Here is a 56,005-nt window from a genome sequence, read left to right as displayed (position 1 = left end):
ATCCCTTTCTGCCATCTATATAAATCACAGTCACTTTTTTGATTACACCCCGATTATAACACAGTTTGTCCAAATTCTAAGTGATACGAATCGGGCCGCAGCAGAGATGGTGGCTTAACAATCAGTCGCCCGGGTCCTCCGTCGTATATGTCAGGATCCCTTCATAAATGCTTGCACTCATTTGCTCCTGGTAAGTCTCGTTTTTTAGCCGCTCCCGCTCTTTATCATTGGATAAAAACCCTATTTCCACAAGTGCTCCCGGTACATTAGCATGTTTCAGTAAGTAAATATTATTTAAAGGAAGTGTTTGCCGTGATGTGTTTTCCAGATTGCGCTTGATTTCAGCCTGGATGCTCTCAGCCAAATGCTTGTTGGCTTCTTTATCCGGATGATAAAACGTCTGGGCACCATGCCACTTTTCCGATGACAGAGCATTCAGATGAAGTGTGATAAAAAGATCTGCGTCTTGATCATTAATAAACGTCATCCGCTTGCGTATATCCTCTGCCTTCCGCCGTGACAGACCTTTGGTATCCTCAGCAGCAAGATCTGTATCCTCTTCCCGCGTCAAATAGACAAGCGCCCCTGACTGCTGCAGAAAATCCCGTGTTTTTTTCGCAACATCCAGCGCAATATCTTTTTCCAGCGCGTCATCATCACCACCAACCGATCCGCCATCCGGCCCGCCATGACCCGGGTCAATGACAATCGTCTGGCCGGACAGCGGAAGGGACCACGTTTCCCAGGTTGATTCCGCTTGCTGAATCGGATATTGAATCAGAAATGCTAAAAGGACAAAACCGAGCCCCCACATCAGTCGTTTGCTGTACCGTTTCATATTGCTCGCCCCTTACCTAGTGGTTGTGCCTATTGTATTGTATGGGACGAGTATGTGGTTTATGATAGTTAAAGGAAGCGCAGTATTTTAACTAGGAAAGGAAGGATAGGCCATGTGGGTAGGCATTGGTGTCATCATCATTGGCGTGGTTCTGCTTGGGCTTGTAGCCTTGCTGATTAAACCGCTCCAGTCATTAACGCACGTGCTCAGCAATCTGGAAAAGACAACAGAAGAGCTTCCAGGCCAGGTCGGGGATGTCATTGAAGGGACAAAAGGCACCATCCATTCAGCGAACGGTGCTATCAGCGAGCTGAATGAACAACTGAGTAAACTGGGTCACGTTTTTCAGTTTATCAATCGGATTGTGTCATCACTCGAAAGTCTGTTAGCGGAGAGTACAGCTATTAATAACGAGATGAAGGCCAAAACAGATAATCCGCTGATGAGCCGCTATCACCTGGAAGACCTGTACGGCGCATTAGCGCTGGGCTATGCGGTATTACAGCGCCGGAAATAATAATTAAATCCCCTGACGTCAGGGGATTTAATTATCCTGTTCATGCTGCTGTTCATTTTCCGGTGCGTTTTTGTTTAATTTGCTGCTGAAGCGCGCTAATGGTGACGTTACTTTCCGCGACATTTCACCGACGTCCTGCACCATATAAAACAGCGGGCTTAATGTGCGCAGCTGCTCATTCACTTGTGATATCGTCACATTTGTCTGATTAAGCACCTGTCCGGTTTCCCGGAAAATGTCATCTAATTGGTTCGGCATCTGCTCGACGGTCTTCTCAATTCCGCGAAGCACATGAGCCAGGTTATTCAGAGTCCAAGCCAAGTAAACAGCAAGGACGAGAAACGCGACGCCGATCAGTATGACGCCGATTCCGGTTAAAGTCATATCGAACCCTCATTTCCTGATATTGTTTAAGACGCTGTTATGATCGCGTTCGTTTATAAAGCTTGTACATAACATCAGCCCATTTAATTGTTTTAGTCAGCCGATTCCGGTTTTTGGGTGACGCCCATGAGGCGGTTTTGTCTGTCTGCCGCTGGACAAACCGGTCTCCTTCATAAACCGACACGCCTGCATCATCCAGAGCCGTAAACAGACTGTCGGTGGCAGCCAGCTTCTCATTCAAATCATCAACTGTTTGCCCGGTTTCTTCTAACGTCTTCTGTAATTCAGGTGTGATATAGTGCATTTTTTGCTCAACTTCATTTAATGTATGACTGATGCTTTCCATGGTGTTGGCTGCACGCTTTAAAACGAGTGACGCATAAATAACAACAAGTGCAAATGCCAGCGCGCATATAAAAACACCTATATAGACGAAATCCATGGAATATCACCCTCCTTTTTGCACTTATCGGATCAGGCATATGAGATGGCCTGTTCCTGTCAGCCAGAGTCCTGCCTGAGTTCTCGCAGATCATCTTTCCCGATTACCACTTTATCATATTCACCGAAATGTTTCCATTCTGTCACACCAAGGCTATGAAATAACCATGACTATTCTAACGCAGGACGCTGAAAAATGATACGTAAGATGCTCCTCAGGCTAAAAGAAATCAGGCAAATAAGTCTGCTGGTCCGGAATCATGCTTTCCAGACATTCAACAGCCCGTCTGTCACCAGCAATCAGTCCAGCCCGGTACAATTCAAGCGGGCGCTTAAAACTCATCAGCATAACAGTCAGCTGCTGCACATTACAATGAACACCGCTTGCCTCACGACTGCTCTCAGTCCGCAGGTGTGTCACATTAGGTCCAGAACCAGTTTGTGACAGCTGATACGTCCCATTATTCTCCGGCAGGAAGGCATCTGTCACATGCAGTGCCACCGATTCAGCTCCCTCATTAAGAAATGGATACTGTTTCAGAAATGCATGAACATCAACGATCCGCGCCATAAAATAGGGATTGATCGTCTGCTCAAAACGCGGCTCATCAACAAGCAGCGGCAAAGGATCATTCTCCGGCACCGTCATCGTGACTGTTTCGGCCATGGAGTCATGATTAGCGATAAATCTCAGGAGCTGCTTATACGCATCAACTGTTTCAGCAATCAATTCGTGCACCATCAGCTGACCCTCTTTCACGCTGTACAGAATATAGCCCTGCGGCTGTCCATGAGCATCATAGGCTGCCGCCTGCTGCTGATTATTTTTTAAGACACGTTCCTTCCACCACTTGTTATCACGGACAAGCATGCCGTTGTAGTGCTGCGCATACGTTGTGTAAATCTGATCCAAGACCGGAATGTCATTATGCAGACGGCGAACATAACCATCGACATCCCAGGACTGTTTTAGACGCGCAATCGAAATACGATACGTCTTTTGCGAAAACGCATATTCCCAGCCATACTTCCGGTAAAAACCGAAGGAAAATGGATGCAGCAAGGAAAGGGTCTGGCCATTGGCGCGCATATATTGCAACGCGGTCTGCAATAATTGCTTAACCGCTCCCTGACGGCGATACTCAGGCCAAGTTGCCACGGAACTGACACCGCCCATTTCAAAAGATTTGCCGTTAATATAGCAGGACAGCGGAACCAGATGCACTTTGGCGGCAATCTGATCATGATCCATCATTCCCCAAATAATATGCCGCGATGCATCAGCTTTTCGTTCATTGAACTCTTGTTCTGACAGCTCATATTGAAACGCAAACTGCGACAGCGCAAAAATAGCATGAGCATCGTCTTCTGGATCCAGACGTTTAATCGTTGTCATCATCATCCCTCCCATGAGCATTAAAGCCTTTTTCCTATTAAAAAGAGCTCTCAACCAATCCTGATTGAGAGCTTCTGTTTTGCGTGTATTAACGTTTCGAGAATTGTGGTGAACGACGGGCACTTTTGAGTCCGTACTTTTTACGTTCAGTCATGCGTGAATCACGTGTCAGATAACCTTCACGCTTAAGGATATCTTTAAAATCCGGATCAGCTTTCAGCAGTGCACGGGCAACACCATGGCGGATCGCACCTGCTTGACCCGTGAAGCCGCCGCCGTCGACGTTAACCAGCACATCATACGTGCCCTCTGTCTCCGTCGCTTGAAGAGGCTGATTCAGAATAATTTGCTGTGTTTGATATGGGAAATAGTCTTCTGCATTGCGTTTGTTAATAACAACACGGCCTGTACCTGGAACGAGACGGACACGTGCAGTTGACGTTTTACGGCGTCCGGTGCCGTAATATTGTACTTGTGCCAAGTTATTTACCTCCTTTTAATTAGCCGCGAAGCTCGTAAACTTCCGGTTTTTGTGCTTGATGCTGATGTTCAGCGCCGCTGTAGACATGCAGCTTTTTGCCCATTTTGCGCCCAAGAGGGCCTTTAGGAAGCATACCTTTAACTGATGTCTCAATCAGTTTGACTGGATGGTTCTTACGCATCTCGTTAGCAGAACGTTCCTTAAGACCGCCTGGCCGGCCGGAATGACGATAGTAGATTTTATCCGTCAGTTTCTTGCCAGTCAGTTCGACTTTGCTAGCATTGATAATGATTACATTATCACCACCATCAACATGTGGTGTATACGTTGGTTTATGTTTGCCGCGCAAGATTGAAGCAATTTCGCTGGACAACCGGCCAAGACGTTTGCCTTCAGCGTCCACAACCAGCCACTTGCGTTCAATATTATTTTCATTTGCCATGAACGTTGTGCGCATAATCTTTCCCTCCGTTTACCGTTTAGTCATTGTTACGATTAATGTTTAACGTTTTAATATTTCAGCACAATTAGTTTCCGGGGCTAATCGTGGTTCAAATAAATTTACCACACATCATATTATACCAGAACCACTCGAATGTCAAGCATTAAAGCTGGGTTTGAGCCGGCTAAATAGCTCGTACTCATAGCCATTTGTCGATTATTTCCCAGGAAATGCTGAATAAACACTAGAATGTGTCGTCATACGTTACTTGCCATAAATAGAGCCCTTGCGGCGGCAGCGTATCGCCCCCGAAGCGGCGGTCTTTTTGTGCCAGCATGTCAGCAATCGAAGACGGTTCCAGCCTCCCTCGGCCACTATCAAGTAATGTGCCGGCAATAATCCGGACCATGTTGTATAAAAAACCGTCACCTCTTACAATAATGACGATTTCGCCGCCGTCCTGCTGACAGGAAACGTCATATAATGTCCGGACCCGTCCACCCTTGATATCTGCCTTAGCTGAAGCAAACGTCGTGAAATCATGGGTCCCTTCCAGGTAATGTCCTGCCTCCTGCATTCTGGTGACATCCAGCTGATGGGGAAAATGGAATAAATAGTTTCGTCTGAACACATCTGGTTCGGTTTCATTAAGAATATAATAGCGGTACTCTTTTTCCACAACATCGAACCGGGCATGAAACGATGCTGGCACCTCGGCTGTTTCAGCGACAAAAATATCCGCTGGCAGCATTGAATTCAGAGCCCGCTTCCACTCAATCGGCGACAGCTGAAACACTGGTTCAAAATGGGCCGTCTGTGCTTTTGCGTGAACACCTCTGTCCGTCCTGCCCGATGGATAGACAGGGATATGAGTCCCCTTGTGAATTTTTGTGAGCGCCTTTTCCAGTTCACCCTGCACTGTGCGAACGTGCGGCTGGGTCTGCAAGCCGGAAAAGTGAGTCCCATCATAGCTGAACACACATTTAATTTTTGCCATACGTTCCTCAGCTCTTTCCTAATAATATCGCGTCATCAAAAGGGCAGCAATCACCAGAATAAACAGCATAAAGATCAGAAAGTCACGCTTGGCCAGCTTCAGCTCACGCAATTTCGTCCGTCCTTCACCACCCTGATAGCCGCGGGCCTCCATAGCCATTGCCAGTTCCTCAGCTCGTTTAAATGCACTGACAAATAAAGGCACAAGCAGCGGTACAACAGCTTTGATACGCTCTTTAACAGGCCCTGTGCGAAAATCAACGCCTCTTGACGCCTGGGCCTTTGAGATTTTGTCCGTTTCCTGCAGAAGTGTCGGAATAAATCTTAAAGAAATCGACATCATCAGCGCCAGCTCATGAACGGGAAACCGGACCTTTTTCAGCGGATTAAGCATGGCCTCAATCGCATCGGTGATTTCAATCGGAGTCGTTGTCAGCGTTAATAACGATGTGACAAGGATAAGCAGGAAAAACCGAATCGATATGGCAAAACCCTGCATGACCCCACCTGAGTAAATCTTAAACCCCAGCAGATCGACCAAAACAGTCCCTTCATTCGTTACAATCAGATGCAGTATAAACGTAAAAACGATCAAAAACCAGACAGGCAGCAGTCCCTTTAAAATAAAGCGAAGGGGAATCCTGGTCGTCAGCATACTTGCCAGCGCAAAGGCAATCAGCACACTGTAACTTGAAACGGAATTAGCTAAAAATACAATGAAAACAAAGAAAAATATAACCGTTATTTTCGTCCGGGGATCCAGTCGATGGACAAGTGATTGACCCGGCACATACTGGCCAATAATTAAAACATTATTCATCGGGGCTGTCCCCCTTCAGGACCCCGCGCATCTCTTCTGCGAGTTCGGCTGCTGATTGCCTCCGGAAAGTGATATTCTGATTAAACCTATCATTAAATGCATTAATGAATTGCACTATTTCCGGCACATCGAGCTGAACGTCATGCAGAGCCTCTTTCTGGGTCAGCACGTCTTCCGGTTTGCCTTCCATATACTTGCCGCCGTTATTTAAAATGATGACATTATCGGCATATTTAACGGCATCTTCCATGCTGTGTGTCACTAAAATGGTCGTCAGGTTCTCCTCCTGATGCAGATCATAAAACATGGCCATCATGTCACGCTGCCCGCGCGGATCCAGACCTGCTGTCGGTTCATCCAGAACAAGCACATCCGGTTTCGTGGCCAGAACACCAGCAATTGCCGCGCGACGCATTTGCCCACCGCTCAAATCAAACGGTGAACGTTCCAGCAGCTCATGCGACAGACCTGTCTCCGCCACCACCTCATCAATGCGTTTATCGATCACATCCGGTGCGACGCCAAAATTCTTCGGCCCAAACGCAATATCTTTTCGGACCGTTTCTTCAAACAACTGGTGCTCCGGATATTGAAAAACAACACCAACATGGCTGCGCAGCGTTTTCATATCCCCCGGCTTGCCATGAGGCGTCAGATGGTAATCCCCCATGACAACTTCGCCTTTGGTTGGACGGACCAGCCCATTTAAATGCTGAATCAATGTTGATTTTCCCGATCCCGTATGACCAATAATGGCGGTGAAGGAGCCGGATGGAATAGCGCAGGAGAAATCAGCGAGAGCCTTATGCGCGAAAGGCGACTTGTCCTGATAAATATAGCTTACATCTTTGAACGTGATATCCATAATTCCTCCAGCAGCTCTTCGTGGTTTAAGGCCTCATGGGTAATGGGCACGCCTGCCTGTTTAAGATTATCGGACAGCGCTGCAACAAAAGGAACATCCAGACCAATGTCGCGCAGTTCCGCTCTCCGGGCGAAAATGTCACGGGGCGCTGCTTCAGCCCAAATCCTGCCCTCATTCATGACAATGACACGTTCTGCCTGCACAACTTCACGAAGATCATGTGTTATGGTGATCAAAGATAAATGGCGCTGTTTCTGAATCTCCGCCACCGTTTGCATAATTTCTGTCCGGCCTTTCGGATCGAGCATCGCCGTTGCCTCATCTAAAATAAGCACTTGCGGAAAAATAGCCAGGACACCAGCGATCGCCACACGCTGTTTTTGACCGCCAGAAAGCTTATCCGGCTCTGTCAGCAAGTAGTCTTTCATGTCCACAGCTGTTAAAACCTCGTCAATCCGCTTGACCATTTCCTGCCTTGGAAGGCCTCGATTCTCCATCCCAAAGGCGACATCATCCTGCACCGTTGTACCGACAAATTGATTATCCGGATTTTGAAACACCATGCCGACATCCCGGCGGATATCCCAGATTGATTCCGGCGTAACCTGGCGGCCATTTATCATGATCTGTCCTTCCTGCGGAAACAGCAAACCATTCATCAGCTTGGCAATCGTGGATTTACCTGAACCATTATGGCCAATGAATGCCATGGCCTCATTTTCATAAATCTCAAATGAGCAATTATTTAATACCCAGGGCTGCCCTTCCGAATACCTGAATGATACATTCCGAAATTCAACCAGTTTATCACGCATCTCAGCTCCCCCTTCTTTTCTCATCTCAGCTCCATAGCTCTGCAGCTCTATTCTCATACGCCAGACACGTCATAAGCCAGACTGTTGTATCGCGTTAAGACAGCACAGTGCGGCGGTTCTTTTATGCAAAAAAAGGGCCTGGATTCACCTCATAAAAGAGATTGTCTCCTGCCCTTATCCATTCGCCTGTATTAAACCAGTTCAATGATTGCCATGTTTGCGCCATCGCCTTTACGCGGTCCCAGTTTAAGAACGCGTGTATAGCCGCCTTGTCTCTCATCATAGCGGCCGGCGACGTCATCAAACAATTTTTGGATAACCTTTTTATCCTCATCTGCCTGCTGATCATACAGGAAAGAAGCTGCCTGGCGACGCGCATGAAGATCACCGCGTTTACCGAGTGTGATCATTTTATCTGCTGTCGATTTCAAATCTTTGGCTTTTGCTTCTGTTGTTTGAATTCGTTCATGAATAATTAAATCCGATGTCAGATTGCGAAGCATTGCCATACGCTTATCGGTTGCACGCCCAAATTTTCTGGCCATGGACTATTCCCTCCCTTTATTGAAAGTCTATCGGCTATTATAGCGTTATTGACGATCAGTCGTCGTCACGCAAACCCAAACCTAAGTCTGCCATTTTCTCCTTGACTTCTTCCAGTGACTTGCGGCCAAGGTTACGCACTTTCATCATATCTTCTTCAGATTTATTAGAAAGCTCCTGTACCGTATTAATGCCGGCACGTTTCAAGCAGTTATAGGACCTGACAGACAAATCAAGTTCTTCAATTGTCATTTCCATAACTTTTTCTTTTTGATCTTCTTCTTTTTCAACCATAATTTCCGTTTTCTGTGCTTCATCCGTCAGGCTGATAAAGATATTCAGATGCTCATTAAACACTTTAGCACCTAAAGAAACGGCTTCCTCGGGACGAATGCTGCCATCTGTGGTTACGTCCATTGTCAGTTTATCATAGTTGCTGACCTGGCCGACACGCGTATTTTCCACTTGATAGCTGACACGTGAAACGGGGGTGAAAATCGAGTCAATTGGGATAACACCGATCGGCTGTTCATCATACTTGTTAGCCTCAGCCGTACGATAGCCGCGCCCATGCTCTGCGGTCAGCATCATATGAAGACTTGCATTGCCATTAATGGTTGCAATAACAAGTTCCGGATTCAAGACTTCAACATCACTGTCAAAAGTCAGATCTGCAGCCGTCACTTGGCCTTCACCCTGCACATCAATCTCCAGTGTTTTCACATCATCGGAGTAAATTTTCAGTGCAAGCTTTTTCAAGTTCAGAATAATCGAGGTTACATCTTCAACAACCCCTTCGATTGTTGAAAACTCATGCTGAACACCATCAATTTGAACGGATGTAACAGCAGAGCCCGGAAGTGAAGATAACAGGATACGACGCAAGGAGTTTCCCAGTGTAGTACCATATCCACGTTCAAGCGGCTCGACAACGAATTTTCCGAATGTCGCATCATCAGTGGTCTCTATCGTTTCTATACCCGGCTTTTCAATTTCGATCATTCTGCCAAAACCCTCCTTTAAAACGTCGAAATCCCGGTTAGACTGCAATCAGTGTCTAACCGAAATTCCCCAAACAGGCAGTTGGTATTTTGCAGTCACTACCACCTCTGGGCTGAAACTGGTTTTCAGATTCATCCATTGGGTGATACAGGTTCTTTACGATCATTGACCATGGCTTAAAAAGCACACGTCATTATCCTATTAAGGATACAATTTCAACCATCATAACCCATTATAGACATAGTGACAAATTTTAAACAACGACACCTTATACACGACGACGTTTAGGCGGGCGGCAGCCATTATGTGGAACTGGCGTTACGTCACGAATAGCGGTAACTTCCAATCCAGCTGCCTGCAGTGAACGAATAGCTGCTTCACGTCCAGCGCCAGGGCCTTTTACAGTCACTTCAAGAGACTTCATACCATTTTCAACGGCATTTTTAGCAGCCGTTTCAGCAGCTGTCTGTGCAGCAAATGGTGTTGATTTACGGGACCCTTTAAAGCCAAGAGCGCCGGAAGAACTCCATCCGATCGAATTTCCCTGCACATCTGTAATCGTAACGATTGTGTTGTTAAATGTGGAACGGATATGCGCAATACCCGTACTCACATTCTTTTTCGCACGGCGTTTACGTGTTGTGTTTTGTTTACGTGCCATATAAATTTCCCTCCTTTATTAGTTTTTTACACGACGCGGCCCTTTAACGGTGCGTGAGTTATTCTTTGTCTTTTGACCTCGCACTGGCAAACTGCGGCGGCGTCTGATACCTCTGTACGATCCGATTTCAATCAGACGCTTGATGTTAAGTGATTGGTCACGGCGCAGATCACCTTCGACGTTATAATTCCCAATGGATTTACGAATGCTGCTCAGCTCGTCTTCAGTCAAATCACGCACACGCGTATCAACAGAGACGCCTGCATCTTCGAGAATATCCCGGGCAGTGCTATCGCCGACACCATAAATATACGTCAAAGAAATAACTGCGCGTTTATCACGCGGAATATCGATACCTGCAATACGTGCCATAAGTGTTTTGCACCTCCTTATTAATTAGCCTTGTCTTTGCTTGTGTTTCGGATTATCACAAATGACCATAACCTGGCCTTTTCGTTTAATAATCTTGCACTTTTCACAGATTGGTTTTACAGATGCTCTGACTTTCATCATCTTACCTCCTTTTACATCGGAGCTCACAAGAGTCTATTTATACCGGTACGTAATTCGCCCTTTTGTTAAATCATACGGCGAAAGCTCAACCGTTACTTTATCACCAGGCAGAATGCGGATGTAATGCATGCGGATTTTGCCGGAAACATGGGCCAATATCTTATGGTCATTTTCCAGCTCCACATTAAACATGGCATTCGGCAGGGTCTCGGTCACAGTACCTTCCACTTCAATAACATCGTCTTTAGCCATCGTGTTGATCTCCCTTCTTCAAATCAGTCACAATTTCACTCCTAAACTTAGTTAAAGCAAACCGCAATTTGCCATTTGTGACACGACCAGTTTCCAGAAGGCTGTTTTGGACTTCCGGGGAAACAAAATCCATTACTTCAACATGGTTCAGGTTTTTCCTTTTCGGCTGATCATATTTACGTTTTTCCCCATCTGCCAGCAAGACATACCGGTCGTCAATTATTTTTAACACAACCGCGTACTGACCTGCTTCACGTCCTTGCAAAATACGAACAACTTGGCCTATTCGCGGAATTGAATCAGCTTCATCCAACAACGATCACCTTCACTTAAGCTATTAATTACTTAACAAAGCGTTATTCGTTAATAGGCGGCAGATCCTGACCTGCGGGCGCCGCTTGATGACCGAAGCGTTCAGGATCGTTATGAACACCTTCTGAACCCATTATACCGTGAACTGGTCCAGAGTGCATCCAATCGATATGCAACCGGGATCCTTTATTGTTTAATCGCTGATTGAATATCCTGAAATACGTGATCAATCATCTGATCACCGTCAACTGTAACAAGATAACCTTTATCATTATAAAAATCAAGTAAAGGCTTTGTTTCTTTCATATTGACATCAATACGGTTTTTGACTGTGTCAGCTTGATCATCTTCACGCTGAATTAGCTCGGAGCCGTCAAGGTCACATAAACCTGCCTGTTCAGGCGGATTATAAATGACATGATACGTCGCTCCGCATACTGGACAAATTCTGCGGCCTGTCAGACGCTCGATCAGCTGATCTTCAGCCACATTGACATGCAGCACTTTATCAAGCGTCCGGCCCATATTTTTCAGAATCGACTCCAGAGCCTCAGCCTGGGCAATGGTTCTTGGAAATCCGTCCAGCAAAAAGCCTTCCCGGCAGTCATCTTTCTTCAGCCTTTCGTCGACGATGCCAATCGTCACATCATCCGGAACAAGTGCACCCTCATCCATATAGGTTTTAGCCTTCCTGCCGAGCTCCGTATCGTCCTTGATCGCGGAACGGAGCATATCGCCTGTTGAAATATGAGGGATGTGATACGCTTCATTAATTTTCTCTGCTTGTGTTCCTTTACCGGCACCCGGCAGTCCCATCAAGATTAAATTCAATCATTTCCCCTCGCTCTCATTGGCAGCACGCTTTATTTAATAAAGCCTTTATAGTGTCGCTTAACCAGCTGGCTTTCCAGTTGTTTCATGGTCTGCAGCGCTACACCTACAACGATCAGCAGACTCGTGCCGCCGATTTGTACCGATTGGGGCACACCTCCAATACTGCCTAAAAGGATAGGCAGAACAGCAACTGCTGCGAGGAAAAGCGATCCCACAAAGGTTAAGCGATACATCACACGTGTCAAATAAGTCTCCGTGTTTTGACCGGGTCTGATGCCCGGAATATAGCCGCCTTGTTTTTGCAGGTTTTCGGCCATTTGTTCAGGGTTAACCTGGACAAACGTATAGAAATACGTAAATGCAATAATCAATGCAACATAAATGACCATCCCAATTGGCTGGGTATAATCAAAGATGTTTTCAATTGTTGCTGCAAATTCATTCCCTTCAAAAAGTCCGGCAATCGTTCGTGGCGCAATAATAAATGCAATCGAAAAAATCACTGGAATAACCCCAGCAGCATTCACTTTTATTGGCAAATGCGTGGAATGACCACCCACAGGTGAGCGATTGACCAGCTTTTTGGCATACTGAATAGGGATCTTGCGCAACGCCTGCTGGATAAAGATGACGCCTACTGTGACAGCAACAATAACCAAAGCGATTAAAGCCACAATGATAATGTTAATGAATAATTCATCACCGGCATCAACAAAGTATTGGGCATATAACTGGTTAACACCATTTGGAATGGCTGCAACAATACCAGAGAAGATGATAATGGATATACCATTTCCGACACCATTTGCTGTTATCTGTTCGCCGAGCCACATTAAAAATGATGTTCCACTTGTCAATACAATAGCAATCAGCAGAAATTTCCATACACTTGGATCACTTATCAGTTTACCGCCAGCCATGGCATTAAACCCGATTGACATGGCAATTGCCTGCACAAATGCCAGTGCAATCGTGCCATACCGGGTTACCTGGGCAATCTTTTTGCGGCCCATTTCACCTTGCTTTTTCCACTCAGTGAACTTAGGAACAACATCCATCTGTAATAACTGCATAATGATCGATGCGGTAATATAGGGCATGATCCCCATAGCAAAGATAGAGAAGTTTTTAAGTGCCCCGCCGCCAAACGTGTTTAGAAATCCGAAAACATTCTGCTGGTTCATAAAGTCGATTGCTTCTTTATTCGTATAAGGAACCGGAATGAACGTACCAAGACGAAAAACAATTAACATTGCCAATGTAAATAAGATTTTCTGTCTGATATCACGTACTCGCATAAAATTGGAGATTGTACGGAACATTAAACCACCTCTGTTTGACCGCCCGCTGCTTCGATGGTTTCTTTCGCTGAAGCTGAGAATTTATGAGCTTTAACAACAAGTTTTTTGTCAACATGCCCATTCCCAAGGACTTTAACACCGGACTTCGGCTTATTGATGACACCTTCTTCTAGTAACAGCTCAGGAGTAATTTCCGTTCCTTCTTCAAAACGATTCAGAGTCCCCAAATTGACAATCGCAAATTCCTTGCGGTTAACATTTGTGAATCCGCGTTTCGGGAGACGCTGAAACAATGGCAACTGTCCACCTTCAAAACCTGGACGGTTGTTACCGCCTGAACGTGCTTTTTGCCCTTTATGGCCTTTGCCGGACGTTTTTCCGGTTCCGGAACCAACGCCCCGACCAACACGCTGTCGTTTATTGCGGCTTCCTTCTGCTGCTTTCAGTTCATGAAGCTTCATTGTGTGCACCTCCTCCTCAACTATATAGTTAGGCCATTTCTTTAACCGTGACGAGATGATCTACTTTATCAATCATACCACGTACAGCTGGCGTATCGTCACGTACAATTGATTGACGAATTTTTTTCAGACCCAGCGATTGAACGGTTTCCCGCTGTTTATCAGTTTGACCAATAACACTGCGCGTGAGGGTGATCTCTAATTGTTTAGACATAATTATTCCCTCCTATCTTAACAGTTCTTCGACAGATTTGCCGCGTAGCCGAGCTACGTCTTCGGCTGTTTGCAGATGAGATAGGCCGTTTAGAGCAGCCCTGATCATATTAATCGGTGTATTGGATCCGAGTGATTTTGTCAGGATATCATGAACACCTGCAAGTTCCAGGATAGGACGAACAGGACCGCCGGAGATAACACCGGTACCTTCTGAAGCAGGTTTCATCAACACATTGCCGCCGCCATATCGACCATTGATCTGATGTGGAATAGTTGTTCCAACGATTGGTACTTCAATCAGATTTTTCTTAGCATCGTCAACTGCTTTATTGATGGATTCCGGTACTTCTTTTGCTTTGCCGGTTCCAAAACCTACGTGTCCATCTTTATCACCAACCACAACCAGTGCAGCAAAACGGAAATTCCGTCCGCCTTTAACAACCTTCGCAACACGGTTGATTGCGACAACACGTTCTTCAAGATCTAATTTGTTTGGATCAATACTCGTATTATTCATCTATGTCCCTCCTTTTACTTCAATTAAAATGCCAGACCAGCTTCACGAGCAGCATTGGCCAATGCTTCAACGCGGCCATGATAGAGGTAACCGCCACGGTCAAATACAACCGCTTGATACCCTTTATCCTGGGCACGTTTTGCAACCAATTCACCGACTTGTTTAGCTGCTTCAACATTACCTGTTGATTCAAGACTTAATCCATTATCTACGGTAGAAGCACTTGCTACTGTATGACCAGTAAAATCATTAATGATTTGTGCATAAATGTGTTTATTTGAACGGTACACGTTCAGACGCGGCCGTTCTTCAGTTCCGAAAACATTCTTGCGAACACGAGCATGCCGTTTTTGGCGTGCTTTATTTCTGTCAGCTTTCGTGATCATCCGGTTCACTCCTTTCTGCTTCCTAGCTCACCTTACTTAGCCGATTTACCCTCTTTAAGGGTTACTAGCTCACCTTCATAACGAAGGCCTTTCCCTTTATAAGGCTCCGGTGGTCTGACCGCGCGGATGTTGGCAGCGACAGCTCCAACCAGTTCCTTGTCAATGCCTTTGATTACAATTCGCGTATTTTGTGGAACCTCAATATCAATGCCTTCAGTTGGCTCCACTTCAATCGGATGTGAATAGCCGGCTGTTACAATCAGTTTATCACCTTGCATTTGTGCACGATAGCCGACACCATTAATCTCCAATGCTTTTTCAAAACCTTTATTGACGCCCTCTACCATATTGGCAATCATGCTGCGGGTTGAACCGTGCAGTGAGCGATGTTCCTTACTGTCATCCGGGCGCTGGACCGTTAGAACATTGTCATTCATAGTGACTGTCATATCAGGATGAACAGTACGAGTCAATTCGCCTTTCGGACCTGATACAGTCACAGTCTTTCCATCTAATTTCACGTCAACACCCTCGGGTATCTCCAAGGGTTTCAGACCGATACGGGACATGTCATACACCTCCAGTCTAACAGATTATATTACCAGGCATAAGCCAGTACTTCGCCGCCAACAGCTTGTGTACGTGCTTCTTTATCAGAAAGAACACCATGTGATGTTGATACAATAGCAATACCCAAGCCGTTCAGAACACGGGGTACTTCATCAGCTTTAGCATAGACGCGCAAGCCTGGCTTGCTGATGCGTTTAATACCGGTGATGACCCGTTCATTATTGTTACTGTATTTTAAGAATATCCGCAGAATACCCTGCTTGTTGTCTTCAATAAATTCATAATCACGCACAAATCCTTCACGTTTCAGGATAGCCGCAATTTCAGTCTTCAATTTAGAGGCTGGAAGCTCTAGCTTTTCATGCCATACCATGTTGGCATTACGAATGCGCGTCAGCATATCTGCAATTGGATCTGTCATAACCATTACTACATTACCTCCTTCCCAAATAGGGGTTTACCAGCTTGCTTTTTTGACACCAGGAATTTGACCTTCGTGAGCGAGTTCACGGAAACAAATACGGCATAACTTAAATTTACGCAAAACACTATGCGGACGGCCACAGCGTTTACAACGGCTGTATTCCTGCACTTTAAACTTTTGCGGTTTCTTTTGTTTCTCGATCAGGGCTTTTCTAGCCATTCTCTTCCCTCCTCGTTTATTGCTGGAAAGGCATACCCAGTTGTGTCAGCAGTTCATGCGCTTCTTCATCGGTATCTGCTGAAGTCACGACCACGATATCCATGCCACGCACTTTGCTTATTTTATCGTAATTAATTTCTGGGAAAATCAGCTGCTCTTTAACACCTAGTGTGTAATTGCCGCGGCCATCGAATCCTTTTTTGGAAACACCGCGGAAGTCACGAACGCGCGGGAGTGATACACCAATCAGTTTTTGCAGAAAATCATACATCCGCTCACCTCTCAATGTCACTTTCGTCCCGATCGGCATTCCCTTACGCAGACGAAATCCGGCAATTGACCTTCTGGCTTTTGTTACGACCGGTTTCTGTCCAGAAATAAGTGCAAGTTCTTCGACAGCATTGTCCAATGCTTTGGAATTTTGCACAGCGTCACCGACACCCATGTTAATAACGATTTTCTCGATGCTTGGTGCCTGCATGACAGAATCATAATTAAATTTATTCATCAAAGATGGCAGAATGTCATCCTGATAGGTTTGCTTCATTTCATTCATCACGAGCGCCCTCCTTTCGACAGCAGTTATTTATCAATTGCTTCTCCGGATTTTTTAGCAATACGGATTTTCTTTCCGTCGCGAATTTCGTTTCCAATACGAGTTGGTTCACCGGATTTCGGGTCGATCAGCATAACATTGGAAACATGTACAGATGCTTCCTGGTTAAGAATGCCGCCCTGTGGATTATCCTGTGAAGGTTGGGCATGTTTTTTAATCATATTGATGCCTTCGACTAAAACACGTTCACTTTTCGGAAACGCTTCGAGAATCGTACCCTCTTTGCCACGGTCTTTACCGGACATTACTTTCACTTTATCGCCTTTTTTTACATGCATGCCTGTCGCACCTCCCTACAAGGCTTTTTTATTGTTCAGTTACAATACTTCTGGAGCCAGGGATACAATTTTCATGAACTTGTTGTCACGCAGTTCACGTGCAACTGGTCCGAAAATACGTGTACCTACTGGACCTTTATCATCACGGACAACAACGGCCGCATTCTCACCAAAGCGAATATAAGATCCGTCTTTACGACGTATACCGGACTGTGTACGAACAATAACAGCCTTTATAATCTCGCTTTTTTTGACAACCCCGCCTGGTGTTGCATTTTTCACCGTGCAGACTACGACATCACCAATGTTGGCAGTTTTACGTCCTGATCCGCCCAAAACTTTAATCGTTTTAACTTCACGCGCACCAGAATTATCAGCAATCTTTAAACTCGTTTCCTGTTGGATCATAAGGTGTGACCTCCCTTCAGATAACTTCCGAATGACTTTAACTTAAATAATAACCGACTCTTCAACGATGCTCACTAAGCGAAAGTGTTTCGTTGCCGAAAGTGGACGGGTTTCCATAATCTTGACGACGTCCCCTTGTTTAGCCTGGTTATTTTCATCATGTGTCTTGAATTTCTTGGAATATCTGACACGTTTGCCATACAACTTATGAAATTCATACGTTTCAACTAAAACTGTAATGGTTTTATCAGCTTTATCCGATACGACACGACCTGTATAGGCTTTACGATTATTTCTCTCAGTCATATTGGATAACCTCCTCTCAGGTTATTAATTAAGGCTTAGTTCCCGTTCACGCACGACCGTTTTCATACGGGCGATTGACTTTTTGACCTCTCGGATTCGTGCTGTGTTCTCTAATTGGCCAGTTGCCAGCTGAAAGCGTAAATTAAACAATTCTTCTTTAAACGATCTGACTTTTTGTTCAATCTCGGCAGTGGTTAATTCGCGAATTTCATTAGCTTTCATTTGATTCACCACCAATTTCCTCGCGTTTTACAAACTTGGTTTGGATTGGCAGCTTATGAGATGCAAGCCGTAACGCTTCGCGTGCTACTTCTTCATCCACACCTGCTATTTCAAACAAGATTTTTCCTGGTTTAACGACTGCTACCCAGCCTTCGGGAGCACCTTTACCGGAGCCCATGCGTACTTCAAGAGGCTTCGACGTATATGGCTTATCAGGAAAGATTTTAATCCAGACTTTACCGCCACGTTTCATATAGCGTGTCATGGCAATACGAGCTGCCTCAATTTGGCGGCTGGAAATCCATGCTGCCTCAGTAGCCTGCAGGCCGTATTCACCAAATGCGACGCTAGTTCCACCTTTTGCTCGGCCTTTCATGCGGCCGCGATGCTCTTTACGATACTTAACACGTTTAGGCATTAACATAATGCATGTCCCCCTTCCTTAATCATCATTTTTTGTTGGAAGGACTTCTCCACGATAGATCCACACTTTGACACCGAGTTTACCATACGTCGTGTCGGCTTCTGCACGACCAAAATCAATGTCAGCACGAAGTGTGTGCAATGGAACAGTTCCTTCGCTGTAAGCTTCCCGACGGGCAATATCCGTACCGCCTAAACGTCCGGCAACTTGCGTTTTAACACCTTTGGCTTCTGAACGCATGATACGCTGAATCGATTGTTTCTGCGCACGGCGGAATGAAATGCGGTTTTCCAGTTGGCGAGCAATATTCTCAGCAACCAATGTGGCATCCAAATCGACTTTTTTGATTTCCACAATGTTGATGTGAACACGTTTACCCGTCAGCTTATTTAATGATTTCCGCAGAGCCTCGACTTCAGAACCGCCTTTACCGATAACCATCCCTGGCTTGCCGGTATGAATCGTGATATTAACACGGTTGGCTGCACGTTCTACATCGATATGTGAAACAGCAGCTGTTTTTAGACGCTTATTCAGGTATTCTCGGATTTCGATATCTTCATGCAATAAGTCTGCATAATCATTGCCGGCGTACCATTTTGATTCCCATTCCTTAATAACGCCAACACGAAGACCGTTAGGATTTATTTTTTGACCCAATGACTATCCCTCCTTCTTTTCTGCTACCACGACAGTTACATGACTGGTGCGTTTATTAATTTGACTTGCCCGTCCCTGCGCTCTTGGACGGAAACGTTTCAACGTAGCTCCTTCATCAACAAATGCTTCCGAAATAACTAAGTTATCCGGCTCCATTTCATAGTTATGTTCAGCATTAGCGATAGCCGAATTCACAACCTTTTCGACAACTGGCGATGCGCCGCGCTGTGTATGACGCAAAATAGCAATCGCTTCTCCAACGTCCTTTCCTCGAATCGAATCGATCACAAGACGCGTTTTACGAGGAGCAATGCGAACAGACTTTGCAACAGCTTTTGCCTTCATTTCGAGTGCCTCCTCCCATTAGCGTTTTGTTTTCCTGTCATCACCTGAATGCCCTTTAAACGTACGGGTAGGGGCAAATTCACCTAATTTATGGCCGACCATATCCTCTGTTACATAAACGGGAACATGTTTCCGTCCATCATAAACAGCAATGTTGTGGCCAACAAAATTAGGGAAAATTGTTGAACGGCGTGACCAGGTTTTAATGACTTGCTTTTTATCGGTCTCATTCAGGCTTTCAACCTTTTTCATCAGATGGTCATCTGCAAATGGTCCTTTTTTCAAGCTGCGAGTCATGAGTAAACCTCCCTTCGCATTAACATATTTTTGCGTTACTCAGGCTATCGCATTACTTTTTGCGTTTACGTTCACGTACAATATACTTGTTCGAAGGCTTACTCCGTTTACGTGTTTTATAACCCATTGTTGGTTGTCCCCAAGGTGATACTGGTGATTTCAGACCAATTGGTGAACGTCCTTCACCACCACCATGCGGGTGATCGCTAGGGTTCATAACAGTACCACGGACAGCTGAACGGCGTCCTGACCAGCGTGTCCGGCCAGCCTTACCTACTTGAATCAGTTCGTGCTGTTCGTTGCCAACTTCGCCAATGGTTGCACGGCATTCAGACAGAATCAGCCGAACCTCTTCGGATGCTAAACGAACAAGTGTATATTTGCCATCACGTCCAAGAACCTGTGCATTAGTACCTGCTGAGCGTACGAGCTGAGCACCATGACCCGGGTTCAATTCAACATTGTGGATGATCGTGCCAACAGGAATGTTCTTCAGCCTTTTAGCATTTCCCATCTTAATATCGGCATCTTCACCTGATCTGATTTCCTGACCTGCTTTCAGGCCTTTTGGAGCCAGAATATAGCGTTTCTCACCATCTGCATAGTTGATAAGAGCTATGTTAGCTGTGCGATTAGGGTCATATTCAATCGTAGCAACGCGGCCAGGTATGCCGTCTTTATCACGTTTAAAGTCAATCAGACGATATTGACGCTTGTGGCCGCCGCCTATATGGCGCATCGTCATTTTACCCTGGTTGTTACGTCCACCGCGTCTGTAAATCGGCCTCAGCAGCGACTTCTCTGGTGAGTCCGTTGTGATTTCTGCAAAGTCGGATGCAGACATACCACGTTTACCATTTGAGGTCGGTTTAAATTTTTTAATCGCCATCTTTATCCCTCCTTTTTATACTTGTTATTCAAACAAATCCAGTTCTTTGCTATCTTCTGAAAGCTGTACGACAGCCTTTTTAATGTCGGGGCGATAACCGCCATAACGTCCCATGCGCTTAAATTTGCCTCTTAAATTGGCTGTGTTCACACGTTTAACTTCAACATCGAATACGAGTTCAACAGCTTCTTTAATTTCCGTTTTATTCGCATTAGGATCAACAACAAACGTATATTTCTTTTCCGCCATTAGATCGGAAGAATGCTCTGTAACGACGGGGCGTCTTATAATATCGCGCGGTTCTTTCATTGTGAAAGCACCTCCCCTGCTTTTTCTGCTGCATCTTTTGTGATGATCAGTTCATCGTACGACAGCAAATCTAAAACATTCACGTCATCTACCGTGATCACATGAGCGTTTGGCAGATTATTTGCTGACCGGACAACATTCGCATCTCTGTCAGCTGTCACAATCAATACCTTGTCATCAACGCTCAAGGCATCAAGCATTTTAACAGCTTCTTTTGTCTTCGGTGCGTCGAATGCAATATCGTCTAAAACAACGACATTATCGTCCTGCACTTTAGAAGACAGAGCAGATCTAAGCGCTAAGCGACGCGCTTTCTTCGGCATCTTGAAACCGTAACTGCGTGGTGTCGGGCCAAACACTGTTCCGCCGCCGACCCATATCGGTGAACGGGTTGAACCGTGGCGTGCACGTCCTGTTCCTTTTTGACGCCATGGCTTGCTTCCTCCGCCGCGTACTTCTGAACGGTTTTTCACATCATGTGTGCCCTGACGCATTGACGAACGCTGCATAACAACAGCTTCATGCATGACGTGTGTATTCGGCTCAATGCCAAATACGGCATCGTTTAATTCAACGTCTCCAGCTTGTGAGCCATCTTGTTTTAATAGTGCTACCTTAGGCATGACATATCCTCCTTTCATCCATAATTATGAATTAGCTTTAACAGCACCCGTTACTTTAACGAATGATTTTTTCGGACCTGGAATGTTTCCTTTGATCAGGATCAGGTTGCGTTCCGAATCGACTCTGACAACTTCAAGGTTTTGGACCGTCGCTTTTCTTCCACCCATTTGGCCGGGCAATTTAGTACCTTTAAACACATGCATGGCTGTCATATCACCCATCGAACCCGAACTTCTGTGAAAGTGCGATCCGTGTGTTTTGGGTCCGCGATTGTAATTAAAACGCTTGATGGTACCCTGGAACCCTTTCCCTTTCGTTGTTCCAGTTACATCGATCAAATCTCCGGTCTGGAACGTATTAACCGTTATCTCCTGACCCACTTCATAGGCATCAGAATCTGCGTTACGGATTTCACGAACGTAGCGCTTAGGGGTCGTGTTTGCTTTTTCAGCATGGCCTTTTTCCGCTTTAGTCGCACGTGATTCTTTTTTCTCAGCAAAACCGAGCTGCGCAGCTTCGTAACCGTCATTCTCAACAGTCCGCTTCTGCAGCACAACATTAGGTTCAGCCTGGATAACCGTTACAGGGGTTAATTCACCCTCATCGGAAAAAAGCTGTGTCATGCCGATTTTGCGTCCTAAGATTCCTTTCGTCATCCGTTACACCTCCTATATTTATCAATCATTATAATTTAATTTCAATGTCAACACCTGATGGCAGGTCAAGACGCATCAGTGAGTCTACCGTCTGTGGTGTTGGGCTGACAATATCGATCAAGCGTTTATGTGTGCGCATTTCAAATTGCTCACGGGAGTCTTTGTCCTTAAATGGGCTGCGCAATACCGTGAAAACCGATTTCTCAGTCGGCAAAGGTATTGGGCCGGACACATTGGCACCCGAACGTTTGGCAGTGTCTACAATCTTTTCGGAAGACTGATCTAAAATGCGATGATCATACGCTTTTAACCGAATTCGAATTTTCTCTTTTGCCATTATTTTCCCTCCTTTGCGCTCAATTTTTAAATGGAGCTGCTCCGTGAAAATTTCTTGATGACACCGCCATGGCAAAGGGGCCGGGTGTATCAACAACCTTCCACTTCATCGCTTTCTGATCAACATTAACATTATACAAAAGTTATGTGACCAATGCAATATTTATAGTATGACTAGTAGATTGCACATTAAATTATTATACAAACAATTTCCCGTGATTGCAAGGGCTGCAGCTGATTTTTTACAGAATAACAGGGATTCACCGGATCTATTCTAAGAGAAAACAGCAAAATCTCTACTCAAGGAAAAACAGGCAGCGTATGGGCTGCCTGTTTCAGATCCGGATCGACTAAATTTTATGAAACAGTTACTGCTGAATTTCTGTTACAACGCCAGAACCAACTGTACGGCCACCTTCACGAATTGAGAAGCGCGTGCCATCTTCAATCGCAATTGGTGAAATCAAATCAACATGCATTTGAACGTTATCACCTGGCATGACCATTTCAACACCCTCAGGGAGCTGAATAACACCCGTTACATCCGTGGTACGAAAGTAGAATTGCGGGCGATAGTTAGCAAAGAATGGTGTATGACGTCCGCCCTCCTCTTTCGAAAGCACATAAACTTCTGCTTTAAACGTTGTATGCGGTGTAATAGAACCTGGTTTCGCAAGAACCTGACCGCGATCAACCTGTTCACGCGAAATTCCGCGCAGCAATGCCCCGATGTTGTCGCCGGCTTCTGCATAATCAAGCAGCTTACGGAACATCTCAACACCAGTAACCGTTGTCTTAGTCGGTTCCTCAGAAAGACCAATGATTTGAACGTCGTCGCCAACTTTAACCGTTCCGCGTTCAACACGGCCAGTCGTTACTGTACCGCGGCCTGTGATGGAGAATACGTCCTCAATAGGCATCATGAATGGTTTATCATGGTCGCGTTCAGGGGTTGGGATATATTGATCGATGGCATCCATCAGTTCATAAATTTTCTGCTGATACTCTTCGTCACCTTCAAGAGCCTTCAAAGCAGATCCTTTAATAACTGGGATATCGTCACCTGGAAAATCATATTCACTCAGGAGATCGCGGACTTCCATTTCAACAAGTTCCAAAAGCTCTTCGTCGTCAACCATATCCACTTTGTTAAGGAAAACAACGATAGCTGGAACGCCAACATTACGTGAAAGCAGGATATGCTCACGTGTCTGAGGCATTGGGCCGTCAGCAGCCGATACTACAAGAATGGCACCATCCATTTGAGCTGCACCGGTGATCATGTTTTTAACATAGTCAGCGTGGCCGGGGCAGTCAACGTGTGCATAGTGACGTGTTTCCGTCTCATACTCAACGTGAGATGTAGCAATTGTAATACCACGCTCTTTTTCTTCTGGTGCATGGTCGATCTGGTCAAAATCCATAGCTTCGACCTCATCGGATTTTTCATGCATTGTTGTTGTGATAGCTGCAGTAAGCGTCGTTTTACCATGGTCGACGTGTCCGATAGTTCCAATATTCACATGGCTTTTGGAGCGGTCAAATTTTTCTTTAGACATATATAGTTCCTCCTTTAATAAATTCACCCTGATTTTCTTTGATTCACAGACTGGGGTAAACAAGTATGCCTGCCCACAGCCTTTACTCAAAGTTATACGTTAGAATACCAAAAAAATCAATTATTCGCCCGTATTTTTCTTAATAATTTCTTCAGAAATGCTCTTTGGCACTTCTTCATAGTGAGAAGAGTGCATGGTGAACGTTCCGCGTCCCTGTGTGTTCGATCTTAGAGATGTCGCATAGCCAAACATTTCTGACAGGGGCACAAAGGCCTTAACCAGCTGTGCCGGACCACGGGGTTCCATGCCATCTACACGACCACGGCGGGCCGTTACATCACCCATGATATCGCCCATATATTCTTCAGGGATAACAATGTCAACTTGCATCATAGGTTCAAGCAGTACCGGCTGGCTTTTGTTTTTGGCTTCTTTCAAAGCCATTGACCCAGCAATTTTAAAGGCCATCTCGTTGGAGTCAACATCGTGATAGCTGCCGTCGAATAATGTTGCCTTAACATCAATCATCGGATAGCCGGCAAGAACACCATTACCCAATGCTTCCTGAATACCTTCATCAACGGATGGAATATATTCACGCGGAATGGTGCCGCCAACAATTTTGTCGACAAATTCATAACCTGCGCCTTCTTCATTAGGTTCGAATTTAACAACAACGTGACCATATTGTCCGCGTCCTCCGGATTGTTTAATAAATTTACCTTCAACCTCGGAAGCTGCCCGGAACGTTTCGCGATAAGCAACCTGTGGTGCACCAACCTGAGCATCAACCTTGAATTCCGCTTTCAGGCGGTTGACGATAACGTCCAAGTGCAACTCGCCCATTCCGGAAATGATCGTCTGGCCTGTTTCATTATCCGTCTCTGTTTTGAATGTCGGATCTTCCTCTGCCAGTTTAGCAAGTGCCATACCCATTTTATCCTGGTCGGATTTTGTCTTAGGCTCAATGGCAACTGAAATAACCGGCTCCGGAAAGTCCATGGATTCAAGAATAACGGGCTCTTTCTCATCACAGAGCGTTTCACCAGTCGATGTATTTTTCAAACCGACGCCGGCAGCAATCTGACCGGCATGGACGGTCTTGATCTCCTGACGGGAATTCGCATGCATTTGCAGAATCCGTCCAATACGCTCCCGCTTGTCTTTAAGCGGATTTCTGACATATGAACCAGCTTCCAGCGTGCCGGAATATACCCGGAAAAATGTCAGCTTACCGACATAAGGGTCTGCCATAACTTTAAACGCAAGTGCGGAAAAAGGAGCACTGTCATCAGCCGGGCGGCTTGTTTCTTCTTCTGTATCCGGAACCATGCCTTCAATCGGCGGTACATCGGTTGGCGACGGCAGGTAGTCAATGACACCATCCAATACGAGCCGAACACCTTTGTTTTTAAAGGCTGAACCGCAATAGACTGGATAAAATTCAACATTCAATGTCGCTCTGCGGATTGCCTGCTTAAGTTCTTCGACAGAAATGTCGTCGCCTTCAAGATATTTCATCATAATATCTTCATCAGCTTCTGCTACAGATTCAATTAATGAAGCATGCAGCTCCTCAGCCTTTTGCTTATAATCTTCAGGGATTTCACCTGGTTCAGCCCGGGTTCCAAGCTCATCTTCATAATGATAAGCTTCCATCGTAACCAGGTCAATAATACCCTCAAAGTTATCCTCTGCACCAATCGGAAGCTGGACAGGGTGCGCGTTAGCACCAAGACGTTCTTTAAGCGTATCGCTTGAATATAAGAAGTCAGCGCCGACTTTGTCCATCTTGTTAACCATAACAATTCGCGGCACACCATATGTGGTTGCCTGGCGCCATACTGTTTCTGTCTGAGGCTCAACGCCGGACTGCGCATCAAGTACTGTCACAGCACCATCGAGCACACGCAGCGAACGCTCAACTTCAACAGTGAAATCCACGTGTCCTGGTGTATCAATAATATTTATACGATGGTTTTTCCATTGAGCAGTGGTTGCAGCAGAAGTGATGGTAATGCCGCGATCCTGTTCCTGCTCCATCCAATCCATTTGGGATGCACCTTCATGGGTTTCACCAATTTTATGGATACGTCCTGTATAGAAAAGAATACGCTCGGTGGTAGTCGTTTTGCCTGCATCAATGTGCGCCATAATACCAATGTTGCGCGTCTTTTCCAAGGAGAAATCTCTGGCCATGTATTCTTCTCCTTTCTCAAGAAAACTTTTATTTGGTTTTGTCTACCAGCGATAGTGTGCGAATGCTTTGTTCGCCTCGGCCATCTTATGCAATTCCTCACGCCGTCTTACAGCTGCTCCAGTATTATTGGAAGCATCCATAATTTCATTAGCGAGACGTTCTTCCATCGTTTTCTCACCACGGAGACGTGCGTAATGAACGATAAAGCGCAAGCCTAAAGCCTGACGCCGTTCAGGGCGCACTTCCACTGGCACCTGGTAGTTTGATCCGCCGACGCGGCGTGCGCGTACTTCCAGAACCGGCATAACGTTTTTCATCGTTTGCTCAAAGACATCCATGGCCTCCTGGCCGCTTCGTTCCTTAACGAGTTCAAACGACTTATAGAGGATTTTTTGTGCTTTCCCCCGTCTGCCGTCAATCATAATCTGATTGATTAAACGCGTTATCAATTTTGAATTGTAAAGTGGATCGGGTAAAACATCACGTTTCGGTACTGGCCCTTTACGTGGCATATGTCCCCCTCCTTTCCCTTAATTTTAGACACGAATTACTTTTTCTCAGCTTTTGGTTTCTTAGTTCCATATTTGGAACGGCCTTTTCTGCGTCCGTCGACACCTGCTGTATCAAGAGCACCGCGCACGATATGATAACGAACACCCGGCAAGTCCTTAACACGGCCACCACGCAACAGAACAACACTGTGCTCCTGCAGATTGTGTCCAATCCCTGGAATATAAGCCGTTACTTCCATATTGTTGGATAAACGAACACGTGCATACTTCCGCAGTGCTGAGTTTGGTTTCTTAGGTGCCAATGTGCCAACACGTGTGCAAACCCCGCGTTTTTGCGGTGAATTTTGCTTTGTAAACCGTTTTTTAAGACTGTTATACCCTCTGTTCAATGCAGGGGAGTCATATTTTTTCGGTTTGTTCACACGCCCTTTTCGCACAAGCTGATTAATTGTAGGCATTGTAAGTTCCTCCTTTCTGATTCGTCAATAGCCAATGACCACCCATCATAACAGGCTATCATAATACCACATATCCAGGTGGTTCATTTTTGCTTAAAAAACAAAGCTTTCGCGACTGCATCGCCAAAACCTTATTGTTTTATCGCCACTGCTGATGCATCAACGTCAATTCCACAAGCTGCGCCAAGTTTCTTTTTTGAGTCAACGCGACGACAGGGTATACCTGACTCACCTGCCAAAAGCGCTGCCTCTCGCGTTAGCTCTTTGTCCGCATCATCAGCAATAAACACTTCACTGATTGTGTCGTGCTTAATGGCTTTAAGTGTTTCCTTCATTCCGATTATTAAATGTGATCGGGATTGGGTTACCTTTTCATAAGACATGCGCATATCCTCCAAAGTAACAAGTATAATCGGAAGCACCCTGGATATATTACCATTCCGGTTTTATAATGTCAAGAATTCTTTCGCCATTTTCCCGAGTGCTCCCAGCTTTGATACTCACGTCAATGCTTGTCCTATTTTGCCAGTCAGTCCTTTTAACTCAGCACACTTTAATAAAACATACCCCGGTTTCTGCAAAGCCGGCCATTAATCCGGGGAGCTAAGTCATGGCCAGAGACGGAAGCTGGAAACGCAGTGTGGGGGAACTCCCCACTTTACTGCACGGTTTCCGACTCCTCCGGTTCTTCCGATTCTTCCGTTGTTTCTTCCGGTTCATCTGTTGCCGTTTCAAGCTGACGGTAGCGGTCGATACCGGTCCCTGCCGGAACAAGCTTACCAAGTATAACATTTTCTTTAAGTCCCATCAGCTCATCACGTTTACCTTTAATCGCAGCATCAGTGAGAACACGCGTGGTCTCCTGGAATGATGCAGCTGATAAGAAGGATTCTGTTTCCAGAGCTGCTTTCGTAATACCAAGTAATACAGGCTGGCCGGTCGCAGGCTGTTTGTTTTCCTGCAATATAGGTTCGTTTGCATCTCTAAACTGGTGAATTTCCAGAAGTGAACCTGGCAGTTCATCTGAATCACCCGACTCAACAATGCGGATCTTGCGCATCATTTGCCGCACCATAACTTCTACGTGCTTGTCATCAATTTCAACACCCTGCATCCGGTAAACTTTTTGCACTTCACGAAGCAGATATTGTTGCACGCCTTCGATGCCCTGCACTTTAAGAAGTTCTTTTGGATCCACAGAGCCTTCTGTGATTTCCTGTCCGCCAATGATTTCATCGCCAACTGAAATTTTCATGCGCGCATTATAAGGGACTGGATATGTGCGCTGTTCAACTTCGCCTTGAACAACAACTTCCAGTTTATCCTTCAATTCCCTAATGTCCTCGACAGTTCCGTGAATTTCACTAATGACAGCCTGACCTTTTGGATTACGGGCTTCAAACAACTCCTGAATACGCGGCAGACCCTGAGTGATGTCATCGCCGGCAACGCCGCCGGTATGGAATGTGCGCATTGTCAGCTGAGTACCCGGCTCACCAATGGATTGGGCTGCGATAATACCAACGGCTTCACCGACTTCCACTTGATCACCGGTTGCCAGGTTGCGGCCGTAGCATTTCTTGCAGACGCCATACTTCGAATTGCAGGTGAATGCGGAGCGAATAATAACTTCTTCGACCCCTGCTTCATTAATCTGTTTGGCCTGATCTTCTGTTATCAAACCATTTTTCGGAACAATAACAGCACCTGTTTCCGGATGATAGACATTTTCAAATGCGGTACGGCCAAGTAAGCGATCAAACAGTGGTTCAATCACTTCTGTATCATCTTTAAGCGACGATACTTTCAAACCACGGTCAGTGCCACAGTCATCTTCACGAATAATGACATCCTGGGCAACGTCCACAAGTCGGCGCGTCAGATAACCTGAGTCTGCTGTTTTCAGGGCAGTATCCGCAAGACCTTTACGGGCGCCGTGTGTTGAGATAAAGTACTCCAGCACAGTCAGACCTTCACGGAAGTTGGACGTAATCGGCAGTTCCATGATTTCACCAGATGGGTTAGCCATCAGGCCACGCATGCCGGCAAGCTGTGTAAAGTTCGAAGCATTACCACGAGCACCGGAGTCACTCATCATAAAGATTGGGTTCTGCGTATCAAGTGAACCCATAAGACGATCCTGAATATCATCTTTGGCACTTGACCAGATCGATATAACGCGGTCATAACGCTCGCTGTCTGTGATGAGTCCGCGTCTGAACTGTTTCTGCACTTTATCAACCTTACCCTGCGCATCGTCCAGAATCTCTTGCTTCTCATCCAAATCAACAACATCCGAAACACCAACAGTTATACCAGCCTTTGTTGAGTAACTGAAGCCGAGATCTTTCATACGGTCCAGCATTTTAGATGTTTCACTGATTTTTAGCTGCTTGAAGACCTCAGCGATAATATCACCCATGATGCCTTTCTTAAATGGCGTAACAAGATCGCGCTGCTTCAATTCCGCTTTGATATCTGTTGTTGGTTCAACAAAGTAGTTATCCGGTATGGCATTTTCCAGATTTTCAGCCGTCGGTTCATTCAGATACGGGAATGAGTCTGGCAGAATTCCGTTGAAAATCAGCTTGCCAACCGTTGTCAAAAGCAGTTTCCTCTGCTGCTCTTCTGTGAAGGAACGTTTATTTAAACTGGATGCTTTAACCGCAACACGCGTATGCAAATGAACATAACCGCTTTGATAAGCAATCATGGCCTCATCTATATCTTTGAACGTGCTGCCCTCGCCAATGGCACCAGGCCTTTCCATAGTCAAGTAATAATTGCCCAGCACCATATCTTGTGATGGTGTAACAACCGGCTCGCCATCTTTCGGATTAAGGATGTTCTGTGCGCTGAGCATAAGAACACGTGCCTCGGCTTGTGCTTCAGCTGAAAGCGGTACGTGAACAGCCATCTGGTCACCGTCAAAATCGGCATTGTATGCTGGACAGACAAGCGGGTGCAAACGTATCGCACGCCCTTCTGTGAGTACCGGTTCAAATGCCTGGATACCTAGACGGTGCAATGTTGGCGCCCGGTTCAGCATGACCGGATGCTCCCGGATAACTTCCTCAAGAACATCCCATACTTCTGGATGGACACGCTCAATTTTTCGCTTAGCCGATTTAATATTATGGGAATAACCTTGCGCAACAAGTTCTTTCATAATAAACGGCTTGAACAATTCCAGTGCCATTTCACGCGGCAGGCCGCATTGGTACATTTTCAGAGTTGGGCCAACTGCAATAACTGAACGTCCGGAATAGTCAACACGCTTACCGAGCAGATTCTGCCGGAAACGGCCCTGTTTCCCTTTAAGCATATGGGACAGAGATTTCAGCGGACGGTTTCCAGGACCTGTAACCGGACGACCGCGCCGGCCATTGTCAATCAATGCATCGACTGACTCCTGAAGCATCCGTTTTTCGTTTTGAACGATGATGCTCGGAGCACCCAGATCCAAAAGACGTTTCAGACGATTATTCCGGTTAATCACACGACGGTAAAGATCATTCAAATCTGATGTCGCGAAACGACCACCGTCAAGTTGTATCATCGGACGGATCTCCGGCGGAATAACCGGCAGTACATCAAGTACCATCCACGCTGGATCATTACCGGAATTCCGGAACGCTTCCAGTACCTCCAGACGCTTGATAGCCCGTGTTCTGCGCTGGCCATGTGCTGTTTTCAGTTCGTCTTTTAATGCCTCAGACTCTTTTTCAATATCAAGATCCTGAAGAAGTTTGCGAATGGCTTCCGCTCCCATTTGGGCTTTGAAGCTATTACCATATTTTTCATAGTATGACCGGAACTCTTTTTCGGAAAGCAATTGTTTCTTTTCCAGCGTTGTATCGCCGGGCTCGGTCACAATATAAGCTGCAAAATAGATGACCTCTTCTAAAGCGCGTGGCGACATATCGAGCATAAGTCCCATACGGCTCGGAATACCTTTGAAGTACCAAATATGTGAAATAGGTGCCGCAAGTTCCAAGTGGCCCATTCGTTCACGGCGGACTTTTGCTTTCGTTACTTCGACACCGCAGCGATCACAGACAACACCTTTGTACCGAACGCGTTTATATTTCCCGCAATGACATTCCCAGTCTTTTGTCGGACCGAATATACGCTCACAAAAAAGGCCGTCTTTTTCTGGTTTTAACGTGCGGTAATTAATGGTCTCCGGTTTTTTAACCTCACCGTAGGACCATGAACGAATCTTTTCTGAAGAAGCCAGGCCGATTTTCATGTACTCAAATTTATTTACATCCAGCAAGGGTCTACCTCCCTTATTAATGTCTGATCATCAAGCCAGACAGAACCGGCATATGTGCCGGTTCTGTTAATCCAGCTGCTCTATTGCCAGCCAGTAGACAAGCCATCCGTCTAATTAGGTTTCTTCACCTTCCAGATTCAGCTTGCTTGCTGATTGTGTCTCTTCTTCTTCAAGCTCCTGCATTTCAATTTCCGATTCATCACTTGCAAGCATCTTGACGTCCAGTCCAAGACTTTGCAATTCTTTAATCAGCACCTTGAACGATTCAGGTACGCCTGGTTCTGAAACATTATCACCTTTGACGATTGATTCATAGGCTTTGACACGTCCTACCACATCATCTGACTTAACGGTGAGAATTTCCTGGAGGGTATAAGCTGCACCATACGCTTCAAGTGCCCAGACCTCCATTTCACCAAAGCGCTGTCCGCCGAACTGAGCTTTACCGCCCAGTGGCTGCTGCGTTACGAGTGAATATGGTCCTGTTGAACGGGCGTGCAGTTTATCGTCCACCATGTGTGCCAGTTTGATCATGTACATGACGCCAACAGAGATACGATTATCAAATGGCTCACCAGTCCGTCCGTCATAGAGAAGGGTTTTAGCATCCTGTGCCATACCGGCCTCATCCAGAGTGGCCAGAAGATCATCTTCATTAGCCCCGTCAAAGACAGGCGTCGCCACATGCAGTCCAAGTTCCCTTGCTGCCATACCGAGATGCAATTCGAACACCTGTCCGATGTTCATCCGTGACGGAACACCCATTGGATTAAGCATCATATCAATTGGTGTGCCATCAGGCAGGAAAGGCATATCTTCTTCAGGTAAGATTTTGGAAATGACACCTTTGTTGCCGTGTCTTCCTGCCATCTTATCCCCTTCTGAGATTTTCCGTTTCTGAACAACATAAACACGCACCAGCTGGTTTACACCGGGCGACAATTCATCGCCATCTTCGCGATTGAATGTCTTTACATCAAGCACAATACCGCCTGATCCATGCGGCACTTTCAGGGATGTATCGCGCACTTCCCGGGCTTTTTCGCCAAAAATGGCATGAAGCAGCCGCTCTTCAGCTGATAATTCCGTGACCCCTTTAGGTGTTACCTTGCCTACCAGAATATCACCATCAGAAACTTCGGCACCGACACGAATAATACCGTCTTCGTCCAGATTCTTCAGAGCTTCTTCACCAACATTTGGAATATCTCTGGTGATTTCCTCCGGACCGAGCTTCGTATCGCGGGATTCTGATTCATATTCCTCGATATGGATTGACGTAAAGACGTCATCCTTCACGAAGCGTTCACTCATAACAACGGCGTCTTCATAATTGTAGCCTTCCCAGGTCATGACGCCAACGACTGCGTTACGGCCCAGTGCCAGCTCCCCTTTTTCCATGGACGGGCCGTCAGCCAGAATTTCGCCTTTGGTTACATGATCACCTTTGCTGACAATCGGGCGCTGATTATAACAGGTGCCCTGGTTGGAACGAATATATTTCTGCATACGGTAAACGTCCAGATCACCCTGAACTTCTTTGCCATCCACTTCCGAAATCCGGCGCACACGGACTTCTTTAGATTCCACATGTTCAACAATGCCTTCATTCTGGCAAATGATCGCGGCACCAGAGTCTTTACCAGACACATACTCCATGCCTGTTCCAACGAGAGGCGCTTCTGGTTCCATTAAAGGAACTGCCTGCCGCTGCATGTTGGCACCCATCAAAGCACGATTGGAGTCATCATTCTCCAAAAATGGCACACAAGCTGTAGCAGCTGAAACGACTTGCTTTGGTGATACGTCCATATAGTCAATCTTCTCACGTGGAACGACCGTATTATCACCACGGAAACGTGCAACCACTTCTTCTGAGGCAAATGAGCCGTCCTCGTTCAATTCGGCGTTTGCCTGAGCCACAATATAATTATCTTCCTCATCAGCCGTCAGATAATCGGTCTGAGTTGTTACTTCACCGGTTTCTGGATCAACGCGGCGATACGGTGTCGCAATAAATCCAAATTCATTAACCTTTGCATAACTGGATAACGAGTTAATCAGGCCAATGTTTGGACCTTCCGGCGTTTCAATTGGACACATGCGGCCATAGTGCGAGTAGTGAACGTCACGAACTTCAAATCCGGCGCGTTCACGCGTCAAACCGCCAGGCCCGAGAGCGGACAGACGCCGTTTATGGGTCAATTCTCCCAGCGGATTTGTCTGGTCCATAAACTGGGACAGCTGCGAGCTGCCGAAAAATTCCTTAATTGAAGCGATCACCGGACGAATATTGATCAGCTTCTGCGGGGTGATGCTCGATGTATCCTGAATTGACATCCGTTCGCGCACAACACGCTCCATACGGGACAGCCCAATACGGAATTGATTTTGCATCAGCTCTCCGACTGAACGCAGACGCCGGTTGCCCAAATGGTCAATGTCATCAGTTCCGCCAACATGATGCAGCAAATTGAAAAAGTAACTGACGGACGATAGGATATCAGCCGGGGTTATATGCTTAACATCCCTATCAACATTTGCATTTCCGATGACATCAAGTTCTTTTTCACCATCAGGGTCTGATGGGTCCATAATCTTAATCGACTGCAGTCGGACAGGCTCTTCCAGAACCTCTTGATTTGTATCAACAAATGATTCGCCCAGCATATTGTCCTGATCTTCCAGATACGGAATAATCTTATCCAGCAATTTACGCTCCAGGCGATCGCCTCTCTGTGCCAGAACCTCACCCGTTTCTGGATCAACAAGCGGTTCTGCCAATACCTGATTCAGCAGACGATTGGAAATATCAAGTTTTTTATTCACTTTATACCGGCCTACACGTGCCAAATCATAACGTCTCGGATCAAAAAAGCGGGAAATCAGAAGACTTCTTGCATTTTCCACGGTCGGTGGTTCACCCGGACGCAGCCGTTCATAAATTTCCAGCAGAGCTTTTTCCGTTGTTTCGGTACTGTCTTTTTCCAGAGTGTTTTTCAGGTACTCATTATCGCCAATCAAATCAATGATTTCCTGATCCGTTCCAAAACCGAGCGCACGCAGCAGTACAGTCACCGGTAATTTCCGTGTACGATCGATTCTTACATAGGCAACATCTTTAGCATCCGTTTCAAATTCCAGCCATGCGCCGCGATTCGGAATAACGGTTGCCGCAACGCCCCGCTTGCCATTTTTATCAAATTTCTCGCTGTAATAGACACTTGGTGAACGCACAAGCTGCGAGACAACAACACGTTCTGCGCCATTAATAATAAATGTGCCCGTATCGGTCATCAGCGGAAAATCTCCCATAAAGACTTCCTGCTCTTTCACTTCGCCCGTTTCATTATTAATCAGACGGACTTTCACTTGCAGCGGCGCATTATAGGTAACATCCCGCTCTTTGGCCTCAGCTACGGGGTATTTAGGCTCACCAAGGCTGTAATCTATAAACTCCAGTGATAAGTTGCCCGCAAAATCCTCAATCGGTGATATATCGTGGAACATTTCCCGCAAACCTTCATCCAAAAACCACTGATAGGAAGCGGTCTGAATTTCAATTAGATTCGGCAGTTCCAATACCTCACTAATGCGTGCATAGCTTCTGCGCTGGCGGTGCCGTCCATACTGAACTAGTTGACCTGTCAACTGCTTCACCCCTCAAATCAAGCATTTTTCATAGATTATTCACATAGGCATACTGTGAAAAATGACTTCTATATTTGGAAAACTGACTGATACTTCCTTGATCCTATCAGCCACGTTGAAACCAGTTACTGGAATAGATGCAAAATAACAATAGTACGCACGCGTACTACTGCTCTAGACATGTATTTAGACAAACCTGCAGACTGAGAAAACTGCAGCCCTGCACACCGGAAAACCGAAAATAAAGAAAGTGTGTTTCATCTTGTTTGTAATTCTGTCGATTGTATCATTGTTTCCGTTTACCGATAATTTATACATACAATAATTCAGGATCGTCTATTGACAAATAAACTGGCATATTAGCATTAAATCATATTAACACAAGATATCGTTAAGGTCAATTACTTAATCGCCTGTAAAATGTAATAGCCTTTACTGCGGTCTGTTATCGTAACATTTCCGAATATGTTTATCAATTTCTTTTGGGCGGATGGCGCTCCCTGCTTCTTTTGTATAACAACCCACAGGCATCCGCCTTTTAACAAAGCATCGTGACTGTCTTCAAACATTTGATGAACCGTTTGCTTGCCAGCTCTAATGGGCGGATTAGTCAGTATAGCAGCAAAGGCGCGTCCATTAAGGTTATGAAACCCGTCACTCAAAACAACGTCTGTATTTGACACGTGGTTGTGATCAGCATTTTTCCTCGCAAGCGCAGTTGCCCGTTCATTAATATCTGACAGCGAAATATGTCTGTTCGGATGATGCGCTGCAACAGCAATGCCAATCGGACCATAGCCACAGCCGAGATCGAGAAAGTCTCCCGCAATCGCCGGCTCAGCAAACTGCTCAACTAACAAGCGCGAACCGTAATCGACTTCATTTTTGGAAAAAACACCATAATCACTTTCAAAGGTAAAATAACTGCCCAGCAGCCTTGAGTGCCATTTCTTTGGTGAACTTTTGGAGTGAGGATGTTGTGAAAAGTAATGATCAGACATACAGGCACCTGCTTTGAAAGTAATGTGAAGATAAATAGACTAGAGCCCGCCGAAAAATCGGCGAGCTCTTGTTATGGGAATTACTTAATTTCTATCGTAGCTCCGGCTTCTTCAAGCTGGCTTTTGATGTCTTCAGCATCATCTTTGGAAGTGCCTTCTTTAACAGCCTTAGGTGTGTTATCGACGACTTCCTTAGCTTCTTTAAGGCCAAGTCCAGTTACTTCACGAACAGCCTTAACAACTTTGATCTTGGAATCGCCAGGATCCTGAAGTTCAACATCGAATTCTGTTTGCTCTTCTTCAGCCTGACCACCATCAGCTGCGCCGCCTGCAGCAGCAACTGGTGCTGCAGCAGATACACCGAATTCTTCTTCAATTGCTTTAACCAAATCATTTAGTTCCAGAACAGACATTTCTTTAACTGCATCAATAATCTGTTGATTATCCATGATAATTCCTCCATTTTCAAGATAGTTTGTTATGCCGGTTTAACCGGGCATTGCTTTATGCGCTTTCTTCTTCTTTTTGATCGGCAACTGCCTGGACGCCATAAGCAAGGTTGCGCACTGGTGCCTGCAATACACTGAGCAGCATTGCAACCATGCCTTCATAATTCGGCAGATCTGCTAATTCAGTGATTTGCTCAAGTGTTGCAACCTCGTGCTCAATGACACCACCTTTAAGTTCTAATGCCGGATGTTCTTTAGCGAAGTTGTTTAAGATTTTGGCCGGTGCTACCACGTCGTCGTTACTGAACGCAACTGCCGTAGGTCCAACCAATGTATCCGATAACGCGCCTAAGTCAACAGCATCAGCTGCACGGCGAAGCATGGAGTTTTTGTAAACTTTAAACTCAACACCTGCTTCACGCAACTGGCGGCGCAGCTCATCAGCTTCAGCTACATCAAGGCCGCGGTAGTCAACCAGAATTGTTGATTGACTGTTACGGAACTTTTCAGCAATCGCGTCAACAAGCTGGCTCTTCTGTTCGATAATATTGCTGTTAGCCATTCTTCCACCTCCTATGAAATGCATCATACCGTACCCATTAAATAAGCCTCCATGCAGACATGGAGGCCTTCTGGTCAAATGATTAACAGGCGCAAATCATTTGCTCATAAAACCTCGGCAGGACATTAAGCGGCAGAGTCCGCACCTGCTGTCTACGGTACAACGTATTTACTGATAACGCTAATCAGTTTACAAGATCAGTTGTTAAAAGTCAATCACTTATTTATTCCGGTAGCTGCTGACATCTATTCGAATGCCGGGTCCCATGGTGGACGTAATAGCGGCATTACGCATATAAACGCCTTTTGAAGCTTGCGGTTTTACTTTCACAAGCGTCTCGGCAACCGCCTCAAAGTTCTCAACTAATTGATCGTTATTAAATGAAATCTTGCCAATAGGGACATGGATATTCGCCGCTTTATCAACGCGATATTCCACTTTACCAGCCTTAATCTCATTAACGGCTTTTTCGACTTCAAACGTAACAGTGCCTGTCTTAGGGTTTGGCATTAGACCCCTGGGTCCCAGAACACGACCCAGTTTACCAACTTCAGCCATCATATCCGGTGTAGCCACAACAACGTCAAATTCAAACCAGCCCTGATTAATCTGGTTAATAAGATCCTGGTCACCTACATAATCGGCACCGGCATTTTTAGCTTCAGTTGCTTTATCGCCTTTTGCAAATACAAGCACACGCTGTGTTTTTCCGGTTCCGTGCGGCAGCACCATAGCACCGCGAATTTGCTGATCAGCTTTTTTGGGGTCAACACCCAGACGGAATGCCGCCTCGACTGTTTCATCAAAATTCGCCTTAGCCGTTTCTTTTAGCAAAGCAACAGCTTCTTCATCGCTATACGATCTAGAACGGTCAATAAGCTTGGACGTTTCCTGATAACGTTTACTTCTTTTTACCATTTTGTTTCCTCCTCGGGTTGTGGTTTATAGCGGTTAGACCTCCCACTCGAAAAATGCTGGAGCCAGCTTCTAAACGAACGGCTTCCGCTCGTTCAGAATAGACAGGCTGGCATTTTTCATGAAAAAAGTTGCGTCGTAATGGCAAGCCATTGTCCGCAACCTGCATTCATGCACGAACTGGCATTTAGTCCTTAATTTCAAGACCAATGCTCTGTGCGGTTCCTTCAACCATACGTACAGCTGCATTAAAATCAGCCGCATTCAAGTCAGGCATTTTCGTTTCCGCAATTTCCTGCACTTGCTCACGCTTGACTGAAGCAATATTATTTCGCACTGCTTCGCCAGATCCGGTTTCAATTCCGGCTGCTTTCTTCAATAACACTGCAGCAGGCGGTGTTTTTGTGATAAATGTAAATGAACGGTCTTCAAACACCGTGATTTCAACAGGAATAATCATGCCAGCCTGATCTTGCGTGCGTGCGTTAAATTCCTTACAGAATCCCATAATGTTGACACCAGCCTGACCCAATGCTGGTCCTACTGGCGGCGCTGGGTTGGCCTTACCTGCTTCAATCTGCAATTTAACAACTTTGATTACTTTTTTAGCCACGAGACACACCTCCTTAAAGTCCGTGATGTGGTAATAGGGTATTCCCCTCCCACTCAAGCATTACCAGTCCCCATACTGCAGCGACGGTAAATAACAAAGGAATTTTAGCATGTATCGGCAAATAATGCAAGTTTTTTCGCACCTCATGCGAGATTATTTGCTGAACATCTCTTTTTCAACACTTAACATGAGTTATTGCTTACATGCCGGATACGGATATCCCATTATAGTTTTTCGATCTGTGAAAAGTCCAATTCGACCGGGGTCTCGCGGCCAAACATCGTGACGTGAACTTTTACTTTTTGCTTGTCTGTGTCGATATGCTCGATCGCACCAGTAAAGTCACTGAACGGACCATCTGTTACGCGCACATTTTCGTTTATTTCAAAATTGACTTGCGTTGTTGGTTCTGCGAGGCCCATGCGTTTTAATATAGAATCAATTTCATCCGACAGAATAGGTGTCGGTTTCGTCCCCTGGCCACTTGATCCGACAAAGCCTGTCACACCTGGTGTGTTCCTTACAACATACCAGGAATCATCAGTCATAACCATTTCTGCCAGAACATACCCAGGGAAAAACTTCTTCTTAACTGTCTTTTTCTTACCGTTTTTAATTTCAATTTCTTCCTCTTCCGGGACAATTGCACGAAAGATTTTGTCCTCCATGCCCATTGACTCAGCACGTCTTTCCAAGTTTGACTGAACTTTATTCTCATAGCCGGAATACGTATGAATGGCATACCAGTTTTTTTCCATGTCAATAGGACAATTAGCTGCCCTTCCCTCCCTTGCGTAATAAATAGCGTCAGCATCATGGCTGCATATTAAAAAACCCGAGGCCTCGGGTTTTTTATCTAAGTCTATCATATACTATTATAGCATAATCATAACATGTTTATTCAATAAAATAACGTTAGAAAAATAAATTCACGATTTGTGAAATACCCATATCAACGATCGCGAAGAATACAGCCACAAAAATAACTGTTGTCAAAACCGTAATAGTATAGCTTGTCAATTCCTGGCGTTTTGGCCAGGTGACCTTTTTCATTTCTCTGGAAACGTCTTTAAAGAAGCTTACGATTTTCACTGCTCGTCTCCCCCCAAATTCTGCCGAAAACGATCACTTATTTGGTTTCACGATGCCATGTGTGCACGCCGCACGTTTTACAATATTTCCGTGTTTCCAGACGTTCAGACTGCCTGGCTCTATTGGAGCTTGTCGTATAATTTCTGCTGGCGCATACCGCACACGCCAAAGCAATACGTTCAGTCATCGTATCACCCCATAACAGGGTTTTTCACTTATACTAATTTAGCATGTCCCACACTCTGTGTCAACGAGCTGTGTTATCTCCCGCTTCCGGCGTTTCCAGCAGCTGTTCCAATTTTTGTTTGATTCGCTGCAGCGCATTATCAATGGATTTGACATGCCGTCTTAATTCAACTGAGATTTCCTGATAGGAACTCCCCTCCATATACAGATTGAGCACTTTCTTTTCTAAAACGCTTAATAATTTAGATAATTTCTCCTGCAAGTCACTTAATCGTTCCTGACTCACAAGCAGTTCCTGCGGGTCAAAGACTTCAGATCCTGCTATAACGTCCATCAGGGTCCGTTCGGAGTCTTCTTCATAGAGAGGTTTGTCCAATGACACATATGAATTGAGAGGTGTATGTTTATGTCGTGTGGCAGTTTTGATAGCTGTAATAATCTGACGGGTGACACAGAGTTCAGCAAACCCTTTGAATGAAGAAAGCTTGTCCCCATCATAATCACGAATTGCCTTGTAAAGACCAATCATGCCCTCTTGCACAATGTCTTCTCTGTCAGCGCCAATAATAAAATAAGTCCGTGCCTTTGCTTTCACATAAGGCATGTATTTATTGATGAGGATGTCCAGCGCTTCGACATCACCCCAGTGGATTAAGCAGATTAAGTCATCATCACCCAGCGATTCCGGCCGATCATCTGTTTCTATCAGATTGACACCCACCAAGCAAGACCCCCTGACTGCCCTTTAACCATTTAGGCGTATTATACAGTAAGCGCTTCCTAATAGTCAACATAGAATCCATAGAATCGCTGCTGTTTAGCTTTTCCCATGTAAATCTGCAGCTGGGGCCGGCGACTATTTCGCGAGACACAGCACAGCTTGCGGACGTCACGTATCTCCCCGCCGCCACTTTTCAAATGTTTCCAAAACATCCTGATTGAGAGGGATTTTAATTTGCGGCCGTTTGTCTTGCTGGTGTTCGATCTGCTGCTCTATTTCCTGGTCAATATCACTCAATTCGATATAGAGTTCCCTCGCAGATTTTCTCAAAGCTCCACGTCCAAAAACCGTCCGCTGTTCGGCATAATCTGAGGTAGCAACATAAACGTGATTAATAACGTTTTTAAGGTCTGTCACAATTCGCTCGATGCATTCATCAGCTGTTTCATTTTCCTTCGTGTAAATGATTTCAATCTCATAGCTGTTCAGTTTGCTCGCGAGCCCTTTCACATAATAGGCATCAAATACAACAATTACCCGCATACCAGTGTATGCTTTATAGTCAGCGAGAAGTTCAATCAGCCTGTCACGTGCTTGTCCTATATCCTGCAGCTTTAACTGCTTTAATTCCTCCCACGCGCCAATGATATTATAGCCATCCACTACTAAAACATCCATGACTAAACACCCGCTGGAAACCTTTTGCGATAAACCTCGTACAATAAAAGACTGCACGCTACCGAAGCATTCAGTGACGACACGTGACCCTGCATCGGAAGGCTCACCGTCCAGTCACACTTATCTTTTACAAGCCGGCTCATTCCTTTGCCTTCATTACCGATAACAAGGGCAATCGGCAAACAGCCGTCCAGCATCCGGTAGTCTTCATGGCCATTCGCCTCTGTGCCAACAACCCAGGTATTTCGCTTTTTCAATTCGTCCAGTGTGCTGGCAATATTCGTTACACGGGCAACCGGGATATGCTCCACAGCTCCAGCCGCTGTTTTAGCGACTGCTGCAGTCAGTCCAACAGAACGGTGCTTCGGAATAATCACACCATGCGCACCAGTAGCGTCAGCTGTCCGCAAAATAGCGCCCAGGTTATGCGGGTCTTCCAGCTGGTCTAAAACAATTAAAAAGGGATCTTCGTGTCTTCTCTCAGCTTCGTCCAGTAAATCGTCCAGCTCCGCATAAGCATGAGCCGCCACATAGGCGATAACACCCTGATGGCTGCCGGATGCCAGCTGATCCAATTTCTTTTTAGGTGTCTTTTGCAGAACGGTTCCTGCCTCTTTGCTCATATGCTGCAGTTTTGTGATAAAGGACCGGTTCAACTGTTCCGATACAAGGACTTTGTTGACGGACCGACCGGATTCCAATGCTTCAATAACCGGATTCTTGCCTATAATGATTTCCTGTTCCATTGTCAGATTTCCTCCCTTCAATAAAAGCTACAGCCTTTTCCAGCAGTTCAGTTAAGCGGTCCTGGTTCCCCTGCAGATAATGGTAGCCAATCAACGCCTCAAAAGCTGTACTATAACGATACGTCTGGACATTTGTATGTTTAGGAATCGTCCCGGATTTGGCATTGCGCCCCCGGGACGTAACCGCCTCTTCTTCACGACTCAATTCACCTGTTTCCAGCCAATGACGAATGACAGCTGCCTGTGCTTTTGCTGACACAAAAGTAACCGCTTCTTTATGAAGCTGATTCGGTTTGACTTGCCCGGCTTCTAACAAATGCTCTCGTATATGGACTTCGAAAACCGCATCCCCCATATAGGCAAGCGCCAGGCTTTTCATCTGTTTAGCATCAGGCATCATGGTCTGCTCGCTTCCACCGGGTTCCCTGAGGCGTATCCTCAAGTATAATGTCCTTCGCTTTCAGCTGATCCCGTATGACATCTGCCCGGGTGAAATCACGGTTTCGCCTGGCCTCTGAGCGTTCATTCAGCAGTGCCTCAATATCCGCATCAAGCAGCTGATTTTCTTCCTCCAGCTGGATGCCCAAAACATCCAAAATAGTTGTAATACCTGTCTGGAACGCTTCAATCACGTCGTGTGCTGTATGTTTTTCCTCCAGATAACGGTTAGCCTCTTTCGTAAGATCAAATAGGACTGCAATCGCATTTGCTGTATTGAAGTCGTCATCCATTGCTTTTTCAAACGTCTGGTTCAAATCATTTATCAGTGTGAACCATTCAGCAGAATGCTCCAGATTCATACTTGATTGTTTCCGGTGCTCCAAATTGTCATAGGCATTTTTAATCCTGTCAAGACTGTTTTTTGCACTGTGAAGCAGTTCATCACTAAAATTAATCGGATTGCGATAATGAACACTCAGCATGAAAAACCGGATAACCTGCGGATCGTGCTGAGCAATCATGTCTTTGGTCAGCACAAAGTTGCCCAGTGATTTGGACATTTTTTCATTGTCAATATTAATATACCCATTGTGCATCCAGTAATGAGCAAACGTTTCGTCATTCATAGCCTCTGACTGAGCGATTTCATTTTCATGGTGCGGAAATGCCAGATCCTGCCCCCCCGCATGAATATCAATGGTTTCACCGAGGTATTTTTCAGCCATAGCTGAGCATTCAATATGCCACCCGGGACGTCCCTGGCCCCACGGCGAATCCCAGGCAATTTCACCGTCTTTTGCTTGTTTCCAGAGAGCGAAGTCCAGCGGGTTTTCTTTTTTCTCACCAACCTGGATGCGGGCACCCGATCGCAATTCATCAATCGACTGATGCGAAAGTTTACCATAATCAGCAAACGAACGCGGTTTAAAGTAAACATCACCATCGACTTCATAAGCGTAGCCTTTATCAATAAGACCGCTGATAAAATGAATAATGTCATCCATCGTTTCTGTCACACGCGGATTGTAAGTTGCCTGTTTAACCCCGAGAGCCTCAATATCCGCCAGGTAGGCATCAATGAACCTATTGGCCACATCCGGCACTTGCTCATTCCGCTCGTTCGCAGCATTGATGATTTTATCGTCAACATCTGTAAAATTCAGCACGTATGTTACATCATAGCCTTTATATTCAAAGTAGCGTCTGACCGTATCAAATACAATCGCTGGCCGGGCATTGCCGATGTGAATATAATTATAGACGGTCGGGCCACAAACATACATGCGTACGCTGTCAGTTTCAATTGGCTTAAAAAGCTCTTTTTCCTGTGTCAGCGTATTATAAATGGTGATGGCCATTATACGTCACTTCCTTCCCTTTAATTGTTCAATTTCTTCTTTCAGCATATCAATTTCCTGCTGCAGTTTATCACAGCGATCGGATACAGGATCAGGGAGTTTTTGGTGGTCCAGATTCTTCTTCACCTTTTCACCATTTTGGACGACAACACGGCCAGGGACACCGACGACAGTCGAATGGTCAGGAACATCTTGCAAAACAATCGAACCGGCGCCGACTTTCGCACTGTTGCCGATAGTGATATTGCCAAGCACCCTGGCTCCCGTAGTGATCATTGCATTATCTTTAATAGTTGGATGCCGTTTCCCCTTTTCTTTGCCTGTGCCGCCCAGTGTCACACCCTGAAACAAGGTGACATTATCGCCAATTTCACTCGTTTCACCAATAACAATGCCCATTCCGTGATCAATAAACAGCTTCCGGCCAATTTTTGCGCCCGGGTGAATTTCAATTCCCGTCAGAAAACGACTGATCTGGGAAATCACCCGTGCGATGAAAAACAAGCGGTGATTAAAGAAAAAATGTGCTAGACGATGGAACCATATCGCGTGCAGCCCGGCGTAAGTGAGAAACACTTCGATATAAGACTTTGCTGCCGGGTCCTGATCAAAGACAGCATTCATATCTTCCTTCATACGCTTGAACAGCCCCATTTTACGGGTCCCCCCTATCTCATAATTGATTAAGCAAGCCGCCTGCAAAGAGCACCCTGATTGTTTCATAAAAAATAAGCGTCTTAGTGTATAGACTACACAGAGACGCTTAAAACGCGGTTCCACTCTGCTTGGAAAATGATACATATCTCCCAGCTTAGGCTCTGTTAACGGCAGAGTGCCGCCGTTATATACTCTCGTTCCATAACGGGCTCCAGGGTGCATTTCAAAGCGATGCTTAGAATCATTTACAGCCGGTGATGACTCTCTCTGCATAAGCATGGCCGCTTTTACTTCTCCCTGTCAACGCTTTTTATTTGAAATTAGCAAAACAATGGCAGTTGCGGACTTTCGTTGTGTCTTCACTATATGATATTTCAGACCAAATGTGAACTGATTAGGCTCCCAGCTGTTTTAACAGGTTATCCAGGCGTTGTACGACCGTATCCTTGCCTAAAAGCTCAATTGCAAGCGGCAGTTCCGGTCCGTGCGTCTGTCCGCTTGTCGCCACACGAATCGGCATGAACAGCCGTTTACCCCGATGGCCTGTCTCTTTTTGGGTTGCTTTAATCTGCTGCTGAATCGTGTCTTTCTCAAAGGTATCAAGATTAATCACCTTATCCGTGAACACCTGGAGAACTTCCGGCGCCTGTTCCTGCCGCAGCACCTCCATAGCTGTATCATCATAACTGACGGACCCTCTGAAAAATAAATCCGTTAAGTCAACAATTTCCGCGCCGTACTGGAGCTGCTTTTGATACAGAGCAATTAATTTCTCTGCCCATTGCCGTGTCTCCTCATCCATCCTTTCCGGCAGACAACCGGCTTCAATCAGATACGGCAGCGTCAATTCAATGATCCTGTCTGTATCGGCATTCTTAATGTATTGGTTATTCATCCATTTCAGTTTATCCTGATCAAAAACGGCTGGAGAAGTTGACAGTCGTTCTGGATCAAAGATGTCAATCAGCTGATCTTTAGTGAATATCTCTTCTTCACCTTCAGGGGACCAGCCCAGCAAGGTAATGAAATTAAACAGCGCTTCAGGCAAGTAACCCATATTGTAATACTGTTCAATAAACTGCATAATATGCTCATCACGCTTGCTCAATTTTTTATGCTGTTCATTCATGATCAAAGTCATATGGCCAAATTTTGGCGGTTCCCAGCCAAATGCTTCATAGATCATCAGCTGCTTAGGCGTGTTGGAAATATGCTCCTCACCCCGCAGCACATCAGTGATTCCCATGAGATGATCGTCAATTGCCACCGCAAAGTTATAAGTTGGTGTTCCATTTTTCTTAACGATGACCCAGTCGCCAAAATCACTTGATTCAAACGAAATATTGCCTCGCACAATATCCATGAATGTATACGTCTGCTGATCAGGAACCCGCAGCCGGATGCTTGGCTCACGGCCCTCCTGTTCATATTGAGCCTTCTGTTCGTCTGTTAAATCACGATGGGCTCCAGAGTATTTCGGGACTTCCCCTCTGGCACGCTGCCCTTCGCGTTCCTGCTCCAATTCTTCTTCAGTCATATAGCATTTATAAGCCAGTCCTCTTTCAAGCAGCTCATCAACATATTTCTGATAGATATCCAGACGATCCATCTGCCGGTAGGGTCCATAATCACCACCGGCATCGGGACCTTCATCCCAATCAATACCGAGCCATTTCAAATAAGTCATCTGACTTTTTTCACCATCGGCAACATTCCGTTTTTCATCTGTATCTTCTACCCGAATGATGAACGTCCCGTCAAAATGCCGGGCATATAGATAATTGAATAGTGCTGTGCGCGCGTTTCCAATATGCAGATTCCCCGTCGGGCTGGGTGCATATCGTACACGGACCTGATTTGCCATGCTGGTGCTCATCCCTTCTGTGAATAATTTGATTTATGATTCCAGATTGAGGATAGGACTTCCTCCGCTATCTTAATATGATTCGTCTTTAAGATTGATAACTATTGTGAAGTCCTGCCCTCACGGACTATAAAAAGTGATAACGTCCAAGTTATCACTTTTTATTCTCTCTATACGTTATACCGTTTTTACTGCGCTTTTTCAAGTAATTTAGGCTTGGCAAAGATCATTCTGCCCGCTGATGTCTGCAGGACGCTCGTTATCAGCACCTCAATTTTCTTGCCAATATGACCATGGCCATCCTCAACAACGATCATCGTACCATCATCAAGATAGGCGACACCCTGATTATGTTCTTTGCCGTCCTTAATCACGTGCACCGTTAATTCCTCACCCGGAAGAACAACGGGCTTAACCGCGTTCGCCAAATCATTAATGTTTAAGACAGGCACTTCCTGCAAATCGCAGACTTTATTTAAGTTGAAATCGTTCGTAACAACAATGCCGTCCATGACTTTAGCCAGTTTAATCAGCTTGCTGTCCACTTCAGGAATATCCTCAAAATCACCTTCATAGATCTCTACCGGTACCGGTAATTCCTTTTGAATTTTGTTCAGAATATCCAGTCCGCGGCGGCCACGATTTCGTTTCAGTACATCGGATGAGTCAGCAATATGCTGCAGTTCACCCAAAACAAATTGCGGAATAACAATCGTTCCTTCCAGAAAACTGGTCTGGCAAATATCAGCGATCCGCCCATCAATAATAACGCTGGTATCCAGAATTTTGACTTTAGGCCCTCTCGCGTTTTTCGCGGGTGCTGCATCACTTTCAGCTGCGTTATTCTCAGACTCAGAACCGCGCTTTTTCTCACGGTCTTTACGGTTTAGCAGATTCATAAGTTCGTCACGGCGGCGAAAGCCTACCTGAAACCCTAAATAACCCAGTAAAATTGTGATAAATAGCGGCAAAACCTGTGACACGATATAGATATTAATTTTTGCCAGTGGAATAGTAACCAAATAAGCGATCACCAAACCGCCAATCAAACCTAAACCGCCGAATAACAAATCACCAACGGGCACTTTGATCAGCGCCTCTTCCACCCAGCGTAAAAATCCGACAATATAACCTGCTATAAAATAAGACAGGATAAATAAAATTATTGCACCTGCAGCCATGCCTATATATGGGGATGCAACCCATGTTTCATCCGTGAAATCCAATAAATGAACTATATCCGGAATATACAAAAATCCAATGGTACCGCCACTTATGATAAAAAATAAATGAACAACCTTTTTTAGCACCACTGTTCACCTCCTGTCATTTATTATTGCCTACTTTCGCTAAAATAATCGTCCTATGGTGAATAAAATATATAATGTCATATAAAGTTTATCATAGTTAAATTTGTCAGTCAATTAAATAGCATAATATTATAGTATATTTAATATCAGGTGTCAAACCATGTATTCATACTACATAATGGAAAAAACTGTATAAGTCCTAAAAAATCATTGTGAGCTATTATCACTTAATGTTCTATCCCAGCCTCTAAAGCTTCCTGCACGGAGTTAACCCCCACAATTTCAACCGAATCAGGCGGTGTCCAGCCCTCCAGATTATTCTGCGGACAGATAACACGTTTAAAACCCAGTTTAGCCGCTTCCTGAACGCGCTGCTCTACCCGGGACACCCTTCTTATCTCCCCAGTCAAACCAACCTCTCCAATAATGATGTCTTCTGGTTTTGTCGGCTGATTTCTAAAACTTGAAGCGATACTGACAGCTACAGCCAAATCAATCGCGGGTTCATCAAGCTTAACCCCGCCTGCCACTTTAATATAAGCATCCTGATTTTGCAGCATCATTCCGACGCGTTTTTCCAAAACGGCCATCAATAGCGGCACCCGATTCGTGTCAATGCCGGTAGCCATTCGCCTTGGATTGCCGAAACTGGTCGCTGATATCAATGCCTGTATCTCGACAAGTACAGGACGCGTTCCCTCCATCGATGCAACAACGGTTGAACCGGCAGCTCCCTGCGACCGCTCCTCTAAAAAGATTTCCGACGGATTCATGACTTCGCGCAAGCCCTCTTCTTTCATTTCAAATATACCCATTTCATGCGTACTGCCAAAGCGGTTTTTCACACTGCGCAAAATGCGATACGTATGGTGCTGCTCACCTTCAAAATAAAGAACGGCATCCACCATATGTTCCAGCATCCGCGGCCCGGCAATCGCACCTTCTTTGGTAACATGACCAACAATGAAAATCGGAATGCCTTTTGATTTAGCAATACGCATGAGTTCGCTGGTGCTGTCACGCACTTGCGAAACACTCCCTGGCGCACTTGTTACTTCTTCACGATAAGTTGTCTGGATCGAATCAATGATAACAAGCGCAGGATTCGTCTGCTCAATGTGATAAACAATGTCCCTTAAATTCGTTTCAGCTAACACATACAATAATTCCGTATTGATGCCGAGACGATCAGCCCGCAGTTTTGTCTGCCGGACAGACTCTTCACCGGAAATATATAAAACAGGCAGCTGCTGATCAGCCAACTGCGCAGAAATCTGCAGCAGCAGCGTCGATTTGCCAATGCCCGGATCCCCTCCAATAAGAGCCAGAGAGCCGGGAACAATCCCGCCGCCGAGAACACGGTTAAACTCCTCCATGGCAATCGTCATGCGAGGCTCCTTCTGCATTTCCACTGCTGTAATGCTCTCCGGATGCTGGGTGGCTTGATGATCCCTGCCTATCGTATGTCCGCGCGACGCAGAAGATGCCTCAAGCTCTTCGACAAGCGAATTCCAGCTGCCGCATTCGGGGCATTTCCCCATCCATTTGGGAGATTCATAACCACATTCCTGACAAACGTAAGTCGTTTTGCGTTTAGCCACTAATATCCTTCCCCTTCGTATCCTCTAGTATAAACGAATGAGCCCAAATGTTAATTACACCCGTCTATCAAATATATAGAGTCTGTTCCATAATTATTCCATACATGCCATTGTACCATTTGCCCAAGCTGGATGCGTGAAGCAAAAAGCTGAAAGGTAAAGGCCTTTCAGCTTTTTTATGACACACATATGATTCATAGCATTACTTTTTAAGTTAAAACTGTAAATTCGCCTTTATTATTCAGGCCGACTTTGACTTTTTCACCTTTTTTAAAGCTCTCTTTTAATAACTCTTCAGAAAGCAGATCCTCAACGTTTTTCTGAATAGACCGGCGCAGAGGCCGTGCACCATATTCCGGATCAAATCCTTCGTTGGCGATTTTCTCCACTGCTTTATCCGTCAGGGAAAATTCGATGTCCTGTTCCTTCAAACGTTCTTGCAGCTGTTTCACCATCAGATTAACAATATATTTCATATGTTTTCTTTCCAGAGAGTGGAACACAATGGTTTCATCAATCCGGTTCAGGAATTCAGGCCGGAAGGATTTTTTCAGGGCATCGGTCACTTTCGTTTTCATGTTCTGATAATCCTGCTCTTCGTTATCCAAAGTGAAACCGACGTATTTATTCCGTCTTAGTTCATCAGCCCCGACGTTCGACGTCATAATAAGAACTGTATTGCGGAAGTCAATAACACGGCCTTTCGCATCCGTCAGGCGGCCGTCTTCCAGCACTTGCAGTAAAATATTAAAGACCTCTGGATGCGCTTTTTCCACCTCATCCAGCAAGACGACCGAATAAGGTTTTGTCCGTACCTTCTCAGTCAATTGGCCGCCTTCCTCATAACCGACATAGCCGGGCGGCGAACCTACCAAGCGCGATGTAGAATGTCTTTCCATGTACTCAGACATATCAAGACGGATCATCGATTCCTCATCAGCAAACATGGCTTCAGCCAGCGCTCTGGCAAGCTCTGTCTTTCCAACACCAGTCGGGCCAAGGAATATGAATGAGCCAATTGGACGCTTCGGATCCTTCAATCCAGCACGAGCTCGGCGAATCGCTTTAGCAACCGCATTAACAGCCTCTTCTTGACCGATAACCCGATTATGCAAGGTATCCTCCAGGTTCAGCAGCCGCTCACTTTCGTCTTTTGTCATCGTTTCAACCGGCACACCCGTCCAAACGGAAACAACTCTTGCAATATCCTCCATCACGACTTCTGTATCTTCCTGCCCCTGTTTCTCCATCCATTCATTTTTGGTCTCATCGACTTCTTCGCGCAGACGCTGCTCAGAATCACGCAATGAAGCAGCCCGTTCAAATTCCTGACCCTGCACAGCAGATTCTTTTTCAGTCCGCACGTCCTCAAGCTTTTGTTCCAGTTCTTTTAAATTGGATGGTACTGTATAGGAACGCAGGCGCACTTTTGAACCTGCTTCATCAATCAGATCGATCGCTTTATCAGGAAGGAAGCGGTCAGTTATATACCGGTCGGATAAATTGGCTGCCGCTTCGATAGCATCATCGGTGATCGTTACACGGTGATGGGCTTCATAGCGGTCACGCAGTCCTTTTAAGATCTGAGTTGTTTCATTCAAGGTTGGCTCATCAACTTGTACGGGCTGGAACCGGCGTTCAAGGGCAGCATCTTTTTCAATATATTTCCGGTACTCATCAAGTGTCGTTGCCCCAATGCATTGCAAATCACCCCGAGAAAGAGCCGGTTTCAAAATATTGGAGGCGTCAATTGCGCCTTCCGCACCACCTGCACCAATCAGTGTATGGAGTTCATCAATAAACAATATGACGTTGCCTGCCTGTCTTATTTCCTCCATCACTTTTTTAAGCCGGTCTTCAAATTCACCGCGGTATTTCGTTCCGGCAACAACGGTCCCCATGTCAAGTGTCATCACACGTTTGCCACGCAATATCTCCGGTACTTCATGATTGACAATTTCTTGGGCAAGTCCTTCTGCTACCGCCGTTTTACCGACACCGGATTCACCGATCAGGACGGGATTATTTTTCGTCCGACGGCTTAAGACCTCAACAACCCGCTGAATTTCCGTGCTGCGGCCGATTACTGGATCGACATCACCGCTTTTGGCACTCTCAGTTAAATCACGTGCCAATGAGTCAAGTGTTGGTGTGCTGGCATTCGATGACTGAGCACCGCGTCCCTGCCGTCCTGCCTGTGACTCATTGCTTCCCAGAAGCTGAAGCACTTGCTGGCGGGACTTATTAAGACTTACGCCCAGATTGTTCAGGACGCGTGCAGCCACACCTTCACCTTCACGAATCAGACCAAGCAAAATATGTTCTGTTCCTACATAAGAGTGACCCAGTTTGCGTGCTTCATCCTGTGACAATTCCACAACCTTTTTAGCACGCGGTGTATAATGAATCGTCTGCATTGGCTGACTGCCTGTGCCGATGAGTTTCTCCACTTCCTCCTGAACCTTCGTTACTTCCACTTCAAGCGACTCAAGGGCCTTAGCCGCGATGCCACTGCCTTCGCGGACGAGTCCCAATAAAATATGTTCTGTGCCGATGTTATTATGTCCAAGTCTGACGGCCTCTTCCTGAGATAAGGCCAGTACCTTTTGTGCACGCTCAGTAAAACGTCCAAACATCATATCATTTTTCCTCCTCGCTACACTTCTAATTGTATGCGTTCCCGAATGAGCGATGCCCGTAACACATCCCGTTCACTCGGCGTCAGATTTTTTTCGGCGTATTGCTGCAGAAATCCGGGCTGTGTCAGAATCATTAATTCATTTAATATCGTACGGGAAACATTTTCAATAATCCCCAAATCAATGCCGAGACGGGTGTCTGATAAACATTGAGCAGCCTCCTTCGACTCAATAATCCGACTGTAGGCTAATATACCATATGAACGATAAATCTGGTCCTCAAGTTGTGTACCTGATTCTTTCATGGTGTAGTGCCGCGCCTTTCGCTCATGTTCGATCAGTTCACTGACAACACTCTGCAAATCTGCGACAATATCTTCTTCTGATTTCCCAAGCGTTATCTGATTGGAGATTTGAAAAATATTGCCAGTCGTTTCACTGCCTTCTCCGTAAATTCCGCGAATGACCAGGCCCAGCTGATTAATAGCCGGCACCATGCGGTTGAGCTGATTCGTCAGCGAGAGAGCAGGCAGATGCATCATAACCGATGCTCGCATCCCGGTCCCAACATTGGTCGGACAGCCTGTTAGATAGCCGTGTTTTTCATCATAAGCATAATCAATCTTTTCCTCAAGCCAATCATCCAGTTCAGACACTTTTGTAAGAACATGATTCAGCTGAAATCCAGGTGAATAAAGTTGTATGCGCAGATGATCTTCTTCATTCACCATAATGGATACCTGCTCATTTTTAGAAATAAGCACAGCCGATGCCTGATTTTGTTTGGCTAAATGCGGACTGATCAGATGCTTTTCAACCAGGACACGTCGTTCGGTCGATGACAAGTCTTCAATAGGCATAAAAGCAAAGTCATGGTAATCCTGAAATGACTGGTTCTCATATTCCCGCTGGATAAAATCACTGATATGCGTCAAATCATCTTCATCGGCCATAATCGGAAATGTATACTGAGCAAAGTTCCGGGCCAGCCTGATTCGTGTACTCAGAATAATATCACTGTCAGGACCATCCTCACGCATCCATGGACTGATTGCCTCATTCATAAACTGCTGCAGTGTCACGCATCATCACCCCGCGTTTGTGCCTCTAATTCCTTAATTTTATCCCGGACTTCAGCCGCTTCCTCAAATGCCTCATTTTGAATTAAGCGCTGCAACTCTTCTTTGTAAGCATCAACTTCTTTTTTAATACGGATTGTCCCGCCAATACGTGCCGGAATTTTTCCGTGATGTGTCGTGTTACCGCCGTGAACCCTGCGGAAAATAGGATCCAGATGCTCCGAAAAAGTTTCATAACATGCTGGACAGCCAAACTTCCCAACTCGTTTAAATTGTGAAAGCTTCATTCCGCATTGTGAGCACTGCGTTTCCTCTGTCTGTGAATCGGATGCCGTTTGGATATTGTCATAAGTGGTGCCGAATAATCCGGATAATAAATGATGCAGTGAATACCCCTCGTCAGGATAGCTCATATAGCCCTTTTCAATGGCACAGATTTCACAGACATAGACATCCGTTTTCTCGCCATTAATAACCTGGCTGAAACGGAGTGTCGCCGGACGATTGTGGCATTCCTGGCACTCCATATGGTGTCCTCCTCACTTATTTGTTTAGATACTTAAGCGTTGCAAGCATTGAGCTCAAAAGGCGTGCACGCACCTCATCCCGCACAGGCAGCTGAAAGGCAATCGTCTCCCGCTTTATAGCACTTAGCATAATGTTGGCCTCGCGCTGTGTTACCAGTTCTTCTTCAAGCAGACGCTCCAAAACATCCACTGCTGCCTGCTGAGAAACAGTCGGGTTAATCATTCCAATAATATCATCGATTAATTCCGCTTTGTCCTGATGCTTAACACGCTTGATCCGAATATAGCCGCCACCGCCACGCTTGCTTTCCACACTATACCCTTTTTCCATCGTAAAACGGGTTTTAATCACATAATTAATTTGTGACGGAACACACTGAAATTCTTCAGCAAGTTCACTCCGTTTAATATCAACCACATCTTTACCTGCCGTCTCCAATATTTGTTTCAAATGCTGTTCGATGATATCCGAAATGTTACGCATTGACCCTTCTCCTCTCATCTTATGACTCATCGTTTACCGGTTTGATAAGATTTGAATTGGTATGATTTTGACTTTGACTAACTTTGACTATACATCCATTATACGATATGTGCACAGAGATGCAAGAGATAGCCTACCCTTATTTTAGACAATGACAACTAAAATGAAACACTGGATAAACGAAGAAGTCAAACAGGCCTTTTTCTATCTCACACTAGTTACGAAAGTGTCTATTGAGAAAGAAACATCAGCCACAGATAGAGGTTTCATACGTATAAAGAATCCTCCCGGGGCATTAATTAAACTGAAGAAGCGGCTGGGACAAAAATACGAACTGCTTGCGTGACTGAACCGCTCCGGAAAATGACATCTTCTCCGCGGGCGGCTCATGACCCTCATCAAGCTGGCGAGCTCCGGGGTCTCACCTATCCTATGCTCCCGCAGGCGTCTCCGTTTTTTCCTCGGCTGAATCGGAGCATTGTTCGACGCTTGAGTTAGTCGTTTTCGTTATGTCCCAGCCTCTTTTAATCATCTCGTATATGATATCATACCGGCTTACAGAGATTAAAATCTGCCGTTCAAATATGAGCGGTCAGCGTCGTTCAGATATACTTTTAACATAGGCAAGTTTCGAAATTTCTTCAAACAAAGCAAGTTGTTCCATATATTGTTTCTCCGATTCGATTTTCACAACAATATGACGGACATCGTCAGAAATCCGCTCTATTTCCACGTGTTTTATCGTAAGTGAGTAGGATTCAAAAATTGAAACAACATGATTAATTTGCAATCCTGGAAGCGCCGCAATTTCAATTAAATAAGAATAGTGCCGCTGAAAGCGTTTTTCAAATTTATTTAGAAATATCAGACTCAATAAAATAATCAGTGTTGTGAACACGGCAGCGAAGTACATACCAGCACCCACAACCAAGCCCAGACCAGCAACTGTCCAAATCGAGGCGGCTGTTGTTAATCCTCTGATCGTCGAGCCATGCACAATAATGGTTCCTGCACCTAAAAATCCAATACCGCTAATAACATAGGAAGGAATACGTGCTGGATCAAACCGTATATTACCGTCAGCACCAATGAATCTGTCAAATCCATATATAGATAAAAGCATCATAAGACACGCACCGACTCCGACCAATATATGTGTCCGGAAACCGGCTGACTGATTTTTTAATTCCCTTTCAAACCCGATTAAACCGGATAAAACTAAGGCACTTAAAAGACGTATCATAAGAGTTGCCAAATCACCTTCAACAAATTCATCCAGAAAGCTTATCATACTCGATCATTCCCTTTACAGAAATTAATAGTATACTGCCATTCACAAAAGCAGATATAAAACTGTGATATACCGCAGTGCTAACAGAATATTAAAAAGGCATAGTTATAAGGGGATATGATTATATTATATGTAACGTCATTTGCATTCATTTCAGCAGTAAGCATGGCTGTAAAATCAGCAGTTCGTGAGATAAAGCTAAATTTAACCTAAAAATAAAAGAGCTGATCCATTAAAGGTCAGCCCTTTTGTATTGCCTGGCAGCATCCTACTCTTGCAGGGGTCAAACCCCAACTACCATCGGCGCTGGAGAGCTTAACTGCTGTGTTCGGCATGGAAACAGGTGTGTCCTCTCCGCTATCGCCACCAGACCTTATGCTATTTTTTATCCTAATGAAGCACAGAAACCATTATAAGCATTTTTAATTCAAAATGCAAGAGGTTTTTTAAAGCTTTGCACCCTGAAAACTAAATAAGAGAACCATCAAGCTGCATCCTGTTAGTTAAGTCCTCGATCGATTAGTATCCGTCAGCTTCACGTGTCGCCACGCTTCCA

The 56,005-nt window shown here is 45.4% G+C and carries 71 protein-coding genes, 1 rRNA gene and 2 other annotated features; of the genes, 2 read left to right on the top strand and 70 right to left on the bottom strand.

Annotated features, from left to right (window positions below; genetic code table 11):
- Nucleotides 1-121: 121 nt before the first annotated feature.
- Nucleotides 122-838 (bottom strand): N-acetylmuramoyl-L-alanine amidase CwlD, encoded by a 717-nt coding sequence (gene cwlD / locus ACFQU8_RS05515; protein ID WP_382358201.1) that lies wholly within the window; start codon nt 836-838, stop codon nt 122-124.
- A gap of 112 nt (nt 839-950) precedes the next feature.
- On the opposite strand from cwlD, the gene ACFQU8_RS05510 reads away from it, so the two are divergent.
- The gene (locus ACFQU8_RS05510) at nt 951-1,355 is read left to right on the top strand and encodes a DUF948 domain-containing protein (protein WP_382358200.1); all 405 of its coding nucleotides are present in this window, start codon (nt 951-953) and stop codon (nt 1,353-1,355) included.
- Between the two features lie 27 nt (nt 1,356-1,382).
- On the opposite strand, the gene ACFQU8_RS05505 is transcribed toward ACFQU8_RS05510, so the two are convergent.
- The 67 genes from ACFQU8_RS05505 to ACFQU8_RS05175 form a co-directional block, all read right to left on the bottom strand.
- Entirely contained in the window at nt 1,383-1,739 is a 357-nt protein-coding gene (locus ACFQU8_RS05505; protein WP_382358199.1) for a DUF948 domain-containing protein, read from the bottom strand.
- Nucleotides 1,740-1,776: 37 nt separating this feature from the next.
- The gene (locus ACFQU8_RS05500; RefSeq protein ID WP_382358198.1) at nt 1,777-2,181 is read right to left on the bottom strand and encodes a DUF948 domain-containing protein; all 405 of its coding nucleotides are present in this window, start codon (nt 2,179-2,181) and stop codon (nt 1,777-1,779) included.
- A 219-nt stretch (nt 2,182-2,400) separates the two neighbouring features.
- Nucleotides 2,401-3,576, bottom strand: a complete 1,176-nt coding sequence (locus tag ACFQU8_RS05495; protein WP_382358197.1) for a GNAT family N-acetyltransferase — start codon at nt 3,574-3,576, stop codon at nt 2,401-2,403.
- Nucleotides 3,577-3,664: 88 nt separating this feature from the next.
- Nucleotides 3,665-4,057: a 30S ribosomal protein S9 gene (gene rpsI, locus ACFQU8_RS05490; protein ID WP_382358196.1), complete on the bottom strand. Its 393-nt coding sequence runs from the start codon at nt 4,055-4,057 to the stop codon at nt 3,665-3,667.
- A 19-nt stretch (nt 4,058-4,076) separates the two neighbouring features.
- Nucleotides 4,077-4,514, bottom strand: coding sequence for a 50S ribosomal protein L13 (gene rplM, locus ACFQU8_RS05485; RefSeq protein WP_382358195.1), 438 nt, complete (start codon nt 4,512-4,514; stop codon nt 4,077-4,079).
- A gap of 229 nt (nt 4,515-4,743) precedes the next feature.
- The gene (truA, locus tag ACFQU8_RS05480) at nt 4,744-5,496 is read right to left on the bottom strand and encodes a tRNA pseudouridine(38-40) synthase TruA (RefSeq protein ID WP_382358194.1); all 753 of its coding nucleotides are present in this window, start codon (nt 5,494-5,496) and stop codon (nt 4,744-4,746) included.
- An 18-nt stretch (nt 5,497-5,514) separates the two neighbouring features.
- A complete protein-coding gene (locus ACFQU8_RS05475; protein ID WP_382358193.1) occupies nt 5,515-6,315 on the bottom strand; it encodes an energy-coupling factor transporter transmembrane component T family protein in 801 nt (266 codons plus the stop codon).
- Entirely contained in the window at nt 6,308-7,180 is an 873-nt protein-coding gene (locus ACFQU8_RS05470) for an energy-coupling factor transporter ATPase (protein WP_382358192.1), read from the bottom strand. The genes ACFQU8_RS05475 and ACFQU8_RS05470 overlap by 8 nt, the downstream gene beginning before the upstream one ends.
- Complete coding sequence (locus ACFQU8_RS05465) at nt 7,156-7,995, bottom strand: energy-coupling factor ABC transporter ATP-binding protein (protein WP_382358191.1); 840 nt, start codon at nt 7,993-7,995, stop codon at nt 7,156-7,158. The genes ACFQU8_RS05470 and ACFQU8_RS05465 overlap by 25 nt, the downstream gene beginning before the upstream one ends.
- A 191-nt stretch (nt 7,996-8,186) precedes the next feature.
- A complete protein-coding gene (gene rplQ / locus ACFQU8_RS05460; RefSeq protein ID WP_382358190.1) occupies nt 8,187-8,540 on the bottom strand; it encodes a 50S ribosomal protein L17 in 354 nt (117 codons plus the stop codon).
- A 55-nt stretch (nt 8,541-8,595) separates the two neighbouring features.
- The gene (locus ACFQU8_RS05455) at nt 8,596-9,540 is read right to left on the bottom strand and encodes a DNA-directed RNA polymerase subunit alpha (RefSeq protein ID WP_382358189.1); all 945 of its coding nucleotides are present in this window, start codon (nt 9,538-9,540) and stop codon (nt 8,596-8,598) included.
- A gap of 268 nt (nt 9,541-9,808) precedes the next feature.
- Nucleotides 9,809-10,201, bottom strand: a complete 393-nt coding sequence (gene rpsK, locus ACFQU8_RS05450) for a 30S ribosomal protein S11 (protein ID WP_382358188.1) — start codon at nt 10,199-10,201, stop codon at nt 9,809-9,811.
- 18 nt (nt 10,202-10,219) lie between these two features.
- A complete protein-coding gene (gene rpsM, locus ACFQU8_RS05445; RefSeq protein ID WP_382358187.1) occupies nt 10,220-10,573 on the bottom strand; it encodes a 30S ribosomal protein S13 in 354 nt (117 codons plus the stop codon).
- 24 nt (nt 10,574-10,597) lie between these two features.
- Nucleotides 10,598-10,711 carry a 50S ribosomal protein L36 gene (gene rpmJ, locus ACFQU8_RS05440; RefSeq protein ID WP_382358186.1) on the bottom strand — a complete coding sequence of 38 codons (114 nt, stop codon included), beginning with the start codon at nt 10,709-10,711 and terminating at the stop codon, nt 10,598-10,600.
- Nucleotides 10,712-10,747: 36 nt separating this feature from the next.
- Nucleotides 10,748-10,966 carry a translation initiation factor IF-1 gene (gene infA, locus ACFQU8_RS05435; RefSeq protein ID WP_382358185.1) on the bottom strand — a complete coding sequence of 73 codons (219 nt, stop codon included), beginning with the start codon at nt 10,964-10,966 and terminating at the stop codon, nt 10,748-10,750.
- The gene (locus ACFQU8_RS05430) at nt 10,959-11,279 is read right to left on the bottom strand and encodes a KOW motif-containing protein (protein ID WP_382358184.1); all 321 of its coding nucleotides are present in this window, start codon (nt 11,277-11,279) and stop codon (nt 10,959-10,961) included. The genes infA and ACFQU8_RS05430 overlap by 8 nt, the downstream gene beginning before the upstream one ends.
- Before the next feature lie 185 nt (nt 11,280-11,464).
- Nucleotides 11,465-12,109: an adenylate kinase gene (locus ACFQU8_RS05425; RefSeq protein ID WP_382358183.1), complete on the bottom strand. Its 645-nt coding sequence runs from the start codon at nt 12,107-12,109 to the stop codon at nt 11,465-11,467.
- Between the two features lie 32 nt (nt 12,110-12,141).
- Nucleotides 12,142-13,434: a preprotein translocase subunit SecY gene (secY, locus tag ACFQU8_RS05420; protein ID WP_382358182.1), complete on the bottom strand. Its 1,293-nt coding sequence runs from the start codon at nt 13,432-13,434 to the stop codon at nt 12,142-12,144.
- Nucleotides 13,434-13,874, bottom strand: coding sequence for a 50S ribosomal protein L15 (gene rplO, locus ACFQU8_RS05415; RefSeq protein ID WP_382358181.1), 441 nt, complete (start codon nt 13,872-13,874; stop codon nt 13,434-13,436). The genes secY and rplO overlap by 1 nt, the downstream gene beginning before the upstream one ends.
- A 28-nt stretch (nt 13,875-13,902) precedes the next feature.
- The gene (rpmD, locus tag ACFQU8_RS05410; protein WP_382358180.1) at nt 13,903-14,088 is read right to left on the bottom strand and encodes a 50S ribosomal protein L30; all 186 of its coding nucleotides are present in this window, start codon (nt 14,086-14,088) and stop codon (nt 13,903-13,905) included.
- Nucleotides 14,089-14,100: 12 nt separating this feature from the next.
- Complete coding sequence (gene rpsE / locus ACFQU8_RS05405) at nt 14,101-14,607, bottom strand: 30S ribosomal protein S5 (protein WP_382358179.1); 507 nt, start codon at nt 14,605-14,607, stop codon at nt 14,101-14,103.
- Between the two features lie 23 nt (nt 14,608-14,630).
- The gene (rplR, locus tag ACFQU8_RS05400; protein ID WP_382358178.1) at nt 14,631-14,993 is read right to left on the bottom strand and encodes a 50S ribosomal protein L18; all 363 of its coding nucleotides are present in this window, start codon (nt 14,991-14,993) and stop codon (nt 14,631-14,633) included.
- A 32-nt stretch (nt 14,994-15,025) separates the two neighbouring features.
- Nucleotides 15,026-15,562: a 50S ribosomal protein L6 gene (rplF, locus tag ACFQU8_RS05395; protein ID WP_382358177.1), complete on the bottom strand. Its 537-nt coding sequence runs from the start codon at nt 15,560-15,562 to the stop codon at nt 15,026-15,028.
- A 29-nt stretch (nt 15,563-15,591) separates the two neighbouring features.
- A complete protein-coding gene (gene rpsH, locus ACFQU8_RS05390) occupies nt 15,592-15,990 on the bottom strand; it encodes a 30S ribosomal protein S8 (RefSeq protein ID WP_382358176.1) in 399 nt (132 codons plus the stop codon).
- A gap of 30 nt (nt 15,991-16,020) precedes the next feature.
- Nucleotides 16,021-16,206: a type Z 30S ribosomal protein S14 gene (locus tag ACFQU8_RS05385; RefSeq protein ID WP_382358175.1), complete on the bottom strand. Its 186-nt coding sequence runs from the start codon at nt 16,204-16,206 to the stop codon at nt 16,021-16,023.
- Between the two features lie 16 nt (nt 16,207-16,222).
- A complete protein-coding gene (gene rplE, locus ACFQU8_RS05380; RefSeq protein WP_382358174.1) occupies nt 16,223-16,762 on the bottom strand; it encodes a 50S ribosomal protein L5 in 540 nt (179 codons plus the stop codon).
- Between the two features lie 26 nt (nt 16,763-16,788).
- Entirely contained in the window at nt 16,789-17,100 is a 312-nt protein-coding gene (gene rplX, locus ACFQU8_RS05375; RefSeq protein WP_382358173.1) for a 50S ribosomal protein L24, read from the bottom strand.
- Between the two features lie 39 nt (nt 17,101-17,139).
- On the bottom strand, nt 17,140-17,508 hold the full coding sequence (gene rplN, locus ACFQU8_RS05370) for a 50S ribosomal protein L14 (protein WP_382358172.1): 369 nt from the start codon (nt 17,506-17,508) through the stop codon (nt 17,140-17,142).
- Nucleotides 17,509-17,550: 42 nt separating this feature from the next.
- The gene (gene rpsQ, locus ACFQU8_RS05365; RefSeq protein WP_382358171.1) at nt 17,551-17,814 is read right to left on the bottom strand and encodes a 30S ribosomal protein S17; all 264 of its coding nucleotides are present in this window, start codon (nt 17,812-17,814) and stop codon (nt 17,551-17,553) included.
- Nucleotides 17,815-17,838: 24 nt separating this feature from the next.
- Nucleotides 17,839-18,036, bottom strand: a complete 198-nt coding sequence (rpmC, locus tag ACFQU8_RS05360; RefSeq protein WP_382358170.1) for a 50S ribosomal protein L29 — start codon at nt 18,034-18,036, stop codon at nt 17,839-17,841.
- Complete coding sequence (gene rplP / locus ACFQU8_RS05355; RefSeq protein WP_382358169.1) at nt 18,026-18,460, bottom strand: 50S ribosomal protein L16; 435 nt, start codon at nt 18,458-18,460, stop codon at nt 18,026-18,028. The genes rpmC and rplP overlap by 11 nt, the downstream gene beginning before the upstream one ends.
- Before the next feature lie 18 nt (nt 18,461-18,478).
- Nucleotides 18,479-19,120, bottom strand: coding sequence for a 30S ribosomal protein S3 (rpsC, locus tag ACFQU8_RS05350; RefSeq protein WP_382358168.1), 642 nt, complete (start codon nt 19,118-19,120; stop codon nt 18,479-18,481).
- A 3-nt stretch (nt 19,121-19,123) separates the two neighbouring features.
- On the bottom strand, nt 19,124-19,465 hold the full coding sequence (gene rplV, locus ACFQU8_RS05345; protein ID WP_382358167.1) for a 50S ribosomal protein L22: 342 nt from the start codon (nt 19,463-19,465) through the stop codon (nt 19,124-19,126).
- Between the two features lie 18 nt (nt 19,466-19,483).
- Nucleotides 19,484-19,762 (bottom strand): 30S ribosomal protein S19, encoded by a 279-nt coding sequence (gene rpsS / locus ACFQU8_RS05340; protein ID WP_382358166.1) that lies wholly within the window; start codon nt 19,760-19,762, stop codon nt 19,484-19,486.
- Between the two features lie 52 nt (nt 19,763-19,814).
- Nucleotides 19,815-20,651 carry a 50S ribosomal protein L2 gene (rplB, locus tag ACFQU8_RS05335; RefSeq protein ID WP_382358165.1) on the bottom strand — a complete coding sequence of 279 codons (837 nt, stop codon included), beginning with the start codon at nt 20,649-20,651 and terminating at the stop codon, nt 19,815-19,817.
- Between the two features lie 24 nt (nt 20,652-20,675).
- Entirely contained in the window at nt 20,676-20,960 is a 285-nt protein-coding gene (rplW, locus tag ACFQU8_RS05330) for a 50S ribosomal protein L23 (protein ID WP_382358164.1), read from the bottom strand.
- Entirely contained in the window at nt 20,957-21,583 is a 627-nt protein-coding gene (gene rplD / locus ACFQU8_RS05325) for a 50S ribosomal protein L4 (protein ID WP_382358163.1), read from the bottom strand. Before rplD ends, rplW begins: the two co-directional genes overlap by 4 nt.
- A 24-nt stretch (nt 21,584-21,607) precedes the next feature.
- A complete protein-coding gene (rplC, locus tag ACFQU8_RS05320) occupies nt 21,608-22,240 on the bottom strand; it encodes a 50S ribosomal protein L3 (protein WP_382358162.1) in 633 nt (210 codons plus the stop codon).
- A 28-nt stretch (nt 22,241-22,268) separates the two neighbouring features.
- Nucleotides 22,269-22,577, bottom strand: a complete 309-nt coding sequence (gene rpsJ / locus ACFQU8_RS05315) for a 30S ribosomal protein S10 (RefSeq protein ID WP_382358161.1) — start codon at nt 22,575-22,577, stop codon at nt 22,269-22,271.
- 367 nt (nt 22,578-22,944) lie between these two features.
- Nucleotides 22,945-24,135, bottom strand: a complete 1,191-nt coding sequence (gene tuf / locus ACFQU8_RS05310; RefSeq protein WP_382358160.1) for an elongation factor Tu — start codon at nt 24,133-24,135, stop codon at nt 22,945-22,947.
- Nucleotides 24,136-24,255: 120 nt separating this feature from the next.
- Entirely contained in the window at nt 24,256-26,334 is a 2,079-nt protein-coding gene (gene fusA / locus ACFQU8_RS05305; RefSeq protein ID WP_382358159.1) for an elongation factor G, read from the bottom strand.
- A gap of 42 nt (nt 26,335-26,376) precedes the next feature.
- Complete coding sequence (rpsG, locus tag ACFQU8_RS05300) at nt 26,377-26,847, bottom strand: 30S ribosomal protein S7 (protein WP_382358158.1); 471 nt, start codon at nt 26,845-26,847, stop codon at nt 26,377-26,379.
- 35 nt (nt 26,848-26,882) lie between these two features.
- On the bottom strand, nt 26,883-27,305 hold the full coding sequence (gene rpsL / locus ACFQU8_RS05295; RefSeq protein ID WP_382358157.1) for a 30S ribosomal protein S12: 423 nt from the start codon (nt 27,303-27,305) through the stop codon (nt 26,883-26,885).
- A gap of 131 nt (nt 27,306-27,436) precedes the next feature.
- Nucleotides 27,437-27,688, bottom strand: a complete 252-nt coding sequence (locus tag ACFQU8_RS05290) for a ribosomal L7Ae/L30e/S12e/Gadd45 family protein (protein ID WP_382358156.1) — start codon at nt 27,686-27,688, stop codon at nt 27,437-27,439.
- 275 nt (nt 27,689-27,963) lie between these two features.
- Nucleotides 27,964-31,584, bottom strand: coding sequence for a DNA-directed RNA polymerase subunit beta' (gene rpoC, locus ACFQU8_RS05285; RefSeq protein ID WP_382358155.1), 3,621 nt, complete (start codon nt 31,582-31,584; stop codon nt 27,964-27,966).
- Nucleotides 31,585-31,698: 114 nt separating this feature from the next.
- Complete coding sequence (gene rpoB, locus ACFQU8_RS05280; RefSeq protein WP_382358154.1) at nt 31,699-35,235, bottom strand: DNA-directed RNA polymerase subunit beta; 3,537 nt, start codon at nt 35,233-35,235, stop codon at nt 31,699-31,701.
- Between the two features lie 401 nt (nt 35,236-35,636).
- Nucleotides 35,637-36,236 (bottom strand): class I SAM-dependent methyltransferase, encoded by a 600-nt coding sequence (locus ACFQU8_RS05275; protein WP_382358153.1) that lies wholly within the window; start codon nt 36,234-36,236, stop codon nt 35,637-35,639.
- Nucleotides 36,237-36,316: 80 nt separating this feature from the next.
- Nucleotides 36,317-36,685, bottom strand: a complete 369-nt coding sequence (gene rplL, locus ACFQU8_RS05270) for a 50S ribosomal protein L7/L12 (RefSeq protein ID WP_382358152.1) — start codon at nt 36,683-36,685, stop codon at nt 36,317-36,319.
- A gap of 55 nt (nt 36,686-36,740) precedes the next feature.
- Nucleotides 36,741-37,247: a 50S ribosomal protein L10 gene (gene rplJ / locus ACFQU8_RS05265; protein ID WP_382358151.1), complete on the bottom strand. Its 507-nt coding sequence runs from the start codon at nt 37,245-37,247 to the stop codon at nt 36,741-36,743.
- 30 nt (nt 37,248-37,277) lie between these two features.
- Nucleotides 37,278-37,423 (bottom strand) — a sequence feature (ribosomal protein L10 leader region).
- 43 nt (nt 37,424-37,466) lie between these two features.
- Nucleotides 37,467-38,165 carry a 50S ribosomal protein L1 gene (gene rplA, locus ACFQU8_RS05260; RefSeq protein WP_382358150.1) on the bottom strand — a complete coding sequence of 233 codons (699 nt, stop codon included), beginning with the start codon at nt 38,163-38,165 and terminating at the stop codon, nt 37,467-37,469.
- Between the two features lie 184 nt (nt 38,166-38,349).
- Nucleotides 38,350-38,775: a 50S ribosomal protein L11 gene (rplK, locus tag ACFQU8_RS05255; protein ID WP_382358149.1), complete on the bottom strand. Its 426-nt coding sequence runs from the start codon at nt 38,773-38,775 to the stop codon at nt 38,350-38,352.
- 224 nt (nt 38,776-38,999) lie between these two features.
- Nucleotides 39,000-39,533: a transcription termination/antitermination protein NusG gene (gene nusG, locus ACFQU8_RS05250; RefSeq protein WP_382358148.1), complete on the bottom strand. Its 534-nt coding sequence runs from the start codon at nt 39,531-39,533 to the stop codon at nt 39,000-39,002.
- Nucleotides 39,534-39,690: 157 nt separating this feature from the next.
- Nucleotides 39,691-39,867, bottom strand: a complete 177-nt coding sequence (secE, locus tag ACFQU8_RS05245; RefSeq protein ID WP_382358147.1) for a preprotein translocase subunit SecE — start codon at nt 39,865-39,867, stop codon at nt 39,691-39,693.
- Nucleotides 39,868-39,904: 37 nt separating this feature from the next.
- On the bottom strand, nt 39,905-40,054 hold the full coding sequence (gene rpmG / locus ACFQU8_RS05240; protein ID WP_382358146.1) for a 50S ribosomal protein L33: 150 nt from the start codon (nt 40,052-40,054) through the stop codon (nt 39,905-39,907).
- Nucleotides 40,055-40,114: 60 nt separating this feature from the next.
- Nucleotides 40,115-40,774 carry an RNA polymerase sporulation sigma factor SigH gene (gene sigH, locus ACFQU8_RS05235; protein WP_382358145.1) on the bottom strand — a complete coding sequence of 220 codons (660 nt, stop codon included), beginning with the start codon at nt 40,772-40,774 and terminating at the stop codon, nt 40,115-40,117.
- Nucleotides 40,775-40,942: 168 nt separating this feature from the next.
- Complete coding sequence (locus ACFQU8_RS05230; protein WP_382358144.1) at nt 40,943-41,452, bottom strand: NYN domain-containing protein; 510 nt, start codon at nt 41,450-41,452, stop codon at nt 40,943-40,945.
- A gap of 2 nt (nt 41,453-41,454) precedes the next feature.
- Nucleotides 41,455-42,198 (bottom strand): 23S rRNA (guanosine(2251)-2'-O)-methyltransferase RlmB, encoded by a 744-nt coding sequence (gene rlmB, locus ACFQU8_RS05225; protein ID WP_382358143.1) that lies wholly within the window; start codon nt 42,196-42,198, stop codon nt 41,455-41,457.
- Nucleotides 42,158-42,595: a Mini-ribonuclease 3 gene (locus ACFQU8_RS05220; RefSeq protein WP_382358142.1), complete on the bottom strand. Its 438-nt coding sequence runs from the start codon at nt 42,593-42,595 to the stop codon at nt 42,158-42,160. Before ACFQU8_RS05220 ends, rlmB begins: the two co-directional genes overlap by 41 nt.
- Nucleotides 42,588-43,997: a cysteine--tRNA ligase gene (gene cysS / locus ACFQU8_RS05215; protein WP_382358141.1), complete on the bottom strand. Its 1,410-nt coding sequence runs from the start codon at nt 43,995-43,997 to the stop codon at nt 42,588-42,590. Before cysS ends, ACFQU8_RS05220 begins: the two co-directional genes overlap by 8 nt.
- A gap of 6 nt (nt 43,998-44,003) precedes the next feature.
- A complete protein-coding gene (gene cysE / locus ACFQU8_RS05210) occupies nt 44,004-44,651 on the bottom strand; it encodes a serine O-acetyltransferase (protein WP_382358140.1) in 648 nt (215 codons plus the stop codon).
- 98 nt (nt 44,652-44,749) lie between these two features.
- Nucleotides 44,750-44,967: a binding site (T-box leader), on the bottom strand.
- 81 nt (nt 44,968-45,048) lie between these two features.
- Complete coding sequence (gene gltX, locus ACFQU8_RS05205) at nt 45,049-46,518, bottom strand: glutamate--tRNA ligase (protein WP_382358139.1); 1,470 nt, start codon at nt 46,516-46,518, stop codon at nt 45,049-45,051.
- 188 nt (nt 46,519-46,706) lie between these two features.
- Nucleotides 46,707-47,828, bottom strand: a complete 1,122-nt coding sequence (locus ACFQU8_RS05200; RefSeq protein ID WP_382358138.1) for a PIN/TRAM domain-containing protein — start codon at nt 47,826-47,828, stop codon at nt 46,707-46,709.
- A 227-nt stretch (nt 47,829-48,055) separates the two neighbouring features.
- On the bottom strand, nt 48,056-49,429 hold the full coding sequence (radA, locus tag ACFQU8_RS05195) for a DNA repair protein RadA (protein WP_382358137.1): 1,374 nt from the start codon (nt 49,427-49,429) through the stop codon (nt 48,056-48,058).
- Nucleotides 49,430-49,638: 209 nt separating this feature from the next.
- Nucleotides 49,639-52,068 carry an ATP-dependent Clp protease ATP-binding subunit gene (locus ACFQU8_RS05190; protein WP_382358136.1) on the bottom strand — a complete coding sequence of 810 codons (2,430 nt, stop codon included), beginning with the start codon at nt 52,066-52,068 and terminating at the stop codon, nt 49,639-49,641.
- A gap of 17 nt (nt 52,069-52,085) precedes the next feature.
- Nucleotides 52,086-53,150, bottom strand: coding sequence for a protein arginine kinase (locus ACFQU8_RS05185; RefSeq protein ID WP_382358135.1), 1,065 nt, complete (start codon nt 53,148-53,150; stop codon nt 52,086-52,088).
- Entirely contained in the window at nt 53,147-53,674 is a 528-nt protein-coding gene (locus ACFQU8_RS05180; RefSeq protein WP_382358134.1) for a UvrB/UvrC motif-containing protein, read from the bottom strand. Before ACFQU8_RS05180 ends, ACFQU8_RS05185 begins: the two co-directional genes overlap by 4 nt.
- A 16-nt stretch (nt 53,675-53,690) precedes the next feature.
- A complete protein-coding gene (locus ACFQU8_RS05175) occupies nt 53,691-54,158 on the bottom strand; it encodes a CtsR family transcriptional regulator (protein ID WP_382358133.1) in 468 nt (155 codons plus the stop codon).
- A gap of 163 nt (nt 54,159-54,321) precedes the next feature.
- Between ACFQU8_RS05175 and ACFQU8_RS05170 the strand changes: the two genes are divergently transcribed.
- Nucleotides 54,322-54,504 carry a hypothetical protein gene (locus ACFQU8_RS05170; protein WP_382358132.1) on the top strand — a complete coding sequence of 61 codons (183 nt, stop codon included), beginning with the start codon at nt 54,322-54,324 and terminating at the stop codon, nt 54,502-54,504.
- A 246-nt stretch (nt 54,505-54,750) separates the two neighbouring features.
- On the opposite strand, the gene ACFQU8_RS05165 is transcribed toward ACFQU8_RS05170, so the two are convergent.
- Nucleotides 54,751-55,449 carry an MgtC/SapB family protein gene (locus ACFQU8_RS05165; protein ID WP_382358131.1) on the bottom strand — a complete coding sequence of 233 codons (699 nt, stop codon included), beginning with the start codon at nt 55,447-55,449 and terminating at the stop codon, nt 54,751-54,753.
- Between the two features lie 255 nt (nt 55,450-55,704).
- A 5S ribosomal RNA gene (gene rrf / locus ACFQU8_RS05160) occupies nt 55,705-55,820 on the bottom strand.
- Nucleotides 55,821-56,005 lie beyond the last annotated feature (185 nt).

It is taken from the genome of Lentibacillus kimchii, assembly GCF_042666895.1.
In the GTDB taxonomy this organism is placed as follows: domain Bacteria; phylum Bacillota; class Bacilli; order Bacillales; family Amphibacillaceae; genus Lentibacillus; species Lentibacillus kimchii.
The sequence above is the reverse complement of the archived record's forward strand: the minus strand, read 5'-3'. Positions and strand labels throughout refer to the sequence as shown.

Coding starts and splice junctions, on each gene's coding strand:
- rplR (WP_382358178.1), bottom strand. CDS start 14,993: ATGATCACGAAAGCTGACAGAAATAAAGCACGCCAAAAACGGCATGCT.
- rpmJ (WP_382358186.1), bottom strand. CDS start 10,711: ATGAAAGTCAGAGCATCTGTAAAACCAATCTGTGAAAAGTGCAAGATT.
- rplB (WP_382358165.1), bottom strand. CDS start 20,651: ATGGCGATTAAAAAATTTAAACCGACCTCAAATGGTAAACGTGGTATG.
- rplE (WP_382358174.1), bottom strand. CDS start 16,762: ATGAATGAAATGAAGCAAACCTATCAGGATGACATTCTGCCATCTTTG.
- ACFQU8_RS05230 (WP_382358144.1), bottom strand. CDS start 41,452: ATGGATGTTTTAGTAGTGGATGGCTATAATATCATTGGCGCGTGGGAG.
- ACFQU8_RS05495 (WP_382358197.1), bottom strand. CDS start 3,576: ATGACAACGATTAAACGTCTGGATCCAGAAGACGATGCTCATGCTATT.
- rplF (WP_382358177.1), bottom strand. CDS start 15,562: ATGTCCCGTATCGGTCTGAAACCCTTGGAGATACCCGAGGGTGTTGAC.
- ACFQU8_RS05465 (WP_382358191.1), bottom strand. CDS start 7,995: ATGCGTGATAAACTGGTTGAATTTCGGAATGTATCATTCAGGTATTCG.
- rpsS (WP_382358166.1), bottom strand. CDS start 19,762: ATGACTCGCAGCTTGAAAAAAGGACCATTTGCAGATGACCATCTGATG.
- nusG (WP_382358148.1), bottom strand. CDS start 39,533: ATGGAAAAAAACTGGTATGCCATTCATACGTATTCCGGCTATGAGAAT.
- ACFQU8_RS05180 (WP_382358134.1), bottom strand. CDS start 53,674: ATGGAGTGCCAGGAATGCCACAATCGTCCGGCGACACTCCGTTTCAGC.
- ACFQU8_RS05220 (WP_382358142.1), bottom strand. CDS start 42,595: ATGCCTGATGCTAAACAGATGAAAAGCCTGGCGCTTGCCTATATGGGG.
- rplN (WP_382358172.1), bottom strand. CDS start 17,508: ATGATCCAACAGGAAACGAGTTTAAAGATTGCTGATAATTCTGGTGCG.
- rpmC (WP_382358170.1), bottom strand. CDS start 18,036: ATGAAAGCTAATGAAATTCGCGAATTAACCACTGCCGAGATTGAACAA.
- rplW (WP_382358164.1), bottom strand. CDS start 20,960: ATGAAAGAACCGCGCGATATTATAAGACGCCCCGTCGTTACAGAGCAT.
- ACFQU8_RS05275 (WP_382358153.1), bottom strand. CDS start 36,236: ATGTCTGATCATTACTTTTCACAACATCCTCACTCCAAAAGTTCACCA.
- secY (WP_382358182.1), bottom strand. CDS start 13,434: ATGTTCCGTACAATCTCCAATTTTATGCGAGTACGTGATATCAGACAG.
- rplV (WP_382358167.1), bottom strand. CDS start 19,465: ATGAAGGCAAAAGCTGTTGCAAAGTCTGTTCGCATTGCTCCTCGTAAA.
- rpsK (WP_382358188.1), bottom strand. CDS start 10,201: ATGGCACGTAAACAAAACACAACACGTAAACGCCGTGCGAAAAAGAAT.
- rplX (WP_382358173.1), bottom strand. CDS start 17,100: ATGCATGTAAAAAAAGGCGATAAAGTGAAAGTAATGTCCGGTAAAGAC.
- rpsE (WP_382358179.1), bottom strand. CDS start 14,607: ATGAATAATACGAGTATTGATCCAAACAAATTAGATCTTGAAGAACGT.
- ACFQU8_RS05385 (WP_382358175.1), bottom strand. CDS start 16,206: ATGGCTAGAAAAGCCCTGATCGAGAAACAAAAGAAACCGCAAAAGTTT.
- rplD (WP_382358163.1), bottom strand. CDS start 21,583: ATGCCTAAGGTAGCACTATTAAAACAAGATGGCTCACAAGCTGGAGAC.
- ACFQU8_RS05510 (WP_382358200.1), top strand. CDS start 951: ATGTGGGTAGGCATTGGTGTCATCATCATTGGCGTGGTTCTGCTTGGG.
- ACFQU8_RS05170 (WP_382358132.1), top strand. CDS start 54,322: ATGAAACACTGGATAAACGAAGAAGTCAAACAGGCCTTTTTCTATCTC.
- rpsM (WP_382358187.1), bottom strand. CDS start 10,573: ATGGCACGTATTGCAGGTATCGATATTCCGCGTGATAAACGCGCAGTT.
- infA (WP_382358185.1), bottom strand. CDS start 10,966: ATGGCTAAAGACGATGTTATTGAAGTGGAAGGTACTGTGACCGAGACC.
- rpmD (WP_382358180.1), bottom strand. CDS start 14,088: ATGTCTAAACAATTAGAGATCACCCTCACGCGCAGTGTTATTGGTCAA.
- fusA (WP_382358159.1), bottom strand. CDS start 26,334: ATGGCCAGAGATTTCTCCTTGGAAAAGACGCGCAACATTGGTATTATG.
- gltX (WP_382358139.1), bottom strand. CDS start 46,518: ATGGCAAATCAGGTCCGTGTACGATATGCACCCAGCCCGACGGGGAAT.
- ACFQU8_RS05455 (WP_382358189.1), bottom strand. CDS start 9,540: ATGATCGAAATTGAAAAGCCGGGTATAGAAACGATAGAGACCACTGAT.
- cysS (WP_382358141.1), bottom strand. CDS start 43,997: ATGGCCATCACCATTTATAATACGCTGACACAGGAAAAAGAGCTTTTT.
- rplA (WP_382358150.1), bottom strand. CDS start 38,165: ATGGTAAAAAGAAGTAAACGTTATCAGGAAACGTCCAAGCTTATTGAC.
- rplC (WP_382358162.1), bottom strand. CDS start 22,240: ATGACGAAAGGAATCTTAGGACGCAAAATCGGCATGACACAGCTTTTT.
- rplM (WP_382358195.1), bottom strand. CDS start 4,514: ATGCGCACAACGTTCATGGCAAATGAAAATAATATTGAACGCAAGTGG.
- ACFQU8_RS05475 (WP_382358193.1), bottom strand. CDS start 6,315: ATGAATAATGTTTTAATTATTGGCCAGTATGTGCCGGGTCAATCACTT.
- ACFQU8_RS05290 (WP_382358156.1), bottom strand. CDS start 27,688: ATGTCTTATGAAAAGGTAACCCAATCCCGATCACATTTAATAATCGGA.
- ACFQU8_RS05165 (WP_382358131.1), bottom strand. CDS start 55,449: ATGATAAGCTTTCTGGATGAATTTGTTGAAGGTGATTTGGCAACTCTT.
- cysE (WP_382358140.1), bottom strand. CDS start 44,651: ATGGGGCTGTTCAAGCGTATGAAGGAAGATATGAATGCTGTCTTTGAT.
- truA (WP_382358194.1), bottom strand. CDS start 5,496: ATGGCAAAAATTAAATGTGTGTTCAGCTATGATGGGACTCACTTTTCC.
- rplO (WP_382358181.1), bottom strand. CDS start 13,874: ATGAAGCTTCATGAACTGAAAGCAGCAGAAGGAAGCCGCAATAAACGA.
- rpsH (WP_382358176.1), bottom strand. CDS start 15,990: ATGGTTATGACAGATCCAATTGCAGATATGCTGACGCGCATTCGTAAT.
- rpsL (WP_382358157.1), bottom strand. CDS start 27,305: ATGCCTACAATTAATCAGCTTGTGCGAAAAGGGCGTGTGAACAAACCG.
- ACFQU8_RS05500 (WP_382358198.1), bottom strand. CDS start 2,181: ATGGATTTCGTCTATATAGGTGTTTTTATATGCGCGCTGGCATTTGCA.
- tuf (WP_382358160.1), bottom strand. CDS start 24,135: ATGTCTAAAGAAAAATTTGACCGCTCCAAAAGCCATGTGAATATTGGA.
- ACFQU8_RS05190 (WP_382358136.1), bottom strand. CDS start 52,068: ATGATGTTTGGACGTTTTACTGAGCGTGCACAAAAGGTACTGGCCTTA.
- rplL (WP_382358152.1), bottom strand. CDS start 36,685: ATGGATAATCAACAGATTATTGATGCAGTTAAAGAAATGTCTGTTCTG.
- rpsG (WP_382358158.1), bottom strand. CDS start 26,847: ATGCCACGTAAAGGGCCAGTACCGAAACGTGATGTTTTACCCGATCCA.
- cwlD (WP_382358201.1), bottom strand. CDS start 838: ATGAAACGGTACAGCAAACGACTGATGTGGGGGCTCGGTTTTGTCCTT.
- ACFQU8_RS05175 (WP_382358133.1), bottom strand. CDS start 54,158: ATGCGTAACATTTCGGATATCATCGAACAGCATTTGAAACAAATATTG.
- ACFQU8_RS05505 (WP_382358199.1), bottom strand. CDS start 1,739: ATGACTTTAACCGGAATCGGCGTCATACTGATCGGCGTCGCGTTTCTC.
- rplJ (WP_382358151.1), bottom strand. CDS start 37,247: ATGGCTAACAGCAATATTATCGAACAGAAGAGCCAGCTTGTTGACGCG.
- ACFQU8_RS05470 (WP_382358192.1), bottom strand. CDS start 7,180: ATGGATATCACGTTCAAAGATGTAAGCTATATTTATCAGGACAAGTCG.
- rplP (WP_382358169.1), bottom strand. CDS start 18,460: ATGTTAATGCCTAAACGTGTTAAGTATCGTAAAGAGCATCGCGGCCGC.
- rplQ (WP_382358190.1), bottom strand. CDS start 8,540: ATGGCCAGAAAATTTGGGCGTGCAACCGATAAGCGTATGGCAATGCTT.
- rpsQ (WP_382358171.1), bottom strand. CDS start 17,814: ATGACTGAGAGAAATAATCGTAAAGCCTATACAGGTCGTGTCGTATCG.
- rlmB (WP_382358143.1), bottom strand. CDS start 42,198: ATGGAACAGGAAATCATTATAGGCAAGAATCCGGTTATTGAAGCATTG.
- rpsJ (WP_382358161.1), bottom strand. CDS start 22,577: ATGGCAAAAGAGAAAATTCGAATTCGGTTAAAAGCGTATGATCATCGC.
- rpmG (WP_382358146.1), bottom strand. CDS start 40,054: ATGACTGAACGTATTGCTTTGGCGTGTGCGGTATGCGCCAGCAGAAAT.